The organism is Dyella jejuensis (genome assembly GCF_044904675.1).
In the GTDB taxonomy this organism is placed as follows: Bacteria; Pseudomonadota; Gammaproteobacteria; order Xanthomonadales; family Rhodanobacteraceae; genus Dyella_B; species Dyella_B jejuensis.
The window spans coordinates 1-47,758 of the sequence record NZ_JADIKJ010000020.1 but is presented as its reverse complement, the minus strand read 5'-3'; the positions used below and the strand labels follow the sequence as shown (position 1 = coordinate 47,758).

Here is a 47,758-nt window from a genome sequence, read left to right as displayed (position 1 = left end):
TCGCGGCTACCGGCGGCGACCTGAACATCGTCGGCAGCCAGGTTAGCGGCCAAGATGTCGCACTTGCTGCACAAAACAACCTCAACCTCCTCAGCCAGGCAGAAAACCACACGCTTCAAAACAACAACGAAAACACCAGCGCCGGCGTCGGTGTGCTGATTGGCAGCAGCGGCTTCGGTATCTATGCCGAAGCTGCGTTGGCAAGGGCAATGCACACGGCAACGGCATGACGCACACCGACACCACCGTGACCGCCAACGGTACGTTGACACTCGTCAGCGGCAACGACACCACGATCAAGGGTGCGCAGCTCACCGGTCAACAGGTGATCGGCGCCATCGGCAACAACCTGCTGATCCAAAGCGAACAGGACACCGACGACTACGCCAGCAAGCAGATGCAGGCCAACGGCCAAGTGGTGATCGGCTATGGCGGCATGAGCAGTGGCGGCGGCCTGAGCTACAACCAGAGCAAGACCGACAGCCATTACCAGAGCGTGACCGACGTGAGCGGCATCCAGGCCGGTAGCGGTGGTTTCACCATCGTGGTGGGCGGCAACACGCATCTGGTCGGCGGCGTGATCGCCAGCAGTGCCGATCCGAGCGAGAACGTCCTCGACACCGGCAGCCTCACTGACGAGAACATCCGCAATGAAGCCAACTACAGCGCCAGCAGCATCGGCATCGGCGGTGGTTACGGCTCGAATGGTGGTGGCTACGGCAACAGCGGCTTCAGTGGCGGCCTGAACCTGGGCATCGCGCAGAAAGGAAATAGCAGCAGCGATACCAACGCGGGAATCGCACAAGGCATGATCGTCGTGCGCGATAACCCCACTCAAGACCTGAGTGGGTTAGATCGAAACCCCTCGCTCGACAACCAGGCGCTGGCTCCGATCTTCGATGCGCAGAAAGTGCAAGAGAAGTTGGAGATGGGGCAAGTCGCCGGACAGGTCGGCATGACCGCAGCTGGTGATCTGGCGAGCACGATGGGCTGGGCCGAAGGCAGTCCCGAACGCACCATTCTGCACGGGGTGGTGGGCGCAGGTATTGCCGCGTTGGGCGGCGGCAATGTGGTGCAAGGTGCTTTAGGTGCGGCGGCCAATCAGCTGGTGATTCAGCAGATGGCCGATTACCTGACCAGCCAAGGCTATAAGCCAGGAACACCGGAGTTCGCCACGATGTTGCAACTCGCCAGCACCGCGGTGGGCGCGGCCGTGGGTGGCGGTACCGGCGCGGCGACGGCGTTGGACGGGATGAAGTACAACTNCGCGTTGGGCGGCGGCAATGTGGTGCAAGGTGCTTTAGGTGCGACGGCCAATCAGCTGGTGATTCAGCAGATGGCCGATTACCTGACCAGCCAAGGCTATAAGCCAGGAACACCGGAGTTCGCCACGATGTTGCAACTCGCCAGCACCGCGGTGGGCGCGGCCGTGGGTGGGGGTACCGGCGCGGCGACGGCGTTGGACGGAACGCGCTACAACTACCTGTCGCATCCCCAGCTCAAAGCGCTGCAAGATCAAATCAAGCAATGCAACGGAGATCAAGTCTGCATCCAAACCGCTCAGACCGATGCGGAAAAGCTGTCGGCAAAACAAGAACAAGACCTTGTGCGCAGTTGCAACGCAAGCGGTTTGAATTGCGCCGACCAATACAAAGACGGGATCAGCACAGCCATTGACTACGTCAACGACCCGCTGGCCACGCAGTTGGGGTTGCAAGTGGACCAATACATCACGGCTCAGGACTATGTGAATAATCGAGGCGAGTGGGGATTGGTCAAGGCGGATAATGCTGTTAGCAGCGATGGCAACAACATGATTGGCGTAGCGGCAGCCGAGGCGGGCACGGCAGTAGCTATTGCATCAGCACCTGCTGTGGCCGCGTGGGGACAAGAGGCGTGGGCCGCTTATCGGATCGCAGCGCAGGGATATTCGTTGGGTGCAGCAGCCGGAACAGGTGCTGTTGTATCTGGAGCAACTTATACGGGAGGCGCTGCCATAGGGGCAGGGTCCGACTGGTACAGCAATGGTTCGAATTTCAGCTCTGCTTTCGATCAACGTTTCTCGATTTATGCACTTATTGGCACGATGGGTATTGGTGCCTTGGGAGGGGTCTACCAGACAGCGATGTTCCAAGGAGCCAATGTCGCCAATGCCATGTCAAATTTGAAGACGACGGAAGGCGTAGTGATCCGTGTAAATCAAATGATGATGAGTACGTCGGCAAAGAAGGCCATTCAAGCTGCGACCAGGGAACCTATGCTGATCCAGCCTGAAGCACCAAAACAAAGTGAAAAAAAATAATAAGGACGATAATTATGTTCGATTGGTTTGTGTCGGGAATATTTGGCGGACTTTTCGGATCAGCGGCTGTTCAATTCTTGAAAAGATTTAAGTTATCTACATTTTTTTCACCGCCGCTATTGGATCACAGCTGACCTTTTTCTTTATGTTAGTTCAAAGTGGAGGATGGCAATTCGCTTGGCATCGAATGCTCGAAAAGCTGTTCACTCCTGTTGGCATTTGTTTGCCCGTAGGCATGGGTACAATCTGTGTGTTGGTGATGGTTGTTTGCGCTCCAGACCTGATCGGCAAGGCGAAGAGTGAAAAGTCAAAAACGCAAAAGTAAATTCCAGAGAAAGAGGCGTGATTGCTTGGATAGAAGTGGTCCTGTCGCTTTAACCGTGATCTTGCGCAGGCTTGAACGCATGGCGTCGGCGATGCTTCAGATAACCACTTTCATGCGCAAGGATGGCCGCGCTGCAACAAGGCCAGCTCAATGTATCGATGCCTGGTGATTGTCAAAGGGCACATGCTATCACGACACCCGGCGGAAGATCGGATGCACGCATCCGATCTTCCTTTACGGCGAAGCCGAGCTGACTCAAGGACCGATGACGATCGTTGCGATCGACTGGCCTGAACTGTTCTCCGCCGAGCCACCGGAATAGGTGGTGCCGGGAATGTCAGAGTCGTTGGGCGCGATAGTGGTCAGCAGGCTGTTCGAGCCGCCGCCCAGGAACCCTAGCGGCACGACACCACCCGCAGGTGTCCATAGCGCGGCTTCAGTGTTTTGTGTGGCAGTTTGTATGTTCAGGGCGACGGTTCCGTTATTCGACAGGCCTACCGGAACAGCACCCAGGCTACCGGAAGGCGGCGCGATGGCCTGGAACGTATCGAGGTTAGGCGTCCATGCGGCCGCGCTCGGCAGCCCGGCAGTTGTATACGTAATCAACGCCTCGCCTCCGTCCGGGCTTATCGCTACCGCATTGCTTGCGACTTGGCCGATCGATGCATCGCGGGTGACTGGCGTGGCCGTAAAGGAGTAGCCCGCCAAGCCTATGTCTGGATCGTTGCCTTGCGGCCACGTGACCGCCACGGGCAGGCCGCCAGGCGCAGTGCATGAGCCGGCGGCTCCGACACCCGTGAAGTTTGGAACGCTAAGGGCGACTTCCTCGGTTCTGGAATAGCCTATGGCATTTACGACGCATGCTCCTCCGGAAACTGGAGGGTTTAACGCTACGTCGTATTCGGAGTATTCGATGCCTGAGAGAAGGCCACTACCGGGATTCAGGAAAACGAGTTCGGCGCCATTTGTTCCGTTTACCCGGGGGCAATTCAGCACCATGGTAGGAACATAGCCTAGATCGGGGTCAAAACTGGAACCATCGCCTTCATACACGACAGGCGTAATCCCGGCCGGCACACAATTGGTGCTGTCGTATGTCATCGTATAAGGGAGGTCTGCATGGCCTTCCGGCTTCCAGGCTACAGGGGTGATATCGCCGGTTGCGCTAATACTCTCCCCTGCTGCAAATGTTCCATTGGTGTACATGGCTTTCGAGGCGACGTCTTCGAGCAAAATGCCGAGAATGCCCTGCCGCGGCTTCAATACCGTTGGCCCGCCAGGTACGCCCGATGAAATGTTCCAGTAAACCGCATTGGAAACACCGTTTGCATCGCTACAATTTCCGACGGCTTTCGTCATGTTTTGCGTAACTTGCAGATCAGTAAGATAGGTGGCGCCAACGACACTGCATGGCTCGCCTGCGACAAGCGGCGCCATTGGCGTCTGCGCCCCGGAACCCGTCGCCGAAAACCACGCCACCGGCGCGCCACCGTTGGGGCCGGTGGCACAATTGCCGATCGCATTGCCCTCATCGTCCACGCTCACTGTCTGGCATTGTGAACCTGCTTCGTTACCCAGGCTGCTTTGCACCTGCGCTTGCGCGGGCCGCCCAAAGCTTAGCGCTGCAAACGCTATTGCACACAGCGCGATAGATAGGCATGGATTGACCCGAAATCGCTTCGTAACCATGATCGATATCCTTTTATGGATGATAGGAAGGGCATCCCCCGCGCCGAGTAGGCGTGCGTCATCGCTCGCTTTTCCGGCGAGCGATCTGCGTTCGATGTGGTTGTCGCGGCGACGCGCACGCGCAGCACGTACAGCAATCCCCTTGCCATCCCCCAAGTGCGCTTCGCGTCTTGAAGCGCGCGTAGGTTGTGCCTCAGGTGGTTACCTTGAGGTCAATACGCCATAAAGTAAAACGAACCGGATCTGTCCCCGTTTCCATGTTGGCGTGCGGTGCATTGCGCAACCGCGCGTAAAGTCATGCACGATAGGGTTGCGGTGCTTCAATCCTGTTGCTGTGCCTGCTCCAATGCAAATCCCCGGCAATGATCGAGATAGCCGCCTTCATGCGCCTGGATCAGTTCGACTACGCTGCGCCAGAGCCATGAGGGGGCGTCGATACTGGCCGGACGCTGGAGCTTGAGGTCGCGCAGCCATTGTTGCCTTTGTTTGCGGTCGAGCTGCGAGGCGTGCGCACGGCCGACCAGATGGCCCAGGTAGCGGGCGATGCCCATGGCTTCTCTCGAGGTAAGCCGGTCGAGATCGATCTTCAAATCTTGTGGTCGCAATTCGCGCACGAAGACGGATTTGCCCTGGATCTTCGCGGCCAACATGCGCTCGCCCAAGTGCGGTGCAAGATGTTTTGCGCCTTGCACTATGCGGTCCGCATTGCTCCTGGGCATCGGGCTGCCTTTGGCATGCGGCGCGGCGGCGCGCAGCGCTTCCTTGATGTCGATCAGGCACAGATCGGGCTTGCCCTTGTCGGCGCGCCCAACACTGAGCAGCACGGCATAGCGCAGGTAGCCCAGGGAGCTGCAGCCCTTCACCCAATATTTTGCGTCCAGCAGCTGGATCGGGGCATCCACTTTGCGGTGGATGAGTTGCGTCACCAGGTTGCGCATCGCATCGCTGGCTGCGAGCGCTTGCAGTTCCTGCTGCTCGTTTGCGGTGATCGGCCAGAATTTCCGGCCCAGCGGAATATCCGGCGTGGTGTCTTGCAGTCGTTCTTCGGCCAGATGTTTCCAGCGGCGCTTGAGTGCGCGTTTCATCACCACGCGAATGGTGGCGGGCCTTTCCACGCGCGCGTGGCCGCTCGGGCTCAGGGCCAGTTCGTAGCCGGCGATCAGTTCTTCCTGCATCTGGGCCGTCACCACGCCGGGCAGGTCGGAGCCGCGCGCGGATGTGGCGAGGGAAACGCCCAGCCGGATCAGGTCGTGCGCGGGGTTGCCGATGACGGTCTGGTCGAGGTCCCGGATCTGGATATCCACGTTGCCATCGACATCGCTGACCGGCCCCATGTTGCTGACGTGGCAATCGCCGCAGATCCAGATCTCCGGGCCCTGGGGCAGCACGCGGCCGGCCTGCTCCAGCCAATCGTAGAATTGCACCACGTTGCCGCGCACGTAGGCATGCGCGGACTTGGCCATTTTCAGGTTGCGCAATGCGGTCAGCCGTTGCTGGCGAAGGCGTGGCGGAACGGCATGTTTCTTTGCCATCGGGGTGCTCCTCAAGCGACATCCGGTATGCTGCATTCCGTTGGCCGGGCCGTCGCCCGCAGCGCCAACATCCGTATCAGCGATCGACCGTCGCCATCATGGTTTCGTTGTAGCGCGGTCCGGCGGTCTTTCCCGGCGCCAAGGCATCGTCGAGTGCCTTCATGTGGGCATCGTCGAGCTTGATGTCGGCGGCGGCGATGTTTTCCTCCAGGTATTTGCGGCGCTTGGTGCCGGGAATCGGCACGATGTGATCGCCGCGATGGAGCAGCCAGGCGAGGGCGATCTGGCCGGGTTTGGCTTGCAAGTTGCTGGCGATATCGCGCACGACCTGCGCCGCCTGCATGTTCGCGTCGTAGTGCTTGCCCTGGTAGCGCGGATCGTTGCGGCGGAAATCGGTTTCCGGATAATCCTCCGCCCGCTTTACCTCGCCGGTGAGGAAGCCGCGGCCGAGTGGCGAGAAAGGCACCAGGCCAATGCCCAGTTCGCGCAGCGTGGGAAGAATGTCCTGCTCCAGATTGCGTTCCCACAGGGAGTATTCGCTCTGCAGCGCGGACAGCGGATGCACGGCATGTGCGCGGCGGATGTTGGCGACGCCGGCTTCCGACAGGCCGAAGAAGCGCACCTTGCCTTGTTTCACCAGCTCGCCTACGGTGCCGGCCACGTCTTCGATGGGCACATTGCGGTCCACGCGATGCTGGTAGAGCAGGTCGATATGATCGGTGCGCAGTCGCTTGAGCGAGGCATCCACCACTTCGCGGATGTGTTCGGGGCGGCTGTCGGTGCCGGCATTCTTGCCGTTTTCGATCTTGAAGCCGAACTTGGTGGCGATCAGCACGCGGTCGCGCTTGCCGGCGAGGGCGCGGCCGAGCAGCTCTTCGTTGGCGAACGGGCCATAGACCTCGGCGGTATCGAAGAACGTGCAGCCCAGTTCGATCGCCCGGTGCAGCGTGGCAATGGACTCGCTTTCTTCCGCCGGACCATAGGACTGGCTCATGCCCATGCAGCCCAGGCCGATTTCCGATACTTCCAGGCCTTGGCCGCCGAGTTTGCGTGTACGTAGTGTCATGGCGTTGTTCTCATTTTGATGGCCTCGCGTGCGCGAAGCGAAGGCTTGGTTGGATGTTTGAATTTTTTTTAGCGGTTCATGGCAGCGCCTGCGGATGCCAGTGGGCGGCCCAGTGCGAGGGCTTGGGGCCCATGACGAACGCCAGCGTTCCTCCGGCTTCGATCTGTGCATACGAAATCAGCGGTTCGTCCAGCGCTTGGCCGTTGAGCGTTACCGATTGGATGTAGACGTTTTGCGAGGAATTGTTGGCAGCGGTGATGTCAAAGCGCTTGCCGTTGGGCAGGTTCAGCGTCACCCGGGTGAATAGCGGACTGCCGATCACGTAGTGCGCCGAGGCAGGATTGAGCGGATAGAACCCCATGGCGGTGAAGATATACCAGGCCGACATCTGCCCGCAGTCTTCGTTGCCCAGCACGCCGTCGACGGTGTCGGAGTAGGCATCGCGCGCGATCTCGCGCACGCGCGCCTGGGCTTTCCAGGGCTGGCCGGTGTAGTCGTACAGATAGCCGTAGTGATGACTGGGTTCGTTGTCGTGGCGGTTGTGGCCGCCGTTGAAATGCTCGTCCAGCTTCGCGGCGGCGGCTTGTGGGCCGCCTAGCAACCGCACCACCCCCGGCACGTCGTGCAACGCGGCGAACAGGTAAACCCATTGGTCGCCTTCGGTCCAGCCGTCGTCGGGAGATGCCCAGCTGCCATCGGCATTCCTTGCCTGCATGAAACCGCGCCGCGGATTGAACAGGTTGCGGTAGCTGGTCGAGCGCTGCATGAAGAAGCGGTAATCGTCGGTCTTGCCGACGGCTTTGGCGACCTGCGCCACGGCGTAGTCGTCATAGGCTTCTTCTTGCGTGCTGGAGGCGGACTCGGAGATTTTGTCGGCGGGAATGTAGCCCAGCTGCCTGGCATAGGTGAGCCCGGCGCGCGCTTCATACGGCGTGTGCGGTTCGCGGTCGAACCAGCGGCGCGTGGTGTCGCCGTCCGGCGGTGTCATCGCATCCTTGTAGACCGCCTGATAGGCCAGTTGCCAGTCGAATCCCTTGAAGCCTTTGCTGATGGCTTCGGCGACCAGCGAATCGGCATGCGTGCCGATCATGATGTTGGTGTAGGAGGGATTGGGCCACTTGGGCATCCAGCCGCCTTCGCGGTAATCCTGCAGCAGCGCCTGCACCATGCCATTGATGCGTTCGGGCGCGAAGATCGTCAGCAAGCTGTTCTCGGCGCGGAAGATGTCCCAGATCGAATACGCGGTGTAAGAGGTGCCGTCGTGCACCGTGTCGTCGAACGCGCTGTAGTAGCGACCGTGCTCGGAGAACAGCTTCGGATAAAGCAGGGCATGGTAGAGGCCGGTGTAGAAGATGCGGCGCTGGTCGTCGCTGGCGCCTTCGATGGTGGCGATGCCGAGCTTCTGGTTCCAGGTGGCTTTCAGCGCATCGCGCAGGGCATCGAAGTTCCAGTTCGGCATTTCCGCGTCGAGGTTGGCGCGCGCCTGCGCGATGCTGATGAACGAGGTGCCGACTTGCACGTCGACGGTGTTATCGCGGCGGGTGTCGAAAGTGGCGAAAGCACCGACGTTGTTGCCCTGGACGTCATGCCTGTCGGGCCAGGTCAGCACGCCTTCGTAGACTTTCGCCGCAGCGAACGGTTGCTTGAAGCGCACCACGAAATAGCCTTTGAAGTGACTCAGTGCGAGCGGCCCCAGATGTGCATCCATGCGATCCGGGTTATAGCCGGTGATTTCGTGGCGGGCAGCATCGATGCTGATGAAGCCCTTGATGCCCGGACGGGTCGCCTCGACCAATACGCTGGCCTTCGCGCCGCTTGGATAAGTGAAGCGCAGGTAGCCGGCATGGTCGGTAGCGGTCATCTGGGCATGGATGCGCGAGGCGGCATCGGTGCCCATGGTTACCGCGTAGTAGTACGGCGTACTGGTTTCATCCTTGTGCGTAAACGGCAAGCGGCGTGCTTCCGGCGCATAGTTGATGTTGCCGATCTCCGGCATCAGTGTGACGTAGCCGTAGTCGCCCATCCAGATCGCCGGCTGGTGGGTGCCGATGAAGCCCTGGATGTAGCGGTCGTCGTATTCGTAGGAGCTCACGCTGATACGGTTTTGCCGGGTTTGCGCGGTCCAGTTGGTCATGCCGAACGGCGTGCTGACGAACGGCATGGTGCCGCCGTATTCGGCACCGGTGCCGCCGGTGCCGATAAAGGTATTGACCCAGTCCACCGGGGTCGAAGGGCGCGGGCCGTCGCTGGCAAGCGCCACGCCTGCGGAGGCGGACCAGAGCATGGCAACGCTGATACGCAGCCAGTAGCGCGTGACAGCCTTGCGCGCGAATCGGATCGAAGACATTGGCACACCCCTTCATTGCTTTCAGCGTTTCGGCTCGCGCGCTACCCATGCGCGCACGATGGCCCTGCGGCAGTCATACCGAAAAAAGCATTTGGATGCGTCAAACCTCGACGATGGCGTGTCGCGGTGTCGCGCTCAGTGGTGGCGAAAGGTCTGCCTGGCCATGTCCAGCCGGCGCTGGCGCGCCAGGCCGTGGATCAAGCGCGGCAGCCATGGCGTAAATGGCTGCGGCACGATGCCGAGCGCGGCGTAGCCGTCGACCTTGCCGACCGAGTCGGTGCGCAGCGAACGGAAATTGTCGGGCGAGAACGGCTTGCCGGGCAGCAGGCCGGCCACCTGTGCCTGCACGCGGCCAAGGCTGTCAGGCAGAGGTATGACCGGCGTATGCAAGCCGGCGGCATCGCGGATGGCACGCACGATCTCACCAAGCGTGAGTACTTCCGGGCCATACAGTTCGAAACTGCGGCGCGCACTTAGCGTGTCGTCGGCGACGCAGCGGGCGATGGCTTCGGCCACATCGCCCACGTAGGTGGGTGCAAGCCGCGCATTGGCCCGCGCCAGCGGCAACGCGGGCAGTTTGCGCAGCAGGCTGGCAAAGCGCGCGACGAGGCCATCGCCGGCGCCGAAGATCACGCTCGGCTGGTAGAGGGTCCAGTTCAGCGATGAGGCCTTGATCAGTGTTTCCGCCTCGCCGCGCGATTTCAGATATTGCGACAGGCCCTGGCCGGCCTTCAGCGCACTCATCTGGTGCAGGCGCTGCACGCCGGTGGCCTTGCAGGTGTCGATCAGCCGCCGCGCCAATTCCACGTGCGCGCGCTGGAAACTATGGCGTCCGCCGGCATTGAGCACGCCGATCAGGTTGATGACGGTATCGGCGCCTTCGCATTGGCGGCGCAAGGCTTGGTCGTCGTAGACGTCGACGCTGCGGATGGCGACCTGCGGCAGCACGGCCAGCGCCCGGCGCGACTCGCGATTGCGTGAAAGCAGGATGATGCGGTGGCCATCCGCGGCCAGGCGCGGCACCAGATAGCTGCCGACGAAACCGGTTCCGCCGAGCAGGACGATGCGCTGTATTGTCATGACGAATTCCTTGGGTCAGTGCGCCTTGTCCATGGCGGATGCGCTGCTTGCGGGTGCTGCCGGCGCCGATGCTGCCGCAGGTACGGAAGCCGATGCCGCGGGTGCGGCTGCCGACGGCGCGGGACAGGTCATGTCCTTGCGTGGATCGTTTGCGTCCGGACGGCTATACGGCTTTCCGATCGGCACCATGCGGGTGGAGATCGGCGCGGCCGCGCCGTGCAGGCGCCAATCATAGATCACGCTGTAGTACATCACACGTGCGACGTATTCACGGGTTTCCTTGAACGGAATGGTCGCCACGAACAGGTCGGGCGGCAGGTTGCCGCGTGCGTCGACCCATTGGTTTACCCTGGCCGCGCCGGCGTTGTAGGCGGCGCTGGCCAGCCATGGCGAGCCGTCGAAGCGCTCGGCCATCTGCGCCAGGTAGCGGGTGCCCAGCTCGATGTTGGTGGCCGGGTCATACAGGCTGTTGCCGCCGTTCCAGGGCAGGCCGTTGTGGCGCGCTACGTCGGCCGCGGTGCTGGGCACCAATTGCATGAGCCCGCGTGCATCGGCGCCCGATTGCGCATCGCTCATCCAGGCGCTTTCCACGCGCAAGATACCGTAGGCCCAGGACGGGTCGATGCCGGCCTGTTCGGCCTGCGGCACCAGGCCGTCCTGGCTGGCGAGCGGAAAGCGCAGGTCGTAGTAGTGCAGGGCCTCGTCATGATTGAACGCGAATATGGCGCGGTCGTACCAGCCGCGCTGGTTGGCGAGGATCACCGCCTGGCGCACGGTCTGTGCATCGGCATTCGCCAGGGCCCGGTTCCATTCACGGCGCGCGGGCTTGGGCATGCCGACGGCGAACAGCTCGAACGCACGCTGCATGCCGGGAATGGCCATGACAGCCTGCTCGCCTTGTGCATGCGCGGACAGTGGCGTGCTGCACAGCGCATAGGGAGCGTGCTGGTGGTCGGCGGCCAAATAGCCGAAGTAGCTGGATAGATCGGCTGCGCTGGCGTAGGCGCGCCGGGCTTGCTGCGCCTGCCCAAGTTGCTCCAGGGCGCGCGCCCGGAAATATTGCCACTCGTCGTCTTGCTGCTGGCTGGCGGGCATCGCATCGATCGCGTCCAGCACGGCTTGCCAATGCTGTCCGGCCAGCGCGACGCGCACGCGCCATTCGCGGCTGACCGGCGTCTGCGCCGAAGGCGGCAGGTTGACCAGCCGCGCCAGGGCGTTGTCGTCGAAATCGGTGGCATGGAAAACCGCCAGGGCGTTGAGCACCCGGTCGCGCTGCTCCGGTGCGAAGTGCAGCCGCGTTTGCAGCGTCTGCCATGCGCTGTCGGCGGTATCCGATTGGCGGCGCGCCAGGCGCACGAGCGCCAGCGTGGCCGCCTGGCGCGCGCGCGGCGTGTCGGGCCATTGCGTGGCCGCTTGCGCGGCGGCGGCGGGATCGTTCATTGCCAGCGCGAGGTTCTGCGCGGCTTGCGCCTCTGCGGGCGGCAGCCACTGGACCATGCTTGCGACGGTATTGCCTTTGCCGGCATCGACAGCCAGGTCGATGCGCGCCCAGATGCGCGCGGATGTCAGCAGGCCCTGCTCGGAGGCCGCCTGCAGCACCGGATCGCACGCCGAGGGCAGCGACGGTTCGGTCCACAGCGTGGCGAGGTCCCGATCGAAATCGAGTGGGGCGTTACCGGCCAGTTTTGCCTGCAGGGCATCGCAGGTCAGTGTGTCGCCCAGGCCGGGTTGATACATCGCGACGAAATCGGTCCAGTCCTGGCGTCGCGCCAGTTCCTGCAGAAAAGTGCGGCGCAGGTCGTCGGCCGGGATCAGGTCGGGATAGCGCCGCAGATAGGACTCCACGGTGGGGCGATCCACCTCTTGGATATCGTGCTGCAACGAAGCCGCTTCGAGATAGGGATACAGCACGTAGTCCTGCAGCCCGCCGACCAGCGCGCGCCAGCGGTCGCCGCCCTGGCTGGCAGCGGCATAGGCCTGTTTGAACGCGGCGCGTTGCGAGGCGAGGGTGGCGTCGTCCGGCTGTGCGACGACCATCCCGGCCAGCATCCAGCAGGCGGCGACGATCAACAGACGGCGGCCAAGGCGCGAGGCGTGCGGTGCCATGGAAACTCCTGCGGGCAATCCGGGCGCAGTGTAACGGATGGCTCAGGAACGCCCTGAACGAGCCGTAAGCTTGGCAGCTGCGACGTCGGGCACGAATGGCGGCTGCCATCGCGGACGGGCTGCTAAGCTTGCGCGCTCCGCTCGCACCCGGCCTACAGGATCCGCATGCCGCCATCGTCCAAAAACGTCGCTCATTACGGATTTGCCTGGGTGGTGCTGGCGGTGGCGACGCTGGCCGGCCTGGCATGGTGGTGGAACCTGGGCAGGCCGGTATCGCTGCCGGATGCGCCGTCCTCGCGCATCGCCTGCGTGTCCTATGCGCCGTTCCGCAAGCCGGGCGAAACACCGTTCGACCTGCACTACCGCATAACGCCCGAGCGGATCGACGAAGACCTGCATGCCTTGTCGCAACGCTTCGATTGCGTGCGCACCTATTCGCAGAGCAACGGGCTCGATGCGGTGCCGGCGATCGCCGCGCGCTATCACATGCAGGTGTTGATGGGCATCTGGCTGGGCGGCGTGGCGAAGGAAAACGAACGCGAGATCGAGCAGGGCATTGCTACCGCGAACGCGAATCCCAAGACGATCCGCGGCATCATCGTCGGCAACGAAGTGCTGTTGCGCGGCGAACTTTCGCCCAGGCGGCTGGCCGAATTCATCCATCGGGTGCGCGTGGCGACGCCGGCCACCATTCCGGTGACTTACGCGGATGTATGGCAGTACTGGGAACGCTATCCGCAGATGGCCAGCTCGGTGGATTTCGTCACCATCCACATCTTGCCGTACTGGGAAAACGAACCGGTGGCGGCGGTGGACGCGGTCAAGCATCTGGAAGCTGTCTACACGCACATGCAGCAGCTGTTTCCAGGCAAGCAATTGATGATCGGCGAAACCGGCTGGCCCAGCGCGGGCAAGCTGCGCCGCTCGGCCGAGCCGAGCCTGGTGGACGAAGCGTTGTATCTGCGCGAGTTCCTGCGCTATGCCAGTACCGTGCACATGCCCTACAACGTGATCGAGACATTCGACCAGCCATGGAAGCGCGTGATGGAAGGCACCGTGGGCGGCTATTGGGGCATTTTCGATTCGCAGGCGCGGCCGAAATTTCCGATGCTCGGTCCGGTTACCGAAGATCCGCAGTGGTGGCTGGGCTGGCTGGCTGGCGTGGCCGGCACGCTGGTGTTTGCGGCAATTGGCGGCTGGCGCAGGCATTGGCATGGCGCGGCCGGATGGCTCGCCCTGCTGCTGGCCGGCTTTGCCGCGGGAACCTCGGCGGCGTGGCAGGTGCGGCAGATGCTGTTTGCCTGCGTGGGATGGCCCGAATGGCTGCTCGCCTCAGTAAACCTGGTGGCGGCCTTGGTGGTGGCATCGGCGCTGGCGCGACGCATCGCGGCGCACCTGGCCGATCATCACGACCATTCCGAACCGGCGCCGTGGTGGCGCTTCGGTTCGTTGTTCGCGCTGGTGCTCTACGATCTTTTACTCGCGTTCAACGGCCGCTATCTCGATTTCCCGATGGGCCTGTTCGCGTTGCCTTGCGTGGCCTACGGCGTGTTCGGCCTGCTCACCCACGAACGGTCCATGCCGTCGTTGGAACAGCGCTTCCTGGCCTGCGTCGGTCCGTTGCTGGCCATCGTGCCGGTGGTGCAGGACGTAGGCATGAACAAAGTTGCGTGGCTATGGCTGGCCATGAACCTGGCGATTGCCTTGCCCGTGTTGTCGGCGTGGCGCTTCCATGCGGTTCGCCTGCAGCCGCAGCAGGCGTAGGCTGCCGATCAGCAGGGACACGGCACCCGCGTCGTAGCAATACATGATCACGGCGAACACGCCGAGCACGGCGGCCAGGCATGCGATTGCGGGCCTTTTCAGGATCAGCGCGAGCACCGTAGCGGCTAGCGCGGCGAAACCGAAGCCGTAGGAATTGAAGCCGATCACGAGCAGTTGGCGAATGCCGCACCATGCGGGACCGCCGGCATCATCGCAGCGATGCGCCAGCGCTGGCGGCTCGATGAAGCCGTAGCGCAGCCATGCGGCCAGCACGCCCACGGCCACGATCAGCAGCCACGGCATGAGAAGGGGAGTCAGTCGTTTGGCGGTCATGGTTGCCGTTGCGGTGGATGGATGGGGTGCGTGCAGCGTAGCCTGCATGGTTGCTGGCACGAAGCGAAGTTCTCGTTCGCATGCAGGTATGCATGCTTGGCGCTTTCCGTCAGTCGGAGGGGCGCAACTGGACTTCCGCGGCCACCGCCAGATGATCGGAGAAGGCTTGCGGCAAAGTCCATACGTTTTCAACGTGGAGCGGCGCGGAAACCAGGATGTGGTCCAGCGCGCGCCGCGGCTTCCAGCTGGGAAAGGTCAGCACCGGCTGGTTCGGCGGCTGCAGGCTGCAATGCGCGAACAGATGGCGCATTTCCGGGCTCTGCGCATCGGTGTTCAGGTCGCCCATCAGCACCGCATGCGGATGGTCCTGCAACACTTCGGCGATGAAGGCCAGTTGCCTGGCGCGGGCCTGTGCGCTCAACGACAAGTGCGCCACCATCACCGCCAGGCCGTTGGCGTCATCGCCGAAGCGCGCCAGCAGCGCGCCCCGGCCGGGAATGCGGCTGGGCAGCGGGTAATCGATCACTGCCTGCGGTTCGAGTCGTGAGATCAATCCGTTGGCGGTATGCGAGAGCTGCGCCACCGGGCGGTTCGGCTGATGGCTCCAATACGGCATGCCGGAGGTTTCGGCGAGATAGCGCGTCTGGTTGAGGAAGCCCGAGCGCAGGCTTCCGGCGTCCGCTTCCTGCAGGCCGATCACATCGAACTGCGGCAGCAGTTCGGCCAGGCGGTCGAGATTGTCCAGCTTGCTGCGTCCCGGCAGCATCGCATTGATGCTGCGCGTGACGTATTGCCGGTACCGCTGCACGCTGGCCCCGGCCAGGATGTTGCAGCTCAGGAGGCGCAGCCGTGGCGGCTTGGCGGGAGCGCGGGTCATCGGTCGAACGTTACATGCTCAGGGTGCCGCCGATGTGAATGGCGGCACCGGCTTGTCATTTGCCTTTTTTCGCGTTCAATTCCTGCTGTACCAGCCACTTGGTGAGCGCGACCAGTTGCGGGAAATCCTTGATGTTGGCGCTGCGATACTTGCCGTCGACCACGATGGTCGGCGTGCCGTCCACGCCCCAGGCCTGGATCAGCGCCAGATCCTTCTTGATCTGCGCATCCACCTCGGGCGAATTGGCGATCTTCATGAACTCGGTGCGATTGGCGCCGTGACTGGCGTAGAAGCTGGCGATTTCGTCCATCGAATTGATCGGGTACTGTTCCTTGAACTTGGCATCGAACAGCGCGTCGTGCGTTTGTTCCACGACGCCCAGCTTCTTGGCGGCGTAGTAGCCGCGCGCAAACGGCACCCAGCTGTCGTTGAACGGCGCCGGCACCAGCTTGAACACGACACCGGGGGGCAGCGATTTGCGCAGGTCGTCGGCGTAGGGCGAGAACTCGGCGCAATGGATGCAGGCATAGGAGAACACCTCCACCACTTCGACCTTGCCGCTGGCGCTGTCGCGCTGGTAGGGCGGCGTCAGCGTGACGTATTGGTCGCCATCGGTGAATGGCGCTGCGGCGGTCGCATCCGGGCTGGCGTTGCAGGCACTGGCGAGCAGCAGGCCGCCGAGCAGGGCAATCAGGCGGAATCGGTCGATCTTGAACATGGTTCTTCCTTCGCGATGGCCGGGCCACCGGACTTGTCGTTAAACCCAGGCGCCCGCCGACCGGGCGCCTGGCATGCAGGCTTACTTGCCGGCGGCTTCCTTGGCGACCAGCCACTTGGTCAGTTCGATGCTCTGCGGATAGCCGCCCGCATCGCTCGGCGAGAAGCGGTACTTGCCGTTGACGATGATGGTCGGCGTGCCTTCCACGCCATATGCCTTCACCATGTCGTCGGCGCGCTTCATCTGGGTATTGATGCTGAAGGAATTGGCGACCGCGACGAATTCCTTGGGATCGACGCCGTACTTGGCGTAGAACTTCGCCACGTCATCCAGCGTGGGCCACGCGGACTGCGGCTTGGGACGGCCGGTGGTGAGATCGTCGGAGGCCAGCTCGCCGGTCTTCCATACCGCGTCGAACATGGCGTCATAGGATTTGTCGGCCACGCCGAGCGCCTTGGCGGCGAAGTACGCGCGCTGGAACAGCGGGAAGTTCTCGTCCGGGCGGAACGAGACGGGCAGGTAGGCCATCACCGCGTTGGACGGCAAGCTCTGCGCCAGCTGGTCGGCGGTGGTGTGGAATGCATTGCAGGCCGGACAGGCGTAGGAGAACGCCTCGGTCACCACGATCTTGTCGGGATTGCCGGTCGGCTGTTGCGGCTCGATGGTGAAGTAATTCTTGCCTTCCACCCACTTGCCGGTATCGACGAAGGGTTCGGCCGGGGCCGAGGGCTTGGCGGCCGCCGTCGTACCCGGCGAGGCGGGCGACGCCGTGGTGCTGGCGGCGGTGGAAGCGGTCGCAGGCGCGGCGGTGCTGGCCGGCGCGGGCTTCGCCGCCGAAGCCGCGGCGGCGGGCGCTGAGGTTTGCGTCGGTGCGGGCTGCGGAGCCGCAGTGTCGGAGCCATTGTGGCTGCAGGCGGCAAGCGCGAACAGCGCCGCACAGAGGAAGGACAAACGCTTCAGCATGGCTAGCCTCGAGATCGGGAAAACGGAATCGGCTTGGACAATGATGGCGGCCGGAAGTTACGGCGATGCGCTCGCGGGAGCACCCTCATTGGCTACGTGCAAGCCTTCGATGTAGCTGGCGATCGCGGCAATGTCTTGCGGATCGAGCTTTTTGGCGATCAACGGCATGATCTGCGCATGCGCGTCGGTGCCCCAGCTGACGCCGTCGTGGAAGTCTTTCAGCTTGGCTTCCACGTACTGCGCGTGCTGGCTGGTGAGTTGCGGATACATCGCGCCCGGGTTGCCGCGGCCGTCGATGCTATGGCACGCCATGCAGGCGGGAATGCCGCGTTCCGGGTCGCCTTCGCGATAAAGCTTCTGGCCCTGTTCGACCAGGGCCTGGTCGGCGACGCCGGGCAGTGATTGCTTGCTGGCGAAATAAGCGCCGATGTCGTGCATGTCCTGATCGGACAGCGGCGTGGCCATGCCCAGCATGATCGCGTTCTGGCGCGCGCCGGATTTGAAATTATGCAGCTGGTGCGCGATGTACAGTTCGTGCTGGCCGGCGAGCTTGGGATATTGCGGGTCGGTGGAATTGCCGTCCATGCCATGGCACGCGCCGCAGGCGGCGGCCTTGCCCTGGCCGGCGGCCGCATCGCCGGGTTTGGCGGCGGCTTCGTTGTCGGGAGCGGGCGTGGGCGTACTGGCAATCGGCGCGCCGTTCGCCGCGGCGGCGGGCTTGGGTGCACTGGAGGCGGTCGTCGCCGCCGGGGCGGCCTGGCCGCCGGTGGTGGTCTGTGCAAGGACGGCGCTGGCGGACAGAGCAAGAACCAGGGCTACTGCATTCACGACAGCGGGCCGAGAACCGGCGAGCCGAAAACTCATACACTTGCCTCCAGGATTTACTGCTATTGGAAGTACGGTGCGCACCCTCCGCGCACCGTGACTGGCAGAACTTGCGGATGCTCCGACCCATTTGCATAAATGCATCAGGGCATCCTTGAAATTATCCCCACGCCATACTAGCCGGTCAAACGACAGCCCATGCCAACCAATCCGCTGCAAGGCGCACAATTCGTGCTCGCCGCCCATCGTGTCAACCAGTTGCCTGCCGACGAGGGCGCCGAGGTTGCGTTCGCTGGCCGCTCCAATGCAGGCAAGTCCAGTGCGTTGAACGCATTGACCGGACACAAGGGACTGGCGCGCACCTCCAAGACGCCGGGACGCACGCAGCAGATGGTGGCCTTTTCCCTGCCGCCGACACGGCGTGGTGAAACGTCGCAGGCGATCGAGACCCGGCTGATCGACCTGCCCGGCTACGGCTACGCCAAGGTGCCGGAAGCCATGCGCGAGCACTGGCGGCACGAGATCGATGCCTACCTGCATGTGCGCCGCAGCTTGCGCGGCCTGGTATTGATCGTCGACATCCGGCATCCGATGAAGGAGTTCGACCGGATGATGCTGGATTTCTGTGTCGCCACCTTGCTGCCGTGCCATGTGCTGCTGACCAAGGCGGACAAGCTCTCGCGCAATCAGGCGGCGCAGGCGCTGGCGGTGCTGCGCAAGCAATTCCACGCAAGCATGCCGGTCAGCATGCAGGTGTTTTCATCGGCGGACGGTACGGGCGTGGACGAGGCGCGCGCGGCGGTCGCGCGCTTGCTGGAAGGCGCATTGCGATCGGATGCGTTTGTCGGCGGGGGCGCTTGATCGGGCGGTCTTTCCCGGATCCCCGTGCTCAGCGCTGCGGGTCGACCGCTTGCATGAATACGGCGCACAACGCTTCCATGCCGGCACGATCTTCCTCATCGAAGCGGCCGACCGACGGGCTGTCGACGTCCCACACTCCCAGCAGGCTGCCATCGGCCTTGACCAGCGGCACCACGATTTCCGACTGCGAGGCGGCATCGCAAGCGATGTGGCCGTCGAAGCTGTTCACATCGCGCACCACCTGGGTCTGCCGTGTTTGTGCCGCCGTACCGCAGACACCTCTGCCGAGTGCGATGCGGATGCATGCCGGCTTGCCCTGGAACGGGCCAACCACCAGTTCCGTGCCGTCGTAAAGATAAAAACCGGCCCAGTTGAAATCGGGCAGGCTGTGGAACACCAGCGCCGCGAAATTGGCTGCGTTGGCGATCAGGCTGGGCTCGCCGGCGAGCATGCCGCGGGCCTGCTGCGCCAGCTCTTCGTACTGCGCGCGCTTGCCAAGCGTGTGGCCGGATTTGATCTCGAACATGGCGAAGGAGCCGATTGCGAAGATGGATGTCCTAAGATGGGACGTCCAACGCCAGGGTACAAGGGGTAAGGCGAGCCATGAGCGAGCATGATGCAGCGCATGTCGGGCGCGTTGAGGCGCATCGATTGGATGGCTTCATCGACGCGGCGTTTGCGTTCGCGGTGAGCGTGATGGCGATTGCCGGCGCGGAAACTCCACATAGCCTGCATGACCTGCTGCGCGCCCTGGATCGCATTCCGGCGTTCGCCTGCAGCTTTGCCACGCTGATGATTTTCTGGCACCGGCACGTGCGCTGGCGCGACCGGTTCCGGCTGCACGATGCGGCCAGCATCACGCTCAGCCTGATGCTGATTTTTTTCGCGCTGATCTTTGTATATCCGCTCAATATGTTGTTCCAGGCGATGTTCGCCTCGTTCTACGGTGCGTTTGCCCATGCGCCACTGCCGGATGCGCCGGACATCGGCAGCATGCATGAACTGAAAGCCCTGTATATCTGCTACGGCCTGGCCTATGCCTGCATGGCCGGTTGCCTGGCATGGCTTTATCGCCACAGCATCCGACGCTCGCGGCTGGCGCGGGTGGAAGGCATCGAGGCGCGCGAGACGTTTTACACCTTGCTGGGCTCGGTGGCGGTGGCCGCGGCCTCGTTGCTTGCCGCATGGCTGATGCCCAGTTCCGGCGCCTGGGACGGTGTGCCGGGTTTCCTATACGTCCTGCTGACGCCGGTCTATTGGCTTGCTGGCCGTTGGTCGCGGCAGGCATTGGCGCGATCGGCATGACCCGCGCACTGTTCATCGCCGGCACCGACACCGGCATCGGCAAGACACATGCGGCGTGCACGCTGATCCACGCACTGCGCGCCACCGGCCGCAGTGTCTGCGGCATGAAGCCCGTCGCCAGCGGTTGCGAGCAAACGGCGCAAGGCTTGCGCAACGACGACGCATTGGCCCTGCTGGCAGCCGGCAGCGAGCCATCGCCGGCTTACGAACAAGTCAATCCGGTCGCCTTGCGCGAACCGCTGTCACCGCACCTGGCCGCGGCGCATGCGGGCGTGACGATTGCCTTGCCGCCGCTGCATACGGCATTTCGTGCTCTGTGCAACAGCTACGACACGGTGGTGGTCGAAGGCGTGGGCGGCTGGCGCGTGCCGCTTGCTGCCGGGTTGTTCGCGTCGGATATCGCCAAGGCGTGGACGCTTCCGGTCGTGCTCGTGGTGGGGTTGCGGCTGGGCTGCCTCAGCCACGCCTTGCTGACCGCCCAAGCCATTGCCGCGGATGGCTGCCGGCTGCTGGGCTGGATCGGCAATCGCGTTGATCCGCAGATGGCTGCGGTCGAGGAAAATATCGACACCCTGCGCACGCTGTTGCCGATACCTTGCCTGGGCATCCTGCCGTATGGCGTGTCGCCCGAAAACGCGGCACGGCTGCTGGACGGTGTGGCGCTGGATGTTTGAAGGGAGGGCCGGGCACGGCCTTTTACGCACAGGGTCAACGAAGGGAGCAGCCATGACCAATCGAAGCCACTATTACTTGCAGGTCAAAGACCTCTTGCACGCGCGTGGCGCGCAATCGGCATTGAGCTATGACGGAGCCGGCCCCAACGATTTTGCGGCAGCGTTGCAGGAGGCCTTGCGCAGTCCGCTGCTGTTCCAGCGCTGGCGTGCGATGCAGCCGGACCCCGATGAAGTGGATGAGCGCCTTGGCGTGACCGATCAGCGCGCCAGTGTCAGCGCAAAGCCGGTGGACCTGCACACCGAGGTGGAGGTGATCACCGACCTTCCGATGGGCATCCTGCGCCAACGCCTGAACTGGCTGATCGGCGCGGGCTGGCAGTTGCATGACGTGCGTCCGGGCTGACGCCATGTACGTCTTCGTTCAATGGTCGCGTTGCTGGATGTGATCGGCAAGCCACAGCAACGCGGCCGCGTTGCCCGGGATGCTGCGCGCCACCTCGCGCGCTTCATCGAATAATGCGTCGGCGCGTTGCCTGGCCTGGTCCAGGCCAAGCAGCGAGGGAAAGGTGGATTTGTGCTGCGCCTGGTCCTTGCCGGCGGTCTTGCCCAGCGTGGCCGTGTCGGCGACCTGGTCGAGTACGTCGTCCTGGATCTGGAAGGCCAGGCCGATGCATTTGCCGTAGCGTTCGAGTGCATGGCCCACCGCGTCCGGCGCACGCGCCGCGATGCCGGCGAGCTGGCAGGTGACAAGAATCAGTGCGCCGGTCTTGCGGCCGTGCAGCGATTCGAGTTGCGCCACGCTCAGGGTGAGGTTTTCCGAGGCCATGTCCACCGCCTGCCCGCCGACCATGCCGAGCGAACCGGAAGCGTGTGCCAGCGAGCGGATCATGCGCACTTTCTGTTCCGCATCGAGCGCGCCGGCATTGGCCAGCACTTCGAACGCAAACGTCTGCAGTGCATCGCCCACCAGGATCGCGGTAGCCTCGTCGTAGGCCTTGTGCACGGTCGGGCGACCGCGGCGCAGGTCGTCGTTGTCCATGCCGGGCAGGTCGTCATGCACCAGCGAATAGGCGTGGATCAGTTCGACCGCGCAGGCTGCCGGATCGAGCAGTTCGGGCGCGACGCCGAGTGTCTCGCCGGCGGCGTACACCATCAGCGCGCGCAGGTGCTTGCCACCTTCGCAGGCGTAGCGAATGGCCTGGTGGAGGCGCGCGGGATCGGCGCCAGCAGGGGGAAGAAGCGCGTCCGTGGTGCGTTCCAGGCGATGCAGGTACGCCGGCACGCGGGCGTGGAACGCGGAAACCTCTGGGGAAATCAGGCTCATGTGGAATCCGGGCAGGGAGCGGGGCGACGGGTTGGTTCGCCCGACCAAGCAGGTGGGACAAGCGCTAACTTTAACATTGCGGGCCGGATCAACAGGCGCTCAGGCTTCGCGATACCAGAGCAGGATCACACCTGCCAGCATGAAACAGGCCGGCCACACCCAGCCGGCGATCCGACCGCCACGGCCGGGCAACCGCAATTCCAGCCAGCGCGCCCAGCCGGCGGCAACGCCGGCCAGCGCCAGCGGCGTATGGGTAAGCTCGATCAGCAGCTGGTCTTTCACGTTGGAAATCTGGTGGTTGTGCGTTAGCAGCATCGCGCCGCCGACCGCCACCAGCAGCGGAAAGACCAGCGCCGCTTTGGGGCTGCGCAAGCGTCCCGTGCGCACCGACCATTCGAACACGCCGAACAGGATGATCAACGCCACGAAGAAGCGATGCTGGGCCACTTCCACGTCGCGCCAGGCGGCCCAGAACCCTTCCTGGCCCAGCGGCCACACTTCCGGATCGGAGCGCACCAGCAGGAAGCCGGCCATCAGCAGAAACAACAGCGGCCAATGCTTGAGCCATCCCACGCCTGCGCGATTGAGCAGTGCGAGGAAGCCGATCAGCCATACGAAGATGCCGGCCCAATGATGGTTGTATTCGGACCAGGCGATGTCCTGCGCATTGCGTGGCGGCAAAATGCCGGAGCCGGGCACGTTGGCTTGCGCGGCAACCTGTCCGCGTTGCGCGGCATCGCGGTCCAGCTGCGCCTGCATTTGTGAGATCGCCAGTTGATCGTGATCGGGCGAGGTGAGCCGCGGCCATGCCGGCGCATTACGCACGGCGATCTCGTGCAGGGTGACGCGATCGGTGGTGAGATCCACGGCGGGCGGCACCGAGGTCAACGAGGCCGCGGCAAAAAAGATGGTGAAGCCGATGCCGATTTCCACTTCCGCAAAACGGCGCAAGCGGAGCACCGAAGTATCCCGGTTCTTGCGCAACCGTTCGGTTACCAGCAGATTGCCGGCACCCAGCGCGAGCAGCGCCACGAACATCACGATCTTCGCGCCCACCATCACGCCGTAGGCGGTGCCGTAGAAACCCTGCACGCTGCCGATGTAGAACACAGTCATGACGGCGCCGGAAACCACGATGCTGGCGACGCCGATCATCGACATGCGCGAGAAGCGCGCGCCGACCATGCGCCAGCCGTTTGCGTCATGCAGCCGGCTCAGCACCAGCACGAAGCACGGGATCGCGCCGATCCAGATGGCCGCGCCGAATTGGTGCAGGCCTTCGACGAACAGCAGCAGCGCGTTGTTATCCAGCCGCGCATAGGCGTGCGTGGTGAAGGTGGCGGCGATCAACTCCGCCGCGCCGAGCAGCAACGGCAGCACGGCGGATAACGGAGTGGCGGCAATGCGCCGGCCCAGGCAGGGAATCAGCAGCATTGCGCAAAGGACCTTCACGCTGCCGGCCAGGGCGAACGGTGCATGCATGACATCGGAAAAACCAAGGTCCACCGTGGACATCACCACCGATATCTGCAGTCCGACGCCTGCCAGTTCCGCCACGATCAGGCCGATCGCGCTGTAGATGATCAAGCGTGTCACCCGCTGTTGCAGCTGCGCGCCTTCGGTAAGCAGATGCGCGAACGGGCGCAGCAGGAACACCAGAAACAAAATGCCACCCAGCGTCATCGACTGCGCGACGATGGTAAGGCCGTGCAGGATGATGCTCAGGTAGCCGAAGATATCGACGAGAAGTTCCACGGGAATCGCTCAGGAAAGAAACCGGTCCTTGGTCAGCGTCCAAACGCGGCGGCGCGGGTCATTTGCTCTCGCCGTGGTTGCGGAAAGACGCAGCGGGCGCATCGCCATCAACGCGGTGCGACGCGCTCCGTTTCGCTCCTGGACGCCGGAACGCGACAGGCCGCGCTCGCTGGCCCTGACGCCATGAAGGGATTATTAAAGGGATTATTGAATGTGCTTGGGTTGATCGGCGCTTATTGCCTGGCCAACACAGTAAACGGCACGTCGCCGCGAGTGATATGGCCGTCCAGCGCCAGCGCCTGCCAGCGCACGGTATACGAGCCCGGCGCCAGGTCGGCGCTGGTATCCAGTTCATTGGCTTTGCTGCCGACGCGGATCGGCAGCACCGTTTCGCTGTGATCGGGCTTGACCAGAACCAGGCGCGAACGGTGCTGGTCGATCTTGCTGTTGTACTTGAAGATCAACTGCTGATGGCCCGCGCTCAGTGTGCCGTTCGGCGCAGGCGTGCTGTCGACGAGAATGGCGTGGGCGGAGGCGACCATGCTGGCGCAAGCGCAGGCCATGGCGATCAGCAGGGTTCCGACACGATGACGCAGGAGCATGGGGTAGTTCTCCATGGGCATGGCCGCGGCTGCGGCACTTCGAAAACGTTATCGGCGCCAGCCCAGCGTTGGCCCCGTCGCTTTGGCGGCGGCGCGCAACGCCTGCGTGGCGCGTTGCATGCGTGAGTATAGTCGCGGCAGGCGGGCCAGTAGCGATGGATGCCGGCACAATGCGGCGACAACGGCGGCCATGCGTGGCCGGCCCCAGGCATCCACGCTGCCGTTCAACGCCTCGGGAATCCGATCATCGATTTCATCCACGATGGCGCGCAATACGACCAGTGGCAAGCCACGCTCATGCGCGACGGCGGCGACGGCGGCGCTTTCCATGTCGACGGCAAGCGCGCCATGGCGATCATGCGCGGCCGCTTTGGCGGCGGCGCTGAGCAAGGGCGCGTCCACACTGAGCAGGCTGCCGCAGGCATGCAGCGGCATGCTTGGCACGGCCAGTTGTCGTTGCAGCCTGCCGCGCCATGCGGCGTCCGTGGCGTAGGCATGGCCGCGATCGTCGAGCACGCGCTCGGGGCAAACCAACGCGCCATTGTGCAGGCTCGCATGCAATGCCCCGGCGACGCCGAATACCGCCAGCGCGGTGGCGCCCGCATCGGCCAGCTTATGCGCCGCGACATGGGCTGCGGCCGGACCCATGCCGCTGAGGCACAGTGCCGCGCCCTCGGCGAGCGGAGTGATGCATTCGGGCTGGCTGTTGGCGGCGGTAAGCGCGCCGGCTTCCGATGCCAGCGCCACGACGATGCCGGTCGCGTGGATGGCAGTGCGCGTGCTCAAGCCTTGGCCGATTGCGACAAGTGCCGGTAACGGGCCAGCGCCCACAGCGGAAAGTACGCGGTATAGCCGTGATACTTGAGGTAATACACGCGCGGGAACCCGGGCGCATTGTGCGAGGGATGGAACCACAAGCCCTCGGCCTGCTGATGGGTCATCAGGAAGGCGATGCCGCGCTTCACCGAATCGGACTGCACCTCACCCATCGCCAGTTGGGCCAGCACCGCCCAGGCGGTGGATTGTGGCGTGCTGAGGTTGTGGTTGCTGCCGCGCAGGGCCGGATCGATGTAGCTGTCGTTGGTCTCGCCCCAGCCGCCGTCGGCGTGCTGGCGCGAGCGCAGCCAGTCGATCGCCTTGCGGATATAGGGCTGGCGAGGGTCCTCGCCGGCCAGCGCCAGGCCGCCGAGCACGCTCCAGGTGCCGTAGATGTAGTTGCTGCCCCAGCGTCCCCACCAGCTGCCGTCCTCCAACTGCGTGGAACGCAGGTAGGCGATGCAGCGGCGCAGGCTTTCGGCGTCCTGCGGACGTGCCAGCACACCCAGGCAGGCGGCGACGCGGCCGGAGACATCCTCGGTTGGCGGATCGAGCAGCGCACCGTGGTCGGCGAACGGAATCGCGTTGAGGTGGTAATGCGTGTTGTCGGCATCGAACGCGGCAAAGCCGCCGTTCTTCGATTGCAGCGCGATCATCCAGTCGGCGGCGCGATCGATGTTGAGGCGATGGCGGCCGGATTCGCCGCGACGACGATCCTGGATTTGCAACAGCGCGGCGACCACGGCCGTGTCGTCGATATCGGGGTAATAGGCATTGTTGTACTGGAAGGCCCAGCCACCCGGCGCCGCGTGCGGCGCCTGCGCCGCCCAGTCGCCCTTCAGTTCCAGTTCCTGCTTGGAGACCAGCCAGTCGGTGGACCGGGCAATGGCTTCCGCGGTGGCCGCGTCGTCGCCGGCGTGCATCAGCGTGAAGGCGCTCCAGACGGTATCCCAGATCGGCGACACGCAGGGCTGGCAATAGGCCGAGCCGTCGTTGCGATATACCACCAGCTTCTGGATCGAGCGCAGGCAGGTCTGGCGGGCCGGATGATCCTTGGGATAGCCGAGCAGCGCCATCGCCTCGTAGCTGTTGACCATCGGCGGGAAGATTGCGCCGATGCCGTCTTCGCCATTCAAGCGCGGCAGGAACCACGCTTCGGCCTGCTTGATCGCATGCTGCCGCACGCGCCGGGGAATGAAGTGGTCGACGAAGCGGCCGATCTTGTCCAGGACCAGGAAGGCGCGATTGAGCAGGTCGCCGCGGATGAAGTAGTGGCGTTCCTGCTCCGGCGGCGTGACGAACAGCTCGCGGATGTGCACCTTGCGCGGATTGGCGGCCTTGGCCCTGAGCGAACACAGGATGGTCAGCGGCACCAGCGTGGTGCGCGCCCAGTACGACATCTTTTCGATGTGGAACGGGAACCAGCGCGGCAACAGCATGATTTCGACCGGCACGTAGGGCGTGGCACGCCAGGGCACCTGTTCGAACAAGGCCAGCAGGATGCGCGTGAACACGTTGGCCTTCGCCGCGCCGCCGAGCGCGAGGATGGCCTCGCGCGCCAGGCGCATGTGCTCGGCCGCGGGATCGTCGCCCGCGGCCTTGAGTGCGTAATACGCTTTCACCGTGCAGGAAAGATCGATCGCGCCGCCGTGATATTGCGGCCAGCCGCCGTGCGTATCCTTGACCTGGATGGCGCGCAGGTAGCGTGCCATTTTTTCCTGCAGCACATCGTCGATCTCATCCATGTAATGCATCATCAGGATGTATTCGGCGGTGATCGTGCAGTCGGACTCCAGTTCGAAACACCAGTGACCATCGCCTTGCTGGCGCGCCAGCAAGGCGGCGCGGCCGCGCTCGATGGCGTCATCCAGCGCGCTGCTTGCGGAGGCCTGCAACGGGTCGGCGGTGGCGGTGTTGGAAGCGGATGGGTTCATCGGTGCCGTACTTCCTGTACGTCGGCAGTTTCGCGCCATGCGACATCGGTGATGTGCGGGATGGAACGCTTGGGCCAGGTGCGGGCCGGCGTGGCCGGTTCGCTCCATTCGGCGGTCAGCGGGGTCAACGGCAGGCCGCGCGCGGTCATCGCGAACAGCCAGCGCAAGCCCATATTGGATTTGCCAAGCAGCCGGGTCAGCAGGATCGTGCGCGCGACGGCATTGCGCGAAATCTTGATCTGCGTGCCGGCGGAGAAATCCAGGTTCTGGTGCAGGTTGCGCAAGGTCAGCAACGCCATGCCGATCGCCCACAGGCAGAAACGGCGGATGCCGGTGTGCCTGACCGGAATCAGCAGGGTGTAGTCGAGTGCCTGGCGCAGATGCGCATGCGTGATGCCGACCAGCTCGGACATGGTGGCCGCGTAGCCGGCATTCTGCCGGCCCGATTGCAGGCTGGACAATTTCACGCCCTGGCGCGCAAACATATCCTGCGGCAGCCAGCAGGCGCCGCGTGCGCGGTCTTCCCACTGGTCCTTGAGGATGTTCGTCATCTGCAGGCCCTGGCCGAACGACACGGCCAGCCGCAGCATGGTGTTGCGGTGCGGCGCCAGCTCCGGTTCGAAATCGACGAACAGCTCGGTGAGCATTTCGCCCACCACGCCGGCCACGCAGTAGCAATAGCGATCCAGGTCCTGCAGCGTGGGCAGGCCATGCAAGCCGGCCTTGCGCTGGAACTCGTGCATGCCGTGCGACATGATCTGCAGGCATTTCACGATCGATGCCTGCTGCGGAAAGCTAAGGCTGCGCGTCACCTGCAACACCAGCGGCAAGCGGCGCATCAGGTCGCGCTCGGCCTCCAGTGTTTCGTTGGAAAGCAGGGGCGCCACTTCGTCGGCAACCTCCTGCGGATCGGCATCGCCGGTGACCGCATCGACGAAAGCGTTCTCGAAGGCGCGCTTTTGTTCGGCCGACAGGGCCGGCTCGTCTTCGATGGTGTCTGCGATGCGGCAGAGCAGGTAAGCATTCGCAACCGCTCGGCGCAGCTCCGGAGGAAGCTGCGGGATGGTCAGCGCAAAGGTCCGGGACACCTTGGGCAGGATCGCATCCTGGTAGGTGTTGGCCTCGGCGTTTCCGGGACTGGCGGTGGCATTTTGGAATTCGATCATTGGCATGCCTCGAGCGCCGGAATTATGACACACCAATACGGGCGCGAATTTGGAATGCCGGCGCTGATTGAACTTCCCGCGTCCTCGAACAACCTGTTCGGCACGTTGCTCGCAGGTTCGCCATGGCGGCTCCGGGCTGGGCTGGGCATGGCCGATATGCTGAAGCAGCAAGCGCTTTTCGTCCATAATCGCATGATGAAACCCCGAATATTTTCGAATGTGAGCGTTCCCGCATCAGTGCCGGCGTCCGCCATCCGGACGGCCGCATGGTGAGGGCGCTGGTCACGGGAGCGACCGGCTTTGTCGGTTCGGCGATGGCGCGCCGGCTGTTGCGCGATGGCCATCGCGTTCGTGTGCTGGCGCGCGCGGGCTCGGATCGACGCAACCTGCAGGGACTGGATGTGGAGATTGCCGAGGGCGATCTCACCCGGCCGCACAGTTTGCTGCCGGCTTGCGAGGGCTGCGATGCGCTGTTCCACATTGCCGCCGATTACCGATTGTGGGCGCCGGACCCGACCGAGCTTTACCGGGCCAATGTCGATGGCACGCGAGCGATGCTCGAGGCGGCGATCAGTGCCGGCATACCGCGCATCGTCTATACCAGCAGCGTCGCCACGCTCGGCATTCCCAAGGATGGTACGCCGGGCAGCGAGAGCACGCCGGTCACGCTGGAGGACATGATCGGGCACTACAAGCGCTCCAAGTTCCTGGCCGAGCAAGTGGCCACGCAGCTTGCCACGCAAGGTGCGCCGATCGTGATCGTCAATCCGTCCACGCCGATCGGTCCGCATGACATCAAGCCGACCCCCACCGGTCGCATAGTGCGCGATGCGATGATGGGTCGCTTGCCCGCCTACGTCGATACGGGCCTCAACATCGTGCACGTGGACGATGTGGCCCAAGGGCATTGGCTTGCGTATGAGCGCGGTGTGGTCGGCGAGCGCTACATTCTCGGCGGATTCGACCTGAGCCTGCGCGAAGTGCTGACCGAGATCGCCGAGATCGCCGGCCGTTCGCCGCCCAGGATTCGCCTGCCGCACGCGGTGGTCATGCCGATCGCCTATGCGTCCGAAGCGTGGGCGCGCCTCACCGGCACGAATCCGATCGCCACGGTGGAAGAAGTTCGCATGTCGAAAAAGCATATGTTCTTTACCAGCGCCAAGGCCGAACGCGAACTCGGTTACACCGCACGTCCCGCGCGACTGGCATTGGAGGACGCGGTGCAGTGGTTTGGTCAGCAGCGTCGCCCATGAGCTGGTCTTTTGTCCTTCCGTCTTTCCATCGTTCCGGCGAGACGCCGGAAGGTCCGCCTGGACCGATGCCACGTTCGGTTGCGCCTCAGCCTGTCCTGCGCTGCTTGCGGCGCTCGAAAAACTTCAGCACCGGCAGCGCGCATCTGACCAGGAACGGCATGGTGGTCGGACGCAGCAGGCGTTCGTCATAGCCGGAAAAGCGGCGATCGTTTTCGCGCAGGCAGCATGTCATCAACGCCGCCACGCTTAGTTCCTGCTCCGTGACCGATTGCGCGCCAGTGACCGTGAAGTTGTTGTCCTGCGCGTGTTCGTTGCCATTGGCGTCCAGGCCCTTGGCCAGTTCCATGCGTTCCAGCCCCAGGAAGCACCACACGCGGAAAACCTTGAATTCGAATGCGATGCGCCGGAACAGGCCAAGCTGGGCGCGATGCCACGCCACCCAGTTGGCGAACAGCAGGATATGCCGGCATTCTTCCTGCATGACCGGTTCGAAAGTGTCGATCAATTCGGGCGGGAACAGGCCCGAGTCATGCGCTACCTTGAACAGGCCGAAGGCGAAGAAGCTGTCGATGCATTCGCTATAGCCGGTCACCAGATAGGCCCACTCCGGATCTTTCGGATATTCGTAGGCCGGTTCCGGCACCAGTGGAATACCGTAGTGCTGGACCATCTTGGAGAGCACCTCCTTGTGCCGGTTTTCTTCCCAGGCATTTTGCGCCAGGGCATTGCGGATCTCCGGATCGGCGACCGTGCGTGCATAGGCGGCCATGCGCAGGCGTGCCTTGCCTTCGGTTTGCACGGCGATATCCCAGATCGGCAGCGAGGTGATGCGATGCAGGGCCGCTTCATCCAGCGTCGGCCACTTGAGCACTGAGGGACGATAGGGGTTGAAGGTCTCCGCGAACATCTCGCACATCATCTGCTTGTGCAGGTCCGAGCCGTACTTGATGCGCTCGCGCGCGCGGCCGGACCATTGCCGGGTGCGCGTCTCGGAAGCGGCCACGGTGGCCGCATCGGGCTCGCCGGTTGGCAGCACCGGCTCGCGATAGCCGGGCACCAGGGTTTCGGTATCGAAGGCCTCTTGTTGAAGCATCATGACTTGGAATTCTCTTCAGATAGATGGCTGCCGGAACCCGCGCGCGCAGAGCCGTCATACAGCCGGCGCGTCTCGGCCCATTGCCAGGTAAGCAACGCAGGCACGCCGAAGCCGACTTCGCGCATGCGCTTGACCAGCGACAGCGCCACGCTGGCTTCCGGCGGCAGGCCGATCATGTTGCCGAACAGCACCAGGCCGCCTTCCTGCACGCCGAGGCCCGCGGGCACCACGAAAATGATATGGCGCAACGCCTGCGTGACCGCCTCGATCGCAATCGCGTCCCACACGCTGATCGGATAGCCGAGCAGGCGCAGCGCCAGCCAGGTTTCGAAACTGCCCACGACATAGCCGATGAACTGCCAGCCGCAGGCGGCGGCCAGACGCAATGGGCGCGAATACTGTGCGCGGATTTCCAGGTCAAGATTGGAACCATCGATCAGTTCGGTGAGCTTGGAACGTCCGCCCAGCAGTCTTTCGGCAAACGTTTCCAGGCGCGAAAAGACCTTGCCATGGCGCAGCACGATGATCAGGAAGATCGGCAGCGGCAGGCTGGCGGCGAGCGCGGAGATCACGGTGCTGAAGGCGCCGATGTTCCGGGTCAGCTCGATCAGCAGGATGATGCCCAGCGCCGTGAACAGGTACTGGTTCACCAGCGTGAGCAGCACTTCCATGATGATGCTCGCAGCGGCCGCCGCGCCGCCGATGCCGCGCCATTTCACCAGGCGAATGCCGATGATTTCGCCGCCGATGTTGGCGACAGGCAGCAGGCGATTGCTGGCTTCGCGGATCGCCGCCACCCAGAACAGGAAGGGAACGGTAGCCCGGTGCTGCGGATCGCGTGGTGCAATCAGCACGCGCCAACCGAGTACGTCGAGCAGCAACGGCACTATGTGGAACGGCAGCAGCCACAGCAGCGGCCAGCCGGCATGGTCGATCGCCCCGGCGACTTCGCCCCAGCCTTGGTGTGCGACCAGGGCGATCGCCACGGCCAGGCCGAGCAGTCCGGCGATATAGCTGAAAAGTTTCATGCAGGGCAGCCCTTGACTGCGGCCGGATCGGTAAAGCCGTTACACAACCGATAGCGCTCGGCAATCACCTCGCGCACGCGCGGCGACAGCAGGGCACTGAGTTCGTCGCGGTGGCGGTAATCGGCCATGCTTTCGGTCAGGTGGCCGTGCGATGCCGGATGCAGGTAGATTTCCGAAAGTCCGGCCGGCAATGCACGCAAGATATCCAGCATCACCGCTTCATCCATGCCGCCGCTATGGCGTAAACCAAAGACCTGATCGTTGTGGGCGATGCCGGCCCGATCCATGCGTCGGCGCATCAAGGCCAGCCAGGGACGCAGCCATGGCCCCATGCCGGGCTCCCATGGCAGCCGGATCGCGCGCAGGCCATAACCATGGCCGATCGACAGCATCAACGAAAGAACGGTCGGATGCAGGTGGAAATGCTTGTGTGCGTTGACGTGGTCCAGTTGCAGGCCGGTCGCCGCGAAAGCCTCGAATTGCGCGCGGATTTCATCGGCCAGTTGGCGGCGCACGCGCGGCAGCAAGAAGAAGCGAAAGCCGTTGCGCACCATGTCCGAATTGAACATGCCTTGCCGGTCGACCAGGTCGGGGATACGCGCCGGCGGCAGCATCGCACGGCCGTCGGCCAGTACCAGGTGCAGGCCGACGGCGAGGCCCGGATGCTGCCTGGCGCGCGCCACCGCGTCGGCCGCCGCCGGCGCCGCGACCATCAGGCTCGCGGCGCGCAGCACGCCATCGCGATAGCCGCGCTCGACGGCATCGTTGACCGCTTCATGCAGGCCGAAATCATCGGCCGTAACGATCAGGCGCGGGCGGCCATTCTCACGCTCTCTCCATTCCGGGGAGAGAGCTGGGGTGAGAGGTTGTTGCTGCGGGTTGGCTGATTCAGAGCGCGGTTTCATTGGAGCAATGAGGCGAGCCTTGGCCCCTCTCGCCTCAATCCTCTCCCCGGAGGGGAGAGGAGGCGAATGCGGCTCGCTGCGCTCGCGATGCGATGGTCACAATCAGGCTTCGTGCGCGCGCAGGAAGCGGAAGAATTCCACCCCTTCGCGCAGGCGGCGCTTCATCATGTCCCAGCTGCTGAGCATTTCCTTGACGATTTCCCAGATCTTCGACGGACGGAAATAGAACGCGCGGTAGAACTTCTCCACGCCATGGAAGATGTCTTCCTTGGACAGGTGCGGATAGCTGATCAGCGCCAACTGCACCCCCTTGTCGTTGACGAGGTTGACCGCCTCGTTTTCCTTCAGCCAGCCGTTTTCGACGGCCTGCTTGTACAGGGACGTGCCCGGATACGGCGCGGCCAGCGATACCTGGATGGTATGCGGATTGATTTCCTTGGCGAACTGGATCGTCTTGTCGATCGTTTCCTTGGTTTCGCCCGGGAGGCCGAGGATGAAGGTGCCATGGATGGTGATGCCAAGCTTGCGGCAGTCCTCGGTGAAGCGGCGCGCGATGTCGGTGCGCAGGCCTTTCTTGATGTTGTGCAGGATCTGGTCGTCGCCCGATTCGTAACCCACCAGCAGCAGGCGCAGGCCGTTTTCCTTCATGATCTTCAGCGACTCGTAGGGCACGTTCGCCTTGGCGTTGCACGACCAGGTCCAGCCCATCGCGCCCAGGCCGCGCGCGATCTCGTGCACGCGCTCCATGTTGGAGCTGTCGGTGAAGGTGTCGTCGTCGAACATCAGCTCCTTCACTTCGGGCATGTTCTCCTTGATCCACTTCGCCTCGGCCAGCACGTTGGCGGCCGAGCGCGTGCGGTAGCGATGGCCGCCCACGGTCTGCGGCCACAGGCAGAAGGTGCATTTGGAGCGGCATCCGCGGCCCGTGTAAATGGACACGTAGGGATAGTTGAGATAGCCGATGAAATAGTTGCTGATCTTCAGGTCGCGCTTGTAGATCGGCGCCACGAACGGCAGGTCGTCCATGTTCTCGATCATCGCGCGCGGCGGATTGTGCTGCACGGTGCCATCGGCAAGGCGATAGCTGATGCCGGTAATGCTTTCGAACGGGCGGCCTTCGGCGACTTCCTTGCAGGTGTAGTCGAATTCCTCGCGCGCGACGAAATCGATGGCCGGCGATGCGGTGAGCGAGCCGCTCGGATCGACCGCAACCTTGGCGCCGACCAGGCCGACCAGCACATTCGGCTTGCGCGCTTTCAGCAGCTCGGCGAACTTCGCGTCGGTGGGGAAGGAAGGAGTGCTGGTGTGGATGATCACCAGTTCGTAGCCTTCGGCAATGCGTAGGCTTTCCTCGACCGACACTTCGTCGGCAGGGGCGTCGAGTACGCGCGAATCGGGCACCATCGCGGCCGGCTGGGCCAGCCAGGTCGGATACCAGAAACTCTTGATCTCGCGCTTGGCCTGATAGCGCGAACCTGCGCCGCCATCGAAGCCGTCAAACGAGGGAGCTTGCAGAAACAGCGTTTTCATTACGGAAGACTCCTGCGAGGGCATTTACCATGCCCGGGGACAGCAGATAGTTCAGGATACGACTGATCAGGCTAGGCCTGCGGCGCTGAACCGCCGCCGCGCGCATGCAGTACCTGCCCGCGCCATCTTACCTGCCAGCCGGCCAGGGCAATCGCCCATTCCAGCAGCAATAAGGTATCGCGGAGGGGGACCAACAGGAATTCATGCCAGGCAAAGGCTTCATCACTGGTGCGCCGCTGCAAAAAGTGTAGCAAAACCCGCGCCCCGCCACCGAGCAGGGCCAGGCTGCCGGTGACCCAGCCGGGCGCCAGGCACAGCCCGAGCAGCAGCAGCGGCGAGGTGAAGCAGACGAAGGTCATGGCGAAGCCGGCCGGGGCGATGGAACGTATCGTGCGCAACCAGCGCAACTCATGCGACCACAGCTCGGCAAGGCTCGATTCCGTCACTTCCGTGCCGACCACCACGTCCGACAGCACCGTGCGCAAGCCCGCGCGACGGGTCAGCTCGCCCAGCCAGAAATCGTCGGCGAGCGTGTCGCGCAAGGCCTCGAAACCGCCCATGGCCTGCAGCGCGTCGCGGCGCAGGGCGATGGTCGAGCCAAAGGCGAAGCGGGTCGAGCCGAAGGCATGCGAGAGCCGTACCGATGGTGCGAACCAGTCATCGATAAACAGACGGCCAAGCCGCGACCAGAACGATGGACCCGGCAGGCCGCGATAGAGGCAAGTGACGATGCCGACGCCGGCATCGCTCAAGGGAGCAATCACTCGCGCGAGATAGTCCGGGGCGACGCTGATATCGGCATCGGCCAAGACCAGCACATCGTGCTGCGCGTGCGGCAGCATGTTCATGAGATTGCTGACTTTCAGATTCGCGCCGTGCACACGCGGGTCGATGGCCAGCGCGATCGGGCGCTGCGGGAACTCGATACGAAGCCGCTCGACCACGGCAACGGCCGGATCGTCCGGATCGCGCACGCCGAACACGAGTTGATAGTCGGGGTGTGCCTGTGCGCAAAAACTGCGCAAATTCTCGTAGAGTCGCGGCTCGGCGCCATGCAGCGGCTTGAGTATGCTGGCGGCGATCGCCTTGCCGGCGCGGTCCGGTGCCCAGACGCGCGACCCTTTCAACACGGCCCATGCGGCGATCCAGGCATAGCCGGTCGCGGCCAAGGCAAGCGCGATGCCTGATCCATGGAGAATCGCGATGGCGGACCAGCTTGGCGGCATAGACCTTTATGCTACAGGCAACGATTGGCACGAAGGCACGGAGATATGGCTCAAGCCGCCGCGATACAAGAGGAAGTGCGATGACCCGATCCTGGCGCGGCAAGCGTCGCCGATGGCCGCATGCGCTGGCCTTGCTGGGGCTGCTCGGCGCTTCGGCGCAGGTGCTGGCCGATGATGCGTATGTGCCTGCCCCATCGGCGATTGTGGGCGACTGGCTGGTGGACAGCCGCGATGCCATTATCCACATCGAGCAGGTCGGCACCGAATACCAGGGCTACATTCGCTGGCAACTGCACGACACCTACGGTCCGGAAGACGGCCCGCAGCTCCAGGGCAAGGTCGTGACCGATCGCAACGATCCCGACCCGGCCCTGCGTTCACAACCGTTGACTGGATTGCGGCTGCTCAAAGGCCTGCATTACGACCCCGGCAAGCGCGAGTGGACGGACGGGCGCATCTATAATGCGGAAAACGGACGCACTTATAATTGCGAGGTTCGGATGCTCGGCCCGGATCGGCTGCGGTTGCGCGGCTACATCGGCATCAGCCTGCTTGGCGGCAATACCGTTTGGACTCGCGTCAGCATGAGGGCGCCAGCTCCTGGCGGCTTGCCCTTCGTGGTGGATGGTCCGGCGAAGTAGCGCCTGGCCCGGTGCGCTTTTACCGAGTTTCCTGATCGATCCTTTCCCCAGCTACCTTTTCCAGCGAGACGCAATGAACCGCGAACCACGCGCCGGAGCATCCGGCGAACTCCATGCTGCTTCGCAGGCGCAGCCCAACATCGCCCTGATCAAATATTGGGGCAAGCGCGATGCCGCACTGAACCTGCCGGTGGTCGGTTCCATCTCCATCACCCTGGAAAGCCTGTGGACACGTACCGACGTGCGATTCGTGCCGGGACAAAAACAGGATCGCATAACCCTTAACGGGCGCGGCGAAGAGGCCGAATCCAGGCGCATCACCGCATGCCTGGACCTGCTGCGACAGCGCGCAGGCGTCGACTACGGTGCCCGCGTCGCCAGCCGCAACAACTTCCCGACTGCGGCGGGGCTGGCTTCGTCCGCTTCCGGCTTTGCCGCCCTGGTGCATGCGGGTGCGCAAGCACTCGGGCTCGCATTGAGCCTGGCGGAACAGTCGGTATTGGCGCGGCGCTGCTCCGGCTCGGCGGCACGTTCCATTTTCGGCGGTTATGTCGAGTGGGCGCATGGACAGCTCGCCGACGGCACCGATTCGGTGGCGCGCCCCCTGCTTGGCGCCGATGCGTGGCCGCTGCGCGTCGCGGTGGCGATTACCTCGACCGCCGCCAAGCAAGTGGGCTCCACCGAAGGCATGCGCCGCACCGCGCAGACCTCGCCGTATCAATCGGCCTGGATCGACACGCAGGAAGCCGACCTGAGCCGTGCACGCGAGGCGATTCTTGCGCGCGATTTCGAAGCGCTTGCGCAGGTTTCCGAATACAGCTGCCTGAAAATGCATGCGCTGGCGCTGGCCGCGCAGCCGGGATTGCTGTACTGGAACGGCGCCACCGTGGAATGCATGCATCGCGTGCGCGCCTTGCGCCAGCAAGGTGTGCCGGTGTTTTTCACCGTCGATGCCGGCCCGCAGCTCAAGGCCGTGTGCCTGCCGTCCGCCATCGAACAGGTCAAGGCGGCGCTGCGCGATGTGCCTGGTGTGCTCGATGTACTCGATTCCGGCCTTGGCGAAGGCGCGCGCAACATCGCCGCGGGCGTCGTGGAGGCATGATGGAACTTACTGCAAGCGCGCCCGGCAAGCTGGTGCTGCTGGGCGATTATGCCGTGCTCGAGGGCGCGCCCGCTCTGGTGCTTGCGGTCAACCGCCGCGCCCATGTGCGTGTCGCCTCGCATCAGCGCGGTGTATGTGATGTGTATGCGCCGGACCTTGGCATCGCGGCCGCGCACGCGCGCATCGGCGGCGACGGGCGCTTGCAATGGCAATGCGACGAGGCAGCCCGCACTGCCCTGACGCTGGTTGACCACGTCTGGCACGGTCTGTTGCACGAGGGTCTTGCGCCGGTCTCGAGCGAAGGTTTCGACTTGCACCTGGATACCTCCGGCTTCTTCCACGCCGAAGGTGCAACACGCTCCAAATTGGGGCTGGGCTCCAGTGCGGCGTTGACCGTGGCGCTCGCCACCGCCTTGGCCACCCTGGCCGGCCACGCCCAGGTCACGAACGATCGCCTACAGTGGATCCGTCGATTGCTTCATTTGCACGGCGATTGGCAGGGCGGCCGCGGCAGCGGCGTCGACATCGCCGCGAGCGTGGCGGGTGGCATGATCCATTACCAACTGCAGGGACCGGCTCGCGAGCCCACCTATGCGCCGATGCCGACGACAGGCCTGCATTGCCTGTTCGTGTGGTCGGAGCAGTCCGTGTCGACCAGCGATTCGCTGCAGCGGCTGGCCCGCTGGCGCGAAACTCACGTGACGGAATACGCCGCGCACATGAACGAACTTGGCACTATTTCCACCGATGCCATGGATGCACTCAGGCACCAGCGCATGCAGTCTTTCATTCGACTTACGAAAGATTATGCAGCCGGATTGCAGCGTTTCGGCGCCGCATGCGGCCTGGAAATCTACTCGCCCGCACAAAAGCGGCTCGCCGATATGGCCTCCTGCGCCGATGTCAGTTATAAGCCTTGCGGCGCAGGCGGCGACTTCGGTGTGGTCTTTGCCGAGGACGCAGAAAGGTTGGCGACATTTGAACACGCCATTGTTTCGGCCGGCATGCGTGTCGTGCCCCTGGGGCTTGATTCCCAGGGGGTTAGCTGCCATATGCGTCAGACGCGAAATCTTCCCCACCCGCATCCTTCAGGATTTTGACGTGATCGCAAACGTTCTTGAGCGTCATGGCTGGCGCGCCGCGTGCGGCACCGTGACGGCAAAGCACGCGACTAACGACCTACACGGAGTGCTTAAGGTATGAGCGCCGAATCATCGAGTGCCGAACGGTCCCGATTCCCCGCCTTCTACAAACTCTCGGTTTCCGACCGGGTTCGCATCATTCACGAGCGCGGATGGCTCTCGGCCGACGATTACCAGTCGCTGGTCTCCGGCGAGCACACGCTGAAGATCCACAAAGCCGACAAGATGATCGAAAACGTCGTCGGCGTGATGGGACTGCCGGTCGGCCTCGGGCTCAACTTCCTGGTCAACGGTCGCGACTACATCGTGCCGCTGGTGGTAGAAGAGCCGTCGATCGTGGCGGCGCTGTCGTCCGCCGCGAAAGTGGTGCGCGGCACGGGCGGCTTCACGGTCGAAAGCACCGAGCCGGTGCTGATCGGCCAGGTGCAAGTGGTGGACGTGCCGCACGTGGCGCACGCCAAGGCCACCCTGCTGCAACGCAAGGATGAATTGCTCAACCTCGCCAACAGCCTGCATCCACAGATGGTGGCGCGCGGCGGCGGCGCGCAGGATCTGGAAGTGCACGTGCATGCGCGCGCCGAAGGCGGCGACATGCTGGTGGTCCACCTGCTGGTCGACACGCGCGACGCGATGGGCGCCAACCTGGTCAACACCATGTGCGAAGGCATTGCCTCGCTGGTGGAGACCATGACGGGCGGGCGCGTCTTCCTGCGCATCCTTTCCAATCTCACCGATCGTTCCATGGTGCGTGCGCGCTGCGTCATTCCCGCCGACCAGCTCACCGGCAAGGGTTTCGCCGGCGAAGAGGTGCGCGACGGCATCTTGCTCGCCAACGAATTCGCCAGCATCGATCCATACCGCGCCGCCACGCACAACAAAGGCATCATGAATGGCGTGGATGCCGTCGCGCTGGCGACCGGCAACGATTGGCGCGCCATCGAGGCGGCGGCCCACGCCTACGCGGCGCGCGGCGGGCGCTACACCTCGCTGACGCGCTGGTACAAGGGCGAGAAGGGCGAGTTGATCGGCGAGCTCGACATCCCGATGAAGGTCGGCATCGTCGGTGGTCCGCTGCAATCCAACGCTACGGTCGCGCTCGACCTGCGCCTGCTCGGCGTGAAGACCGCGCGCGAGCTGGCCGAAGTGATGGGCGCGGTCGGCCTGGCGCAGAACTTCTCGGCGCTGCGCGCACTGGTTACCGAAGGCATCCAGCAAGGCCACATGACGCTGCACGCGCGCAGCGTCGCCGTCGCTGCCGGCGCTACCGCGGAGATCTTCGACACGGTGGTCGAGCGCCTGGTGGAAAGCGGCGAAATCAAGATCTGGAAAGCGCAGGAGATCGTCGACCAGGTACGCAAGGAGTCGCGCGGTGTTCCCGAGACGACGACCGAGCAACCCGCCGTCGATCATCGCGCATGCGGCCACGGCAAGATCATCCTGCTCGGCGAGCATGCGGTGGTCTACGGCAGCCACGCGATCGCGGCGCCGGTACCGCTGGCGGTGCGCGCCGTGGCGCAGGACACCCAATCCGGTGGCGTGGACATGTTCATTCCGCGCTGGGGCGTGGAATACCGGCTGCATCGCGATCCGGCGCACCGCGATTCGTTCCAGCGTTCGCTCGGCATCATCTTCGACACCCTGGAACTGACCGAGCGCTCGATGCGCATCGAGGTGTTCCCGAACGTGCCGCGCGCGATGGGCCTGGGCGGTTCGGCGGCGATGGCGGTCGCGGTGATCCGCGCGCTCGACCAGCATTACGAGTTGGGCCTCAGCGACGAGGAGATCAACGCACTGGCCTTTCGTTGCGAAGAAGTCGCGCACGGTTCCGCTTCCGGCATCGACAACACCGTCGCTACCTATGGCAAGCCGCTGCTGTACAAGCGCGCCGGCAAGAAGGGTGAAGCGCCGATGGTGCGCGAACTGCACCTGCCCAAGCGCATTCCCATCGTGATCGGCATCAGCGGCAAGGAAAGCCTTACCGCGGTAACCGTCGGCAAGGTGCGCAGCGCCTGGCAACGCAATCCCGCGTTGTACGACGGTATCTTCCAGCAGATCGACGGGCTCACCCTGCAAGGCATGGAAGCCATGCAGCAATACGATCTGGAGCGCCTGGGCGACCTGATGAACATCTGCCACGGCCTGCTCAACGCGCTGCGCGTATCGAGCTGGGAAGTAGAGGAGCTGATACAGATCGCGCGCGAACACGGCGCGCTCGGTGCCAAGCTCACCGGCGGCGGCGGCGGCGGCTCGATCCTTGCGCTGTGTCCACAGAACCGTGACAGGGTTGCGGCTGCCATGCGTGACGCCGGTTACCAGGCAATGGAGGTAGACATTGGATAACCAGGAACGCGAGCGCCAGGAATGGCGTGACTCGAACGAAATCGTGTCCTTCGACGACGAGCCGCTGGTGCTGGTCGATCATGAGGACCGGGAGGTCGGCTTCCTCGACAAGGCCTCCGCCCACGAGGGCAAGGGCACCTTGCATCGCGCCTTTTCGCTGTTCGTGTTCAATGCGAAAGGCGAGCTGCTGCTGCAGCAGCGCGCGCCCGGCAAGCGCCTGTGGCCCGGTTACTGGTCCAATACCTGCTGCAGCCATCCACGGCGCGGCGAAACGCTGGACAATGCCATCCATCGCCGCCTGAAGGAAGAACTGGGCCTGGCCTGCCCGCTGGAATACCTGTTCAAGTTCGAATACCAGGCGCAATTCGATGCCGGTGGCGCCGAACACGAATTGTGCTGGGTCTACGCCGGTCGCAGCGATGACGCGCCGACCGTGAACGTGAACGAGATCTCGGGCCTGCGCTATATCGCTCCCGATGCGCTCGATGCGGAGATGGCGGCCAGCCCTGAGGCCTTTACGCCCTGGTTCAAGATCGAGTGGGAGCGCATCCGCCGGGAGCACGCCCACGTGTTCGCATCCCCCCGCCTGGCATAGGCACATAGGCAGGGCGGGCATAACGGCAGCCATCCAGCTGGCTTATACTGATCCACATGCAAGATTCATTGCCATTGATACGCAGGCATTCCGCTCCTTGGTGGGCTTGCCTGTATCAGGCGTACTGACGTTCCGGAGAATCCCTTGGGTATCCCCCTTATCCAGCAGACCACGATCGCGCGCTACATCCTCGGCAAGAAGCTGAGCGGCCAGAAGCGTTATCCCCTGGCGATGATGTTGGAGCCGCTGTTCCAGTGCAATCTGGCGTGCGCAGGTTGCGGCAAGATCGACCATCCGAAGGAAATCCTGCAAAAACGACTGAGCGTCGAGCAGGCGCTGGCCGCCGTGGACGAATGCGATGCACCCGTGGTGTCCATTCCCGGCGGCGAGCCGCTGATCCACAAGGAAATGCCACAGATCGTGCGCGGGCTGATCGAGCGCAAGAAATTCGTATACCTGTGCACGAATGCGATCCTGCTGCCCAAGCACATCGACGAATACGAGCCTTCGCCGTATTTCACCTGGTCGATCCACCTGGACGGCCTGGAAGAACGCCACGACGACTCCGTGTGCATGAAGGGCGTGTTTGAAAAGGCGGTAACGGCGATCAAGCTGGCGTTGTCGCGCGGCTATCGCGTCACCATCAATTGCACGCTGTTCAACCAGGAGCCGCCGGCCGAGATTGCGGAATTCTTCGACTACGCCATGAGCCTGGGTATCGAAGGCATCACGGTCTCGCCCGGCTACAGCTACCAGCACGCGCCGCGCCAGGACGTGTTCCTTGGCCGCAACCAGAGCAAGCAGCTGTTCCGCGAAGTGTTCAAGATCGGCAAGGAACGCGGTAGCAACTGGGTGTTCAACCAGTCGTCGATGTTCCTCGACTTCATCGCGGGCAACCAGTCGTACCAATGCACGCCGTGGTCCAATCCCACCTACAACATCTTCGGCTGGCAGAAGCCGTGCTACCTGCTGGTGGACGAAGGCTACGCGCCCAGCTACAAGGCGCTGATGGAAGAAACCGACTGGGACAAATACGGCGTCGGCATCAATCCCAAGTGCGATAACTGCATGGCGCATTGCGGCTTCGAAGGCACCGCCGTCGACTACACCTTCGCGCATCCGCTGCGGGCGATGAAAGTGGCCATGTTCGGTCCGCGCGTCGATGGCCCGATGGCGCCCGACCTGCCGGTGAAGTACGGCGACCGTGCCGATGCCACCGCGATCCACATCCCGATCAGCTCGATCCAGCGCCGCAACGCGCCGACGAGTACCGACGCGAACCATTGATGCCCGCCGCCGTCACCGATGGGCATACTGGAATGGATGGCCGCGTCGCTGCCGGCATTGATGTGGCTGGGGCTGCTGTTCGTGCCGTGGCGTCCGTGGAGCACGCGCGAGCGGATTGAGGCCGATCCGCTCGCCACGCACACCGATCTCAGCGAGATCACCGTACTGATTCCCGCCCGCAACGAGGCCGATGTCATCGGCCTCACGCTGTCGGGCCTGCAAGCGCAGGGGAGCGGCTTGCAGGTGGTGGTCGTCGACGACCAGTCCAGCGACGACACCGCGCGCATCGCGGCGACCTATCCGAATACCCGCGTCATCAGCGGCCAGCCTCTGCCGGAAGGCTGGGCCGGCAAGCTGTGGGCGCTGGAGCAGGGCAGGGCGCACGTACACACGCCAATGACCCTGTTGCTGGATGCCGATATCCAATTGCAACCAGGGCTGCTCGCGCCCCTGCTGGCGCACAAGCGCGGTGAGAACCGCCAGTTCGTTTCCTTGATGGCGGACCTGCGCCGCACCAGCTTCTGGGATCGCCTGCTGCTGCCGGCGTTCGTGTATTACTTCAAGCTGATCTACCCATTCGCGCTATCCAACTCGGGCTTCCGTCATGTCGCGGCGGCGGCGGGCGGCTGCGTCCTCGTCGATACCGAAGCATTGCGGCGTGCCGGTGCGTTTGCCAGCCTGCGCAACGCCTTGATCGACGACTGCACGCTGGCGCGCCAAGTGAAGAACGCCGGTTATCGCACCTGGCTTGGCCTCAGCCGCGGCGTGGTGAGCCTGCGCCCCTATGGCACGTTGCGTTCCATCCACGACATGGTGGCGCGCTCGGCCTTCACCCAGCTTCGCTATTCCAGCGGGCTGCTGCTGGCCGTCACGGCTTTATTTGTGCTTGCTTACGGATTGCCCTTCTTGCTGCTGGGCTCGGCTGCAACCTGGCGGCTGGGCGCGGTCGCGCTGGTGGCGATGATGCTGAGTTACCTGCCGATGCTGCGCTACTACCGCATGCGGCTGGCCTGGGCGTTGTTGCTGCCGGTGAGTGCCTTGCTCTACCTGGGGATGACCTGGAGTTCGGCGATCCGCTATTGGCGCGGCGTCCGGTCGCGCTGGAAAGACCGTACCTATAGCACTTAGGGCGGTACTTGATCAGCCATTTAACGCCAGCAGCATTTGTACTTTTGAGCTTGTTTTGCAAGCTTTTTTTGTTTGAGTGCATGGCGTTGGGTTGGAACATTGCCTGCGGCGCTTTCGGACGCCGTGGGCGCCCGAGTCACTTTTCTTTGCTGGCCCAAAGAAAAGTAACCCAAAGAAATGGCCTGAAAGACTCGCGGCATAGGAAGGGTAAAAGCCCGAACGCTTGTGGCCAGTTGGACCGTTGGTGGCCCAGGGTTACACGATCCCGCTATACCGCAACGCGCTGAGGCACCGAGGCATAAGACTCGTGCCAGCGGTCCAACTTTTCGGTTGCCGGCTTTAAGTCCTCATTGCTTCGGCGCAAGCGGTATAGCCGCGCCGTGTAAGCGGGCTTGGCAACCACCAGACATGCGGAAACCATCAGGCTTGTAACCTACATAAGCCACGAGCTCTCAAGGCCATTTCTTTGGGTTGGCGGAGTCAATCTGGAAGTGCATCATCGAACTGATCTGCCAGATCTTGACGCCCAAGTGCGCACATGAACATTTCAGCCGGGCAGTGGTAGTCCAAGGTCGTTCGTGGCCAGCTGGAGCGTTGGTGGCCCAGGGTTACACGCCCCCGCTATACCGCAACAGGTCGAGGCGCTGAGGCACCAAAGCATCAAAGCCCATGACTCGTGCCAGATGATCAAGCCTGCCGATGGCCGGCTTTAAACCCCATCGCTTTGGCGCACGCGGTATAGCCGCGCGGTATAAGCTTGGCCCGCTAACGATCACGCCATGGCGTAAACGTGCAGGCTTGTAACCCACATAACCCACGAGCTCTCAAGGCCATTTCTTTGGGTTACTTTTCTTTGGGCCAGCAAAGAAAAGTGACTCGGGCCCTTCAGGGACCGAAAGCGCCGCAGGCAATGGTCCAACCTAACGCCATGCACGGCCATGCACTCAAACGGAAGTGAGGGCCATTGGCCTTAACGCTGGCCGGATCGGTTCCGTGCCGTCCGGCAGGCTTGGAAGATCGGCACACTGTGGCTACAGTCGTAAGCTGACTTTCACGCCCCGCCAGCCGGGCACGCCACTTTGGGGAGCTTTCATGCCTCGTCTTCGCCTTCTAGCGATCGCCACGTCGATCGCGCTTGCCGCCTGTTCCCAAGCGCCCAACAACAATGCCGGCAATGCCCCCGCCGCTTCCGCGAGCGCGCCGGCCAAGCCCACCACCAGCGCCGAAGCGCAGGCCAGCAATCCATTCTTTACCGCCAGCACGCTGCCGTACCAGGCGCCGCCGTTCGACAAGATCAAGGACAGCGACTACCAGCCGGCGATCGAAGAGGGCATGAAGCAGCAGCTTGCCGAAGTCGACCAGATCGCCAACAACCCCGAGCCGCCAACCTTCGAGAACACCTACGTGGCGCTGGAAAAAACCGGCGTATTGCTCGACCGCGTCATGATGGTGTTCAACGGCGTCACCGCCGCCAACACCGACGATGCGCTGCAGAAAGTGCAGGAAGATGAGGCGCCCAAGCTGGCCGCGCATCAGGATGCGATCCATCTCAACGACAAACTGTTCCAGCGCATCCAGGCCGTCTACGACCAGCGCGACTCGCTCAAGCTCGATCCCGAGTCGCAGCGCTTGATCGAGGTGGTCTACCGCCAATTCGTGATGGCCGGTGCCAAACTGTCCGACGCGGACAAGGCCAGGCTCAAGGACTACAACAAGGAAGAAGCCGGGCTGGAAGCGCAGTTCAACAACAAGCTGCTGGCTGCAAGCAAGGACGGCGCGCTGGTGGTCGATGACAAGAGCAAGCTGGCCGGCCTTTCCGACGAAGACATCGCCGCCGCCGCGCAAGCCGCCAAGGACCGTCATCTCGATGGCAAGTGGGTGCTCTCGCTGCAGAACACCACCCAGCAACCCATGCTGCAGGATCTGACCGATCGCGCCACGCGCCAGGCGTTGTACGAGGCTTCGTGGAACCGTGCCGAAAAGGGCAATGCCGACGATACGCGCGACCTGATCGAGCGGCTCGCCCAGTTGCGCGCGCAGGAAGCCAAGCTGCTCGGGTTCCCCAACTACGCCGCCTGGACGCTCGAAGACCAGATGGCCAAGACGCCGGAAACGGTGATGGGCTTCATGCAGAAGCTTGCACCCGCCGCCGTCGCGCGCGCCAAGGTCGAAGCCGCCGATATCCAGAAGCAGATCGACAAGGATCAGGCCGCGCTCAAGCAACCCACCTTCAAGCTCGAGCCGTGGGATTGGGAGCACTACGCCGAAGAAGTGCGCAAGGCCAAGTACGATCTCAACGACGCGCAGATCAAACCCTACTTCGAGCTGGACAACGTGCTGCAGAACGGCGTCTTCTACGCCGCCAACCAGCTTTATGGGCTTACTTTCAAGGAGCGCAAGGACATTCCGGTGTACAACCCGGATGTGCGCGTGTTCGAAGTATTCGACAAGGACGGCAAGTCGCTGGCGCTGTTCTACTTCGATTACTTCAAGCGCGACAACAAGAACGGCGGCGCCTGGATGGACAACTTTGTCGGCCAGTCCAAACTGCTTGGCACCAAGCCGGTGATCTACAACGTCGCCAATTTCACCAAACCCGCGGCCGGCCAGCCCGCGCTGCTGTCGATGGATGACGTGGTCACCATGTTCCACGAATTCGGCCATGGCCTGCATGGCCTGTTCGCCGACGAGCAATACCCGACCCTGTCCGGCACTGCCACCGCGCGCGACTTCGTCGAGTTCCCCTCGCAATTCAACGAGCACTGGGCAACCGATCCGAAAGTCTTCGCCAACTACGCCAAGAACTACAAAACCGGCGAACCGATGCCGCAGGCATTGGTCGACAAGATCAAGAAGGCGGACCTCTTCAACAAGGGCTATGACATGACCGAGCTGGTCGCCGCGGCGATGCTCGACATGAACTGGCACATGCTGGGTGCCGACGCACCCAAGCAGGATGCCGATGCGTTCGAAACGGCATCGCTGAAGCAGGATGGCGTAGATCTTTCCTACGTGCCGCCGCGCTACCGCTCCAGTTATTTCCTGCACATCTGGAGCAATGGCTACTCGGCCGGCTATTACGCCTATCTGTGGACGCAGATGCTCGCTGACGATGCCTTCGAAGGTTTCAAGGACCACGGCGGCCTCACCCGCGAGAACGGCGATCGCTTCCGCGCCATGATCCTCTCGCGCGGCAATACGGTGGAACTGTCCAAGCTCTACAAGGATTGGCGCGGACAAGATCCGAGCATCGAGCCAATGCTGATCGATCGCGGCTTGAAGCAGGGCACTGGCAAGTAGCTGCGATGACACGGAAGCAAAAGGCCGGCCTCTGCTGAGGCCGGCTTATCCACTGCCTGCTGTGCTTTTGAGAAGGTTCTTTATTGGCCCAAAGATGTCGTTTCGTGGCGATTGCCTGCGGCGCTTTCGGACGCCGTAGGCGCCCGAGTCACTTTTCTTTGCTGGCCCAAAGAAAAGTAACCCAAAGAAATGGCCTGAAAGACTCGCGGCATAGGAAGGGTAAAAGCCCGAACGCTTGTGGCCAGTTGGACCGTTGGTGGCCCAGGGTTACACGATCCCGCTATACCGCAACGCGCTGAGGCACCGAGGCATAAGACTCGTGCCAGCGGTCCAACTTTTCGGTTGCCGGCTTTAAGTCCTCATTGCTTCGGCGCAAGCGGTATAGCCGCGCCGTGTAAGCGGGCTTGGCAACCACCAGACATGCGGAAACCATCAGGCTTGTAACCTACATAACCCACGAGCTCTCAAGGCCATTTCTTTGGGTTACTTTTCTTTGGGCCAGCAAAGAAAAGTGACTCGGCCCTTCAGGGACCGAAAGCGCCGCAGGCAATCGCCACGAAACGACATCTTTGGGCCACAAAGAACCTTCAGAACTCGAAAGCGCCGCAGTCAATGGCAACTATTGCTACAAGGCGTCAAACGACCACAACATACATCTCCGCATTGCGCGCGCCGCCTTGGCTAGAGCATTTTCAATTCAATCGTTTACATATCCACACGACGCAAAGTAGTTGGAACATTCGTGTGGTGTAAACACATCGAGCAGCTTGCCGATCTCCGTCCAGAGAGCTTCTACGGTTCGTTTTGCGGCCTTGCGCAAT

Annotated in this window: 39 protein-coding genes; 16 read left to right on the top strand and 23 right to left on the bottom strand. The window is 63.3% G+C overall.

Going from position 1 to position 47,758, the window contains the following annotated elements:
- Both ISP15_RS16610 and ISP15_RS16605 read left to right on the top strand, forming a co-directional pair.
- A partial coding sequence (locus ISP15_RS16610; RefSeq protein WP_404548893.1) for a hemagglutinin repeat-containing protein occupies positions 1–230 on the top strand: 230 nt, incomplete at its 5' end.
- Positions 227–2,302, top strand: coding sequence for a hemagglutinin repeat-containing protein (locus ISP15_RS16605; protein ID WP_404548892.1), 2,076 nt, complete (start codon positions 227–229; stop codon positions 2,300–2,302). The genes ISP15_RS16610 and ISP15_RS16605, both read left to right, overlap by 4 nt.
- 580 nt (positions 2,303–2,882) lie before the next feature.
- Here the strand turns inward: ISP15_RS16605 and ISP15_RS16600 are convergent.
- The 6 genes from ISP15_RS16600 to ISP15_RS16575 all read right to left on the bottom strand — a co-directional run bounded on the left by ISP15_RS16600 (position 2,883) and on the right by ISP15_RS16575 (position 12,447).
- Positions 2,883–4,472: a hypothetical protein gene (locus ISP15_RS16600; protein ID WP_404548891.1), complete on the bottom strand. Its 1,590-nt coding sequence runs from the start codon at positions 4,470–4,472 to the stop codon at positions 2,883–2,885.
- A gap of 164 nt (positions 4,473–4,636) precedes the next feature.
- On the bottom strand, positions 4,637–5,848 hold the full coding sequence (locus tag ISP15_RS16595; protein ID WP_404548889.1) for a DUF2252 family protein: 1,212 nt from the start codon (positions 5,846–5,848) through the stop codon (positions 4,637–4,639).
- 76 nt (positions 5,849–5,924) lie between these two features.
- A complete protein-coding gene (locus ISP15_RS16590; RefSeq protein ID WP_404548888.1) occupies positions 5,925–6,914 on the bottom strand; it encodes an aldo/keto reductase in 990 nt (329 codons plus the stop codon).
- Positions 6,915–6,990: 76 nt separating this feature from the next.
- Positions 6,991–9,261, bottom strand: a complete 2,271-nt coding sequence (locus ISP15_RS16585; RefSeq protein WP_404548887.1) for a GH92 family glycosyl hydrolase — start codon at positions 9,259–9,261, stop codon at positions 6,991–6,993.
- Positions 9,262–9,396: 135 nt separating this feature from the next.
- On the bottom strand, positions 9,397–10,341 hold the full coding sequence (locus tag ISP15_RS16580) for a complex I NDUFA9 subunit family protein (RefSeq protein WP_404548886.1): 945 nt from the start codon (positions 10,339–10,341) through the stop codon (positions 9,397–9,399).
- Between the two features lie 15 nt (positions 10,342–10,356).
- Complete coding sequence (locus ISP15_RS16575) at positions 10,357–12,447, bottom strand: transglycosylase SLT domain-containing protein (protein ID WP_404548885.1); 2,091 nt, start codon at positions 12,445–12,447, stop codon at positions 10,357–10,359.
- Between the two features lie 165 nt (positions 12,448–12,612).
- Between ISP15_RS16575 and ISP15_RS16570 the strand changes: the two genes are divergently transcribed.
- On the top strand, positions 12,613–14,211 hold the full coding sequence (locus ISP15_RS16570) for a glycoside hydrolase family 17 protein (protein ID WP_404548883.1): 1,599 nt from the start codon (positions 12,613–12,615) through the stop codon (positions 14,209–14,211).
- Here the strand turns inward: ISP15_RS16570 and ISP15_RS16565 are convergent.
- The 5 genes from ISP15_RS16565 to ISP15_RS16545 form a co-directional block, all read right to left on the bottom strand.
- Positions 14,122–14,544, bottom strand: coding sequence for a hypothetical protein (locus tag ISP15_RS16565; protein WP_404548882.1), 423 nt, complete (start codon positions 14,542–14,544; stop codon positions 14,122–14,124). The two genes, ISP15_RS16570 and ISP15_RS16565, sit on opposite strands and share 90 nt — an antisense overlap.
- A 109-nt stretch (positions 14,545–14,653) precedes the next feature.
- Positions 14,654–15,421: an endonuclease/exonuclease/phosphatase family protein gene (locus tag ISP15_RS16560; protein WP_404548881.1), complete on the bottom strand. Its 768-nt coding sequence runs from the start codon at positions 15,419–15,421 to the stop codon at positions 14,654–14,656.
- 55 nt (positions 15,422–15,476) lie between these two features.
- Entirely contained in the window at positions 15,477–16,139 is a 663-nt protein-coding gene (locus ISP15_RS16555) for a thiol:disulfide interchange protein DsbA/DsbL (protein ID WP_404548880.1), read from the bottom strand.
- A gap of 81 nt (positions 16,140–16,220) precedes the next feature.
- A complete protein-coding gene (locus ISP15_RS16550; protein WP_404548879.1) occupies positions 16,221–17,102 on the bottom strand; it encodes a thiol:disulfide interchange protein DsbA/DsbL in 882 nt (293 codons plus the stop codon).
- A gap of 57 nt (positions 17,103–17,159) precedes the next feature.
- A complete protein-coding gene (locus ISP15_RS16545) occupies positions 17,160–17,966 on the bottom strand; it encodes a c-type cytochrome (protein ID WP_404548877.1) in 807 nt (268 codons plus the stop codon).
- A gap of 159 nt (positions 17,967–18,125) precedes the next feature.
- Here ISP15_RS16545 and yihA point away from each other — a divergent pair, with 159 nt between their 5' ends.
- Positions 18,126–18,788 (top strand): ribosome biogenesis GTP-binding protein YihA/YsxC, encoded by a 663-nt coding sequence (gene yihA, locus ISP15_RS16540; protein ID WP_404548875.1) that lies wholly within the window; start codon positions 18,126–18,128, stop codon positions 18,786–18,788.
- Between the two features lie 28 nt (positions 18,789–18,816).
- Here yihA and ISP15_RS16535 read toward each other — a convergent pair whose 3' ends face one another.
- Positions 18,817–19,314 carry a GAF domain-containing protein gene (locus ISP15_RS16535; RefSeq protein WP_404548873.1) on the bottom strand — a complete coding sequence of 166 codons (498 nt, stop codon included), beginning with the start codon at positions 19,312–19,314 and terminating at the stop codon, positions 18,817–18,819.
- Positions 19,315–19,391: 77 nt separating this feature from the next.
- Here ISP15_RS16535 and ISP15_RS16530 point away from each other — a divergent pair, with 77 nt between their 5' ends.
- The 3 genes from ISP15_RS16530 to ISP15_RS16520 are packed head-to-tail and all read left to right on the top strand — an operon-like array spanning position 19,392 to position 21,170.
- Complete coding sequence (locus tag ISP15_RS16530) at positions 19,392–20,093, top strand: TMEM175 family protein (RefSeq protein WP_404548872.1); 702 nt, start codon at positions 19,392–19,394, stop codon at positions 20,091–20,093.
- Complete coding sequence (bioD, locus tag ISP15_RS16525; RefSeq protein WP_404548871.1) at positions 20,090–20,767, top strand: dethiobiotin synthase; 678 nt, start codon at positions 20,090–20,092, stop codon at positions 20,765–20,767. The genes ISP15_RS16530 and bioD overlap by 4 nt, the downstream gene beginning before the upstream one ends.
- A gap of 52 nt (positions 20,768–20,819) precedes the next feature.
- The gene (locus ISP15_RS16520; protein WP_404548870.1) at positions 20,820–21,170 is read left to right on the top strand and encodes a hypothetical protein; all 351 of its coding nucleotides are present in this window, start codon (positions 20,820–20,822) and stop codon (positions 21,168–21,170) included.
- A gap of 18 nt (positions 21,171–21,188) precedes the next feature.
- On the opposite strand, the gene ISP15_RS16515 is transcribed toward ISP15_RS16520, so the two are convergent.
- The 6 genes from ISP15_RS16515 to ISP15_RS16490 form a co-directional block, all read right to left on the bottom strand.
- A complete protein-coding gene (locus tag ISP15_RS16515) occupies positions 21,189–22,091 on the bottom strand; it encodes a polyprenyl synthetase family protein (RefSeq protein WP_404548869.1) in 903 nt (300 codons plus the stop codon).
- A 99-nt stretch (positions 22,092–22,190) separates the two neighbouring features.
- On the bottom strand, positions 22,191–23,846 hold the full coding sequence (locus tag ISP15_RS16510) for a copper resistance D family protein (RefSeq protein WP_404548868.1): 1,656 nt from the start codon (positions 23,844–23,846) through the stop codon (positions 22,191–22,193).
- Between the two features lie 233 nt (positions 23,847–24,079).
- The gene (locus ISP15_RS16505) at positions 24,080–24,448 is read right to left on the bottom strand and encodes a copper resistance CopC family protein (RefSeq protein WP_404548867.1); all 369 of its coding nucleotides are present in this window, start codon (positions 24,446–24,448) and stop codon (positions 24,080–24,082) included.
- Between the two features lie 48 nt (positions 24,449–24,496).
- A complete protein-coding gene (locus tag ISP15_RS16500; RefSeq protein WP_404548866.1) occupies positions 24,497–25,234 on the bottom strand; it encodes a phosphorylase family protein in 738 nt (245 codons plus the stop codon).
- Positions 25,231–27,198, bottom strand: a complete 1,968-nt coding sequence (gene shc / locus ISP15_RS16495) for a squalene--hopene cyclase (protein ID WP_404548865.1) — start codon at positions 27,196–27,198, stop codon at positions 25,231–25,233. Before shc ends, ISP15_RS16500 begins: the two co-directional genes overlap by 4 nt.
- Entirely contained in the window at positions 27,195–28,364 is a 1,170-nt protein-coding gene (locus ISP15_RS16490) for a phytoene/squalene synthase family protein (RefSeq protein WP_404548863.1), read from the bottom strand. The genes shc and ISP15_RS16490 overlap by 4 nt, the downstream gene beginning before the upstream one ends.
- 266 nt (positions 28,365–28,630) lie before the next feature.
- Here ISP15_RS16490 and hpnA point away from each other — a divergent pair, with 266 nt between their 5' ends.
- Entirely contained in the window at positions 28,631–29,617 is a 987-nt protein-coding gene (gene hpnA, locus ISP15_RS16485) for a hopanoid-associated sugar epimerase (protein ID WP_404548861.1), read from the top strand.
- Positions 29,618–29,702: 85 nt separating this feature from the next.
- Here the strand turns inward: hpnA and ISP15_RS16480 are convergent, their stop codons facing one another.
- The 5 genes from ISP15_RS16480 to hpnI form a co-directional block, all read right to left on the bottom strand.
- Positions 29,703–30,713, bottom strand: coding sequence for a ferritin-like domain-containing protein (locus ISP15_RS16480; protein WP_404548860.1), 1,011 nt, complete (start codon positions 30,711–30,713; stop codon positions 29,703–29,705).
- The gene (locus ISP15_RS16475) at positions 30,710–31,741 is read right to left on the bottom strand and encodes a lysylphosphatidylglycerol synthase domain-containing protein (RefSeq protein ID WP_404548858.1); all 1,032 of its coding nucleotides are present in this window, start codon (positions 31,739–31,741) and stop codon (positions 30,710–30,712) included. Before ISP15_RS16475 ends, ISP15_RS16480 begins: the two co-directional genes overlap by 4 nt.
- Entirely contained in the window at positions 31,738–32,646 is a 909-nt protein-coding gene (gene hpnK, locus ISP15_RS16470; protein WP_404548857.1) for a hopanoid biosynthesis-associated protein HpnK, read from the bottom strand. Before hpnK ends, ISP15_RS16475 begins: the two co-directional genes overlap by 4 nt.
- A gap of 102 nt (positions 32,647–32,748) precedes the next feature.
- Positions 32,749–34,176: a hopanoid biosynthesis associated radical SAM protein HpnJ gene (gene hpnJ, locus ISP15_RS16465; protein WP_404548856.1), complete on the bottom strand. Its 1,428-nt coding sequence runs from the start codon at positions 34,174–34,176 to the stop codon at positions 32,749–32,751.
- A 71-nt stretch (positions 34,177–34,247) separates the two neighbouring features.
- On the bottom strand, positions 34,248–35,402 hold the full coding sequence (gene hpnI, locus ISP15_RS16460) for a bacteriohopanetetrol glucosamine biosynthesis glycosyltransferase HpnI (RefSeq protein ID WP_404548855.1): 1,155 nt from the start codon (positions 35,400–35,402) through the stop codon (positions 34,248–34,250).
- An 80-nt stretch (positions 35,403–35,482) separates the two neighbouring features.
- On the opposite strand from hpnI, the gene ISP15_RS16455 reads away from it, so the two are divergent.
- The 8 genes from ISP15_RS16455 to dcp all read left to right on the top strand — a co-directional run bounded on the left by ISP15_RS16455 (position 35,483) and on the right by dcp (position 46,937).
- Complete coding sequence (locus ISP15_RS16455; RefSeq protein WP_404548854.1) at positions 35,483–36,043, top strand: DUF2147 domain-containing protein; 561 nt, start codon at positions 35,483–35,485, stop codon at positions 36,041–36,043.
- Between the two features lie 73 nt (positions 36,044–36,116).
- On the top strand, positions 36,117–37,145 hold the full coding sequence (gene mvaD, locus ISP15_RS16450; protein WP_404548852.1) for a diphosphomevalonate decarboxylase: 1,029 nt from the start codon (positions 36,117–36,119) through the stop codon (positions 37,143–37,145).
- Positions 37,145–38,245 (top strand): mevalonate kinase family protein, encoded by a 1,101-nt coding sequence (locus ISP15_RS16445; protein ID WP_404548851.1) that lies wholly within the window; start codon positions 37,145–37,147, stop codon positions 38,243–38,245. The genes mvaD and ISP15_RS16445 overlap by 1 nt, the downstream gene beginning before the upstream one ends.
- Before the next feature lie 99 nt (positions 38,246–38,344).
- Complete coding sequence (locus tag ISP15_RS16440; RefSeq protein ID WP_404548850.1) at positions 38,345–40,627, top strand: hydroxymethylglutaryl-CoA reductase, degradative; 2,283 nt, start codon at positions 38,345–38,347, stop codon at positions 40,625–40,627.
- Positions 40,620–41,222: an isopentenyl-diphosphate Delta-isomerase gene (gene idi / locus ISP15_RS16435; RefSeq protein ID WP_404548849.1), complete on the top strand. Its 603-nt coding sequence runs from the start codon at positions 40,620–40,622 to the stop codon at positions 41,220–41,222. Before ISP15_RS16440 ends, idi begins: the two co-directional genes overlap by 8 nt.
- A gap of 144 nt (positions 41,223–41,366) precedes the next feature.
- Positions 41,367–42,509, top strand: coding sequence for an adenosyl-hopene transferase HpnH (hpnH, locus tag ISP15_RS16430; RefSeq protein WP_404548847.1), 1,143 nt, complete (start codon positions 41,367–41,369; stop codon positions 42,507–42,509).
- Positions 42,510–42,527: 18 nt separating this feature from the next.
- A complete protein-coding gene (locus tag ISP15_RS16425; protein ID WP_404548846.1) occupies positions 42,528–43,637 on the top strand; it encodes a glycosyltransferase in 1,110 nt (369 codons plus the stop codon).
- A gap of 1,092 nt (positions 43,638–44,729) precedes the next feature.
- Positions 44,730–46,937, top strand: coding sequence for a peptidyl-dipeptidase Dcp (gene dcp / locus ISP15_RS16420; RefSeq protein WP_404548845.1), 2,208 nt, complete (start codon positions 44,730–44,732; stop codon positions 46,935–46,937).
- Positions 46,938–47,758 lie beyond the last annotated feature (821 nt).

Coding starts and splice junctions, on each gene's coding strand:
- ISP15_RS16595 (WP_404548889.1), bottom strand. CDS start 5,848: ATGGCAAAGAAACATGCCGTTCCGCCACGCCTTCGCCAGCAACGGCTG.
- ISP15_RS16590 (WP_404548888.1), bottom strand. CDS start 6,914: ATGACACTACGTACACGCAAACTCGGCGGCCAAGGCCTGGAAGTATCG.
- ISP15_RS16585 (WP_404548887.1), bottom strand. CDS start 9,261: ATGTCTTCGATCCGATTCGCGCGCAAGGCTGTCACGCGCTACTGGCTG.
- ISP15_RS16580 (WP_404548886.1), bottom strand. CDS start 10,341: ATGACAATACAGCGCATCGTCCTGCTCGGCGGAACCGGTTTCGTCGGC.
- ISP15_RS16575 (WP_404548885.1), bottom strand. CDS start 12,447: ATGGCACCGCACGCCTCGCGCCTTGGCCGCCGTCTGTTGATCGTCGCC.
- ISP15_RS16570 (WP_404548883.1), top strand. CDS start 12,613: ATGCCGCCATCGTCCAAAAACGTCGCTCATTACGGATTTGCCTGGGTG.
- ISP15_RS16565 (WP_404548882.1), bottom strand. CDS start 14,544: ATGACCGCCAAACGACTGACTCCCCTTCTCATGCCGTGGCTGCTGATC.
- ISP15_RS16560 (WP_404548881.1), bottom strand. CDS start 15,421: ATGACCCGCGCTCCCGCCAAGCCGCCACGGCTGCGCCTCCTGAGCTGC.
- ISP15_RS16555 (WP_404548880.1), bottom strand. CDS start 16,139: ATGTTCAAGATCGACCGATTCCGCCTGATTGCCCTGCTCGGCGGCCTG.
- ISP15_RS16550 (WP_404548879.1), bottom strand. CDS start 17,102: ATGCTGAAGCGTTTGTCCTTCCTCTGTGCGGCGCTGTTCGCGCTTGCC.
- ISP15_RS16545 (WP_404548877.1), bottom strand. CDS start 17,966: ATGAGTTTTCGGCTCGCCGGTTCTCGGCCCGCTGTCGTGAATGCAGTA.
- yihA (WP_404548875.1), top strand. CDS start 18,126: ATGCCAACCAATCCGCTGCAAGGCGCACAATTCGTGCTCGCCGCCCAT.
- ISP15_RS16535 (WP_404548873.1), bottom strand. CDS start 19,314: ATGTTCGAGATCAAATCCGGCCACACGCTTGGCAAGCGCGCGCAGTAC.
- ISP15_RS16530 (WP_404548872.1), top strand. CDS start 19,392: ATGAGCGAGCATGATGCAGCGCATGTCGGGCGCGTTGAGGCGCATCGA.
- bioD (WP_404548871.1), top strand. CDS start 20,090: ATGACCCGCGCACTGTTCATCGCCGGCACCGACACCGGCATCGGCAAG.
- ISP15_RS16520 (WP_404548870.1), top strand. CDS start 20,820: ATGACCAATCGAAGCCACTATTACTTGCAGGTCAAAGACCTCTTGCAC.
- ISP15_RS16515 (WP_404548869.1), bottom strand. CDS start 22,091: ATGAGCCTGATTTCCCCAGAGGTTTCCGCGTTCCACGCCCGCGTGCCG.
- ISP15_RS16505 (WP_404548867.1), bottom strand. CDS start 24,448: ATGCTCCTGCGTCATCGTGTCGGAACCCTGCTGATCGCCATGGCCTGC.
- shc (WP_404548865.1), bottom strand. CDS start 27,198: ATGAACCCATCCGCTTCCAACACCGCCACCGCCGACCCGTTGCAGGCC.
- ISP15_RS16490 (WP_404548863.1), bottom strand. CDS start 28,364: ATGATCGAATTCCAAAATGCCACCGCCAGTCCCGGAAACGCCGAGGCC.
- hpnA (WP_404548861.1), top strand. CDS start 28,631: ATGGTGAGGGCGCTGGTCACGGGAGCGACCGGCTTTGTCGGTTCGGCG.
- ISP15_RS16480 (WP_404548860.1), bottom strand. CDS start 30,713: ATGATGCTTCAACAAGAGGCCTTCGATACCGAAACCCTGGTGCCCGGC.
- ISP15_RS16475 (WP_404548858.1), bottom strand. CDS start 31,741: ATGAAACTTTTCAGCTATATCGCCGGACTGCTCGGCCTGGCCGTGGCG.
- hpnK (WP_404548857.1), bottom strand. CDS start 32,646: ATGAAACCGCGCTCTGAATCAGCCAACCCGCAGCAACAACCTCTCACC.
- hpnJ (WP_404548856.1), bottom strand. CDS start 34,176: ATGAAAACGCTGTTTCTGCAAGCTCCCTCGTTTGACGGCTTCGATGGC.
- hpnI (WP_404548855.1), bottom strand. CDS start 35,402: ATGCCGCCAAGCTGGTCCGCCATCGCGATTCTCCATGGATCAGGCATC.
- ISP15_RS16455 (WP_404548854.1), top strand. CDS start 35,483: ATGACCCGATCCTGGCGCGGCAAGCGTCGCCGATGGCCGCATGCGCTG.
- mvaD (WP_404548852.1), top strand. CDS start 36,117: ATGAACCGCGAACCACGCGCCGGAGCATCCGGCGAACTCCATGCTGCT.
- ISP15_RS16445 (WP_404548851.1), top strand. CDS start 37,145: ATGGAACTTACTGCAAGCGCGCCCGGCAAGCTGGTGCTGCTGGGCGAT.
- ISP15_RS16440 (WP_404548850.1), top strand. CDS start 38,345: ATGAGCGCCGAATCATCGAGTGCCGAACGGTCCCGATTCCCCGCCTTC.
- ISP15_RS16425 (WP_404548846.1), top strand. CDS start 42,528: ATGGGCATACTGGAATGGATGGCCGCGTCGCTGCCGGCATTGATGTGG.
- dcp (WP_404548845.1), top strand. CDS start 44,730: ATGCCTCGTCTTCGCCTTCTAGCGATCGCCACGTCGATCGCGCTTGCC.